This is a genomic window from Flavobacterium mesophilum (assembly GCF_039581405.1).
In the GTDB taxonomy this organism is placed as follows: domain Bacteria; phylum Bacteroidota; class Bacteroidia; order Flavobacteriales; family Flavobacteriaceae; genus Flavobacterium.
Window position 1 is genome coordinate 173,014 of sequence record NZ_JBCPXZ010000007.1, and the last position, 57,671, is coordinate 230,684.

The following is a 57,671-nucleotide window of genomic DNA, read 5'->3' on the forward strand; positions in this document are numbered from 1 at the left end:
CGATTACAGAGTGAACACTGCTCCAACCTTCTTGCGCCAACGGTAGAACCGTCAAACTTCTTAAAACTGGAAGGATTTTTCCAACGGCATCAATTTTATCGTTTGGAACGTTCATTAATATATATTTTGAATTTCTAGCTCTTAAAACAGCCTGAATTCTGAACTTTAAAGTATCAATGTGTTTTTGAATTTCTGGAGAAACTTTTGGAGAAACCGCTAAAACTGCCTCACTTTTTAAGATTACTTCAACTTCTTTTAAGTTGTTTTTGAAAAGTGTGCTTCCGCTTGAAACGATGTCTACGATCGCATCTGCAAGTCCGATATTTGGAGCGATTTCTACAGAACCTGAGATTTGGTGAATATCAACAGTTAGACCAAATTTACTGAAATATTCGTTTACGGTGTTTGGATAAGAAGTAGCAATACGCAAATTAGCCAAATCTTGAACCGAATTGTATTCGAAGGTTTTAGGAACTGCTACTGAAACTTTACATTTAGAAAAGCCTAACTTCTGAACTACTTCAATTCCTTTTCCTTTTTCTACCAAAAGATTATCGCCAACAATAGCTAAATCTACTACTCCATCAATTAAATATTGAGGAATGTCTGAATTTCTAAGATACAAAACTTCAAGAGGAAAATTTGAAGCTTCTGCTTTTAACTGGTCGATTCCGTTGTTGATTGAAATGCCACAATCTTTAAGGATTTGAATGCTGTCTTCGTTTAAACGACCCGATTTTTGAATTGCAATTTTTAAAGTACTCATTTTTTTTTAGTTGTTGTTTGATTAATAGTTTGAGTACAAAGAATTGGTATAAAAAAACCCGTTTGATGTACTCAAACGGGTTTTAAAATATGATGATTTACACGCATACCATTAACACATCGCTTGAGAGCAATAATGAAAATGATGATGATGTAATTGATTTGAAATCATTGTTTGGTTTGTTTTATACTTCTTTGATTCGGTTGCAAATATACTAGTTAATTTCATAAAAAAGCAATTTTTAATATAACTTAACGCAAGTTTATTGTTAAATAAAAATCCAAGTGCCGTTTTTACTGCTGATTTTCAATTTACGATAACGTTTTCTTAATCCTCACTAAAAGTCAAAATTACAGTTGTGCCTTCTTCTAACTCGCTTTCTATTTTAAACTTGATATCCAGCAATTCAGTAGTTCTTTTAACGATCGACAAACCTAATCCAGTGCCTTTTATTTCAGGATGATCCGTTGAATTTGACCTGAAAAACGGATTCAAAATAAACTCTAAATCACCTTTCGCAATTCCGATTCCGTTATCTTTTATTTTACAAATAGTCTTGCCGTTTTGTTTCAAAAGCAAAATCAAAATACTACCTCCATTATTGGTATATTTGATTGCGTTTGAAATAATATTCCTTAAAATGGTAATCATTAAAAAGGTATCCGACTGAATATAACAATCGGCAATCGCATCAAATTTCACATTGATATCTTTCGCCCTGATCTTTTCAGAATTCAATGTCAGGACATCCAAAATCAATGAATTCAAATAAACCGACTCCGTTTTTATATTCTGTTTTTGATTCTCAAAACGTGCCATCAAAAGCAATTGATCTACGAGCGCATTTAAATGATCCACTTCATTAATACAGTAATTTATTTTTTCTTCATATTCCTTGTTATCACGAGGTTTACGAATTAAAACTTCAAGTGTTCCTTTAATAACAGTGAGAGGTGTTCGTAGCTCATGTGAAGCATCAGAAGTAAACTGTTTTTCACGTTCAATTGCATCTTCAATTCGGTTCAATAAATTGTTTATTGTCTTTGAAAGCGTAAACAATTCATCTCTTGTTTTGGGCAACGGAATCCTTGTTTTTAGATTGTCTTTAGTAATTATTTTTGATGTATTTATAATGGCATTTATTGGCCTAATGCTTCGCCCAGCAAAAAATCTTGCGATTAAATAAAGAACAACCAAAATGATTGGAAATGCAATCAGCAGCGTATCTAGAAGGTTTTTTAAGACTTTAGACGAGTCTGAAAGTGACATTGCAATAATAAGGTAACCTACCTTTTTCGATTTTACATGAAGTGGAATCTGTATTTGCCTGATTTTATTGCCCAATAATTTGGTATCAAACAATTCATAATGATCTTTGCTATGATGATAAACTAATTTTTCATTTTTTAGATTGGGCGACTTTTCAATTATCCTCTTGTTCAAATCCAAAAACTGAACAAAAACAGGATTTACGTCGACAGAATTGTGTTCTCGCTCTTCCCACTCTTCGGCATCCATAAAAATCACTTTCTTATTTTCAATCCTGACTTCTTTTAAATGATCATTAATTTCAATCATCAAATTTTCATCAATATGCTTGTAAACAGTAAATTTTACAGTAAAATAAGTTGCTGAAAAAACCACCAATATCAACAATCCAGTTGTAATGATATAATTTAAAGCAATTCTGTTTTTGAATGATAATTGTGTCATTTATAAATCGTTAGCAATATAACCAATACCGCGAATTGTTTTTATATAGTCTTCTTCAATTTTCAAATTGAGCTTTTTTCTGATGGCATTCATAAAAACATCAATTACCCCTGTATCGTATTCAAAATTAATTTCCCAAACATCTTTCAAAATTTGGTTTCGTGTACAGACTTTTCCTTTATTCTGAATCAAGTACGTCAATAATTCAAACTCTCTTTGTGTGAGTGCCACTTCTTCATCATCCTTAAGGACAATATGCTTTCCCAAATCAATTTTTATAGTTCCAAGCGTTAATTCTTGATCTCCTTTTTTATGTCTAAAATGAATTTTAACACGTTCCACAAGCTCCTCAAAACTGAAAGGCTTTTTGATATAATCATTTGCACCGGCTTTCAAGCCTGCAATTGTTTCCTGTACGGTATCTTTTGCCGTCAAGAAAATTATGGGCGTATGCTGATCTTTGATTCTAATTGCTTTGCATAAATCCAAACCATTAATTTTAGGCAACATCCAATCTAGTAAAATCAGGTCATATTGATGATTCTGAATCAGTTCAAAGCCTTTTGAACCATCATTGGCTGTAGTCACCAAATAACCTTCTTCTTGAAGTCCTTGTTGCAGAAACTGCACAATTCCTAATTCATCTTCAACTATTAAAATATGCATGTATTTAAGATTTAGATTAAAATTAATTCAAATTTTGGTTTGTCAAAGATAAAAATTTTCATCCTTAGAAATACCGACAGCCCAGCAGAATAAACCAATTTAATCATCTTAAGACAACATTAAGTTAACGCTAAGCAAGGTAAAAGCATATCTTCATCTGTCATTCATGAATGCAAATTAATTTTGCATAAAATATAATACCATGGTTTTTTATAAAAAGTTTTCACCTTTTTACAATCTCGCAGCTTTCTATTTTTTGATTAGTTTCCTTTTGCGAATTGTTCTTTTTTTCCACCCAATAACACAGAGTTCCTTTACAATCATTGAAAGCTTGAAGATTTTCAGCTTAGGATTGGTTTCTGATTTTTTCGTTTTTGTATTGGCGAGTGGATTTTTATGGCTTTATTTAATTTTTATTTCCAATATAAAGTACGACAAGCCATACGGATACATCATTCTGGGCGGATTTATTGCTTTACTTTTATACATTGCCTCAGGGAAAAGTATTTTAGATGAATATGGTGGCGCTTTGCCTCGAATTGTTTTAATATTTGTTGGAATAAAAACGTTGCTTTTTGCTTTATTGCTTTTTCTTCCAAAATGGAGAGATAAAATCAGATTTTGGCTTTTTGCTTTTGTAATCTTCCTTTACGTTTTATTGATTCTTCAAAATGGCTTAAGTGAATATTTCTTTTGGAATGAATTTGGAGTGAAATACAACTTTATTGCAGTGAATTACTTGATTTATACAAATGAAGTAATTGGAAACATCATGCAATCTTATCCTGTTATTCCTATATTTTCTGTTCTTTTTATTGTAACAGCTACTATAACTTATTTTATCCTAAAAAGATCTAAAAATTACATTGAAGACATCCCGAATTTAAAAGAGAAATTAAAAATTTCAGGAATCTATTTAGGTTTATTTTTGATTTCTTTATTCGCAGTTCCAACAATGTCAAAAACTGAAAATTCTAAAAATGTTTTTGTTAATGAATTGCAGTCAAACGGCATATACAAGTTTTACTTGGCTTTCCAAAACAACAAATTAGATTACTTCAAGTTTTACAAAACATTGCCTAAAAATGAGGCATTCGCGAATCTAAAAGAACAATTTCCTACAATTTTAGGCGAAAATACAATTCGAAACATTAACGCAGATTCTCTTGAAAACCATAAAAATGTGGTTTTAATAACAATCGAAAGTTATAGTGCTGATTTCATGAAAGCCTACGGAAACAAACAAAACATAACTCCTTTTCTTGATAGCTTAGCACAAAAAAGCTTGCAGTTTACAAATTTGTACGCGGCCGGAAACAGAACTGTTCGTGGTCTTGAAGCCGTAACTTTATGCTTGCCTCCAACTGCCGGCGAAAGTGTTGTAAAACGCGAAGACAATAAAAACAAGTTTTCGACCGGGTCAGTTTTCAAAGAGAAAGGCTATAATGTGAAATTCATGTACGGTGGCGATGCTTTTTTTGACAATATGAGAGATTTTTATTCCGGAAATGGATACCAAATCGTAGACAAATCGAGCTTTGCACCTGAAGAAATAACATTTTCAAATGTTTGGGGCGTTTGTGATGAAGACATGTACAACAAAGCAATCAAAGTCATGAACGCTGAGGCTAAAGAAAACAAACCTTTCTTTAACCACATCATGACCGTGAGCAACCACAGGCCTTTTACGTATCCAAACAACAAAATTGACATTCCTGGAGATATCAAATCCCGTGAAGGCGGTGTAAAATATACTGATTTTGCACTTCGAAAATTCTTCGAAATGGCAAGCAAACAACCTTGGTTCAATAATACTGTTTTTGTAATTGTGGCTGATCATTGCGCTTCGAGTGCCGGAAAAACACAACTTCCGTTAGACAAATACAGAATTCCAGCTTTTATTTACACGCCAAATCAAAAACCAGCGCAATACAACCAATTAATGTCGCAAATTGATTTAATGCCAACACTTTTTGGAATGTTGCATTTTGATTATGAAAGCAAATTTTTCGGCCAAGATGTTTTTAAATCCGATTATAAACCGAGAGCTTTTATCGCAACTTATCAAGATTTAGGATTGATAAAAGACAATGTTTTGACAATTTTATCACCAAAACAAGTTGTTAAACAATATGCCTTAAAAGTAAAACCAATGGCTGGCGTTGCTCCAGAATTTCAAATTATGTATGAAGAAACCGCATTGAAGACAGAAAGAACCGATTTGGTAAACGACGCAATTTCTTTCTATCAATCGGCATCATACTTATTAAAAGAAAAACGTTACCAGAACAATGACTTTAAATTAAAAAATGTCAAGCTCTATGCTGCTGAATAACTAAGTCAGTCACAGAAGAAATAGTATAAAAAAGAAAGCCTCAAATTCATCAGAACTTGAGGCTTTCTTTTTATTTAATTCCAAAGTAACCTTGAAACTTAAAACATGGAACGTGAAACCAAAAATTAATCGTTTTGATTTTTCATTCCGAATAAATCTCCTTTTTGGTATAGTTTTAAATCTTCCTGTAAAGCTGGATAATTTCTTTGTGTAACAGCTGGAGCGTCTAAAGTGCTTAAATCTGGTTTTCCTGCATTCACCCACGCAGTATACCAAAAACTTGCTGTTGCTGCAATAGCTTTTCTCATTTGAGATTCAACCATTCCGTTTAAATCTTTATGTAATTTTTCAGCATATTCTTTAGAGAAAACAGCAGTATTATATTTGGTTTTCAAAATTTTGCCTTCAGCATCTTTTTCAAACACACCATCTTCTGGAGTTGAAGTTCTCAATTTTTTGTCAATATCTAATAACGGCTTAACCAAACTATGCGTATCATTAATCATAGCCCAAACTGCTTTATGAACATCTTCATAATATTGCGCTTCAGGAACGTTTAATTTATAATTCTTTGCATATAACTCAGGCAATCTGCTTTCCCAAAGCGAATGAATCCCTTTCTGGTCACTCAATTGTCCGTCATGATTTGCAGATGTATGCAAAGGCATGTGCGCATCTCCAATGTAATGCCCTAAATCTGCAGCAAGAAACAAAATTTCAGCTCTGTTTTTATCTTTAAAAGCTTTGGTCAACTTCGCCATCATATCTTCAATATACCAAGGCAAAATTCCGTTGTCATTCAAAAATTTAGCATCGTATTTTTGTTTTGCTTCTTCTAATGTTTGTGGAAAAGCATCAGCTGCGCCAAAGTTTTCCATGTCAAAATAATGTCTTGGATTTTCGTCTTTATAATTTAAAGCATACTTACGAATATCTGGAACTGAAGCTTCCTGAGTAATAAAATCAATGTGATTGTAAAAGAATACTTGTATTTGCTTAGGCAAAGCCATTACAGCTGCTTTGTTGATCCTTTCATGGCCTACAATACCCCATGATAAAGTAAAAAAACCAATAATTAAAGCAAATAAGGCAATTAACCTTGGTCTCATTCTGAAGTTTTTCATTTGTTTTTGTTATTTGAGGGGGCAAATTTACACATAATTTAAGGATAATTCAAAGAATACTATTTAAGATTGTACTAATTTAATTTTTTAGCTGTTTTAGCCTTTATAAGTGCCATAAGTTCATTTCGGGTTCGTTTTTTATTTGTAAGTTTGATTTTACAATTTAACAAAATCATTATGCGCCTTGTTGCTTTACATTTCTTTTTTTTCTTAACGACTTTTTCATTCGCACAAGAAGCTGATATCCAATTAAAAAATGTCAGCGATACTATTTTAAACCCAAAAAGAACACTTAAAATTACTGATCCACTTGATGCAGAAAAAGCAATGCTAAAATTATTTCCAGGGAAAATATATCATTTATCCGATAAAAATACTTTTGTAAGCTGGAAATGTAAATCTTGTCAACCATCTTCTTATTTAGATGTAAATGGCGTCGAAGGAGATCAATTATTTCCTTACATTGAAGGAGTTGCAACAAGACTTCTTGAAAATATTGATTATTCTGATTCAAAGGGAAATCAATTCAAATTGTTTGTATTCAATCATTCTGTTTATGACGCAGATGGACTACAAACCAGCAGATTTACTGGCGGATTAATCAGTATTGCCAAATTTTCTAAAAATGGAAATATCTGGGAAATGAAATCTTTTCAGCCTGCAGTTGCAGCATTTGGTTCATTCGCCCAAGCACCACAACCAAAACTTGTTGAAATTGGAGAAGATCAGTATGCTTTAACAATTAGGCATGCAAATGGAGGTCCGGGCGCACCTTATAATGGTTACTTATATTTGATTGCTGGATTTGATGGCAAGTATCAGCCTTTAATGGAAATAGATTATTATACACTTTCGAATAGCCCAAGCACAAACTGGTCAAGCTCTTATAAAGTAGTTACAGATAACAATAAAAAGTTTTTCCGAGATTTTATAATCAAAACGACTGGTTCTTATAAAAAAGCCAAAAATACAGAAGATGATTATGAAGTTGATTTGCCACAGGAACTTGCTACAATAGCTAAAACCAAAAAGCAATTTGATTTTGTAATTGAAAGACGCTACGAATTCAAAGGGAAATTTTACAAAATGATTGGTAAGCCAGTTGTAACAATTTCAAACGCAAAATAAATCTTACTTCAAATATAAAATAGCGATTAATGCCAGAATTGCAATAAAAAACCAAAGAAACACACCTTGCAACAAAGGCTTTACTCCTACTGTTTTTAAAGTATTAAAATTTAAAGTAGCTCCAATTAAAAACAAGGTTATAGTCAATCCAATTTTTGCAACATTTACAATATGTGGAGCAAAAACAGAAATAGTTGAAACATAAGAATTCAGCAACATCGCCAAAATAAAGAATCCAATAAAATAAGGGATTTTGATTTTTGAGTTTTTATTTTTGAAAACAAATGCTGTAATTAACGAAATTGGAATAATCCACAAAGCTCGCGCAAGTTTTACGGTCGTTGCTACCTGCAAAGCTTCAGCACCATATTTATTGGCTGCACCAACTACAGAGCTGGTATCATGAATAGCGATCGCGCACCATAAACCAAAATCTTGTTGCGATAAATTTAGTTGATGTCCGATAAAAGGAAAAGCAAATAATGCAATCGAATTCAATATGAAAATGACACCCAATGCGATCGAAGTCTGATTTTCATTTGATTTTATTACAGGTGAAATCGCAGCAATTGCACTTCCACCGCAAATTGCCGTTCCGCATGAAATTAAATGCGACGTTTTTTTCTCAGTTTTAAGCCATTTTCCCAAAAGAAAACCAAAAATCAAAGTACTGAAAATTGAAAATACCGTCAATATGAATCCTTCTTTTCCTGCTGAAACTGCACTAGAAGCGTTCATTCCGAAACCTAAACCAACGACAGAAAACTGCAATAAAAATGTAATTGCCTTATTATTAAATTCAACGAAAGGGTTTCCAAAAACATTTACCATGATAACTCCAAGTAATAATGCAATTGGTGGCGAAATTATAGATAGTAAACACGATAAAACTATTAATCCAAAAATTAATTGTTGTACTGATTGATTAATTTCAAGTAATTGCGAAGCGGAATGTTGTTGCGTTTTCAAAATAATATAATTGATATTTACTTTGCAAAGTTCGGTCGATTAAACGAAAATCGCCAATTGCAAATAACAATCCGCTATAACTTCAAGTTATAGTGATTTGAAATATTCTGAATAAATAATTCCGAAAGTGGATCTGTTTTCCCTAATAAAGTGATGATGTAAAAATAACGTTCGATGGTTATATTTTCGACATCTAAAACAATTAATTCTTTGTTTTTCAACTCATTGCTTACTGCATGAATCGACATAAAAGCAAAACAATCTGAATTTAGCAGATACGATTTTATACTTTCTGTACTTCCTAATTGCATTTCGATCTGTAGATCGGAAAGTTTTAAATTGATTTTTTTTAATGCAAATTCAATAACTTCAAGTGTTCCAGAACCACGTTCTCTAGTTATGAACTTCATTGATTTCAAGTCGGGTACTGAAATTTCATTTTGTTTTGCCAACGGATTTTTGCTGCTGCATACCAAAACCAATTCGTCTTTCAAAAATGGAATATATTTAATCGACTGATTTTTAGACTGTCCTTCAACAATTCCGATTTCGATTTCTTTATTGATTAAGGCATTTTCGATTTGTTCCGTATTTCCATTTAGCAAATTGACTTTAATATCTTTTTGTTTCTGATGAAAACGCGCCAAAACTGGCGAAATAACGTATTGCGAAATAGTAGTACTCGCACCTAATCGCAGTAAACCTTGACGTTCGCTGATAAACGAGCTCATTTCAAAATCTATTTCGCGATAAATTTCAAAAATGTCTTTGGTATGTTTTAGCAGAATTTCTCCGGCTGGAGTCAAAGCTATTTTAGAACCGTTTCGTTCAAACAGTTTTGTTTTATAAGTTTCCTCTAATTCCTGAATATGTTTTGAAACAGCTGGCTGAGTGATATACAATTCGGTTGCCGCTTTAGTAAAATTAAGGCGGAGTGCAACGGTATAAAATACTTTTAGCCTGAAATCCATAATCATAAATTTTAAATGCGAAATCCACTTTCCTCCTTGATATTCTTTTGCAAAAAAATAATTTTAAAATTTACAACAAAAGTTCAGGTCGATACTCAAAATGCATTGTGTCATAATGTTTCCAATTTCCTCCCCAAATAAATCCATATTTTTCAAAAATTGAAACTAGCTTGAGGGGAATTTCATTTCTATACGAAAGAGCAACTTCTTCATTCTTACATTTACAATCCCATTGCCAATAATTGGAATTTTTGACATTAATATCTATTGTCATTCCATAACTATGCATACTCAATCGGTTTGTTCCTGAAATTTTTCTCCAACTAAATGTGCCTCCAATAGCACTAATGTATTTTTTAAATTCTGGATTATTATCTAATTCTGCTGCCAGTTTTTTTACTATTTTATCAATTCCATTTACGGTTGTAACTTTTATTTTCTGATTGACTAATTTCGGACACCAAATAATTTCAGTCATTTTTGATTCAACTTCTGATTTTGAATTTCCGTAAATTTTCTTAAAAAAAGCTTCATTTCGAATTCTTCCCGGATCTTCCTTTGGAATTAAATTATTACTTGCTTTATTATAAACAAACTTAAATTGATCTTCAATATCAGGATTATCTAATAATTCTTGATTCGTTTTACTTTTAAAATCATCATAAACTAAAGTTGATTTATCACTAAAAATAATCCTATTGTCTTTATAACCAACAATCTGATCTGGATATGCTTTAATTAATTTTTGAACATTCAACGGAATTTCTTGAGAAAAAGCATTTTGAAATATAAGGACTAAAAAAAAGAATCGTCTCATTTAAAAACGTTTTAATTGTGATAAACTAAAAGTCCATTCGGGGGTTTTCAGAGAAGTTCCAAAATCGGCATCGTACCAAGGACTCAACGAACTATTATTTGGATTTTTCAATATTTGAATTTCCTGCGCTGGCATATAGCTTTGTGCTAAAAGCATAATTTTTTGATTGTTTTTTGGATTCACAGCCATATCAACTACAATAACAGCGTGACCTGGAAAGCCACCTTTTATAAAAACATCCCCCATTTTTATGTCTGAAACATTAATTGGTTTCAGTTCCTTTTCTAACGAAGCCGTTCCTGCATACATGAAAACCGTCTCTAAATATTTCCAATAAGTTTCATAACTATTAGATGGTTTTGCAGTTTTAACCCAACTAGTTTTATTGCCTTTAACTGCAATTCTGTAACCTTCGACCCATTTACTAAAATCAGCTCGAAAACCATTTGTAAAATTAAAATGTATTTTATCGTATTGTTTTTGGCTATAAAAATAATCTGCCCGTAAACGCATCACGGCATCAGCACATTGATGCAAATCCTGTTTTCCAATAGGTAAATCCACAACCGCATCATAAACATTCCGATTTGGTTTTATAGTTCCATCAAAATACAAAACATTTGAACCTGATGGTTTTAATGGAAGATTACGTAAAAAGAAATCAAATGAAGTTTTAGACTCCTCTTCTCTGACAAATCCCTGAGGCAGGTGGAAACGTTGCTGAATCGTGTTTCCCAAAAGATTGCTTTCATTGGTATTATTTGTCTCTGAAAACGAAAAAAAATAAAAAATTACCATCAAAATTGCTACGCTAAAAAAGAATTTAATTTTCATAATTTTAGACTTTTAATTGATAAACACGAGATTCCAAAATGCTAGAAGGAATTCGATTATATTTCATCACAACAATCCGTTATATTTTCTAACAAACCACTCTGTTGTCAATAAAACTGCAATCAAGATCAACAACCAAACCCAGTCAATTATAGGAGTTTTTGTAGCAATGTTTTTCTCAATTGACTTGTATTCTTTATTCTCTAAAAGTGTGTTGATCAAATCATCTGCTTGATTTTCAAAGAAAGCTTTTCCGTTTGTCTGCAATGCCAATTGCTTTAATTTTAAAACGTCAGGATTTACAAATTGTTTTTCGATATCAAAATCTAAAATTTCAAAATGACTTGAATACGAGGTATTTGAATTTAATTCTTTTACCGTGAAATTGTATTTTCCGGCCGTTAATCCGTCAAGATTTACAGAATAGGAATTGTTTCCTTTTAATAAATCGTAATTTTTGCTTTGCTTCGTTTCGGCATTGGTAACCGAAATTGTTAATCTGGCTTTTTCGTCAAATTCGTAGTTTTTATTGAAATATTGCGCATTGATTATAAGCTCGTCTCCCGAATTATAAAAACTTTCATGCGTTACAACCAAAGATTTTTTTGAAGCTGAAGTTGCCAAAAACTGAATGATCTTATCTATAAAAACGTCATATTTTTCAAAAGATTGATTGTCGATATGACTTTGCAAACGCCATTTCCAACTGTTTTCTCCTAAAAGAAAAGCAGTTCGTTTTCCTTGGTTTTCGGCGAAAGCCAATAGAGGCGCATTTGTAGAAACATTTCTAATTCTTGAAGAAAGCAGAACAGAAACATTTCCGTTAGTCGAAATTGTTCCGAAAGCATTTTGCAATGGCGGGAAATTTTCAAAACCAATATTATCAATGGCAAACAAATTAAACTGAGATTGAAATTCAGACAAATAATCTTCTATTTGTCCGCTCATTTTAAAAATCAGATTGTTTTGTTGTTGGTTTAGAAAATTGAAATCAGTACTGTTTCCTGTAATAATAAAAGTATTTCTTCCCGCATTTTTATTATTGTCAAAAATGGCTTTAAAAGAAGCATTTGGTTGATACAAAACCAAAACCGAAGCTTCTTGCAACTGATTGATATCATTTGGTTTAACCAAAATCACTTTACGTTGTGCATTAACTTCAATTGAACGTTTTAAAGCCGCAATATCAGGATGATTTATAGCCGAAACAATGGCAATTGTTGACTTTTGGTCGATAATTTCGACAGCAAAATTCTTAATATTATTGTAGCTGTTTTTCTCTTTTGCACTAGAAGAAATTGACGCTCTAAAAATCTGCAACCCAACTTTATCTGCTGGCAAAAGCAAATTCAGTGAAGCTGTTTTTTTAGACGGAGAAAAAGAAACTTTCTCTTTTGCCACAACTGAATTTCCTTGTGAAATAGTAAAATCAGCAGTCGCAGGTTTGTCGCCTGAATATTGAAGAAAAACTTCAACAGGAAATTTATTTTTATGGAAAGCGTATTTATTTACGTTTAGTTGATTGATTTTTAAATCAAAAAAAGTAGTTGTATCTCCCACAACCAAAGGATAAACTTTATTGACAGGATCAAATCGATATACATAATCGTTTCCTGTAGTTTGATTTCCATCAGTAATAATCACTGTTGGGAAAATCAGGTTTTTGTTGATGCTTTTTAGATTTTTGGCAACTTCATCAAGATTGGTTTGATTGCCGCTAAAATCAAATTTATCTGAAGATTTAAAATCGGCATCAAATTGATAGGACTGAATTTCGAATTTTTCTTTGATAGCAGGATTCGAAATTAGTTTTTGATACAATTCAACAACTTTTTTATCCGATTTCAAAGCAGTTATCGAACTCGAGTTGTCCACTGCGATTGCCAAAGGCGTTTTTACAACTTCAAGCGAACTCTTAGAAATTATTGGGTTTATCAACAAAAGCAATAATCCAAAAATGGCTGAAAAACGCAAAAAAGCCAAAAACCAAATCAGATTTGATTTGTTTTTGGCTTTAAAAAAATATTGAAAATACGACAATCCACCAGCTATTATTAAAGAAAGTAATAATAAAAAAATCGTGTTTGAAGTCATATTTATTTAGTGCTTATAAGATTTAATAATTCAAAGATTTCAAAATTAAATCTTTGTCCCGATTACTATCGGGATTGCAACTTAGTACCTCAGTACCTTAGGTAAGCATTCCTCCACAAACGTTAAGAACTTGTCCTGTAACGTATGCACTCATATCTGAAGCTAAGAAAAGACATGCATTTGCAACATCTTCAGTAGTTCCTCCACGTTTCAACGGAATTCCGTCTCTCCATCCTTTTACTACATCTTCAGGTAATTTTGCAGTCATTTCAGTTTCGATGAAACCAGGAGCGATTGCATTACAACGAATGTTACGAGAACCCAATTCAAGCGCTACAGATTTTGTGAAACCAATTGCACCCGCTTTAGAAGCTGCGTAGTTCGTTTGACCAGCGTTTCCAGAAACACCTACAACAGAACTAATGTTGATGATTGAACCAGCACGTTGTTTCAAGAATGTTTTTTGAATTGCTTTTGTCATATTGAAAACAGATTTCAAGTTAACATCAATAACTTGGTCGAAATCAGCTTCAGACATACGCATTAATAAGTTATCTTTTGTAATTCCGGCGTTATTGATCAAAATATCAACTGTTCCAAAATCTGCCAAAACAGCATCAACAAAAGCCTGCGCTTCATTAAAATCGGCTGCATTAGATTGATATCCTTTTGCTTTCACTCCTAAGCTATTCAACTCAGCCTCAAGAGCTTCTGCAGATGCAGCAGATGAACTATATGTAAATGCTACGTTTGCACCATGTTTAGCAAAAACTTCTGCAATTCCTTTCCCGATTCCGCGGCTAGCGCCGGTAATGATTGCTACTTTTCCTTCTAGTAATTTCATATTAAGGTATTCGTTTTTATTTTTTGAAATACAAATATAGATTATTTGGGCGTTTAATAAAATTTGGAACGCAAAAAATGGTGTATTATCTTCTTTTCTAAACAAAAAAAGCAACTCAAAATATGAGTTGCTTTTCCTCCAAAATTAAAAACAAAACTAAAAAACTAATTCAGTTTCCAAGTTGTCATCCTAAATGGGGTTGACGAACTCGTAAATGTGTAAACTGTGTTTGAATAATATAATTTAAAACTTTCCTTTTTCACATATATTCCATTAGCGTCCATCAAGTTCTTATCAAAACTTGCCAAGAATGCTGGAGTTGCAACTGTAGTATTTCCATTCCATGATTTATGTTTAAGAATAACCTTTTTACCAACCGGATCTTCTACTACATCAACAAAATGTTGCAATGCACCTCTGCCTACAAACGTATAATAGATAAAAGTCCCTAAAGAATGATTGAAATATATTTGAACAGAAGCAACACTTTGACCTGCAGGTAATGCAGCGTTAATCTTTTCAATTTCGGCAAGGAATAATTTAGAATTTGTTGGTGCATCAGCTGTATAATCATCAGGATAATAACCAAATCTAGAGTAAACTTTTCCTGGAAGAACTATTTTATAATCCTCTGTTAATACTAATGGTTTGTCTGTATATTTAATTACAGCACTTACTCCATTTGTACCAGTAGCAGTAAAACTTCCAGTAACATCATCATAAACAAATGAGGTAAGTTTTTGATCTTTTACTACCACAGCTGGACTCACAATAATTCCTGTTGGTGTATAAGCAATACCCATATCGTAACTGAGTGAATAACCTGCTTCTATAGAATTTGCTTCTGCAAAACGCGTTACTTGAGTAAAACTAAAATCAAACTGATGCTTTGTCGTTCCGTCATTTGTTTCCAATAATCTAAACAACGGACGCGCATCCGAACCAATAACATTTTGCTCCATTATAGTATGCTTTGGAAGATTTGCCCAATCAGCTGCAGTTGCTTTTACAAAACGAAGTTCCTGAACAGTTCTGTTTGTTTTGAAAATGATTTCGCCATTTTCTTGTCCGTAATACAAAAACTGGAAATCTCCTAAATAGCCTTTCCCTCTTAATACATCAATCGGATAACTTTCTGAATCTGATAAAAGATGAATTCTATTTTTGGTCGTAAATGTCAAACTTACTGTACTTCCAAGCTGAATTGCATATTCACTTTTATAAGTATCTGTATCGCTGTCAAAATCTGATGCCATTTGCACAGTTCCATCGGCAGCAAATTTGAATAAATGCGTATAACCGCCTAAAAGCGTATTATCTGTAAAATAAACTGCTTTCCATCCGTATTCAGAAGTAAGCAAAAGATCGGCTAATTCTTTTTTCTGAGCGTTTAATCTTTCTGTTGGTGTTTGATCAAATTTTTGATCTGCTTCTGTACTGCTACAGCCTGCAAATTGCAATGAAATTATTATCAAGACCAGATATTTCAATATATTTTTTGCTTTCATAATTTTCATTTATTAGTTGTTTATTACCGCATTTGTATTCTTTTCGGCTTCGTCGCGCAAAGCATAGAAATCAATGTTGTAAGCATCTTTATAATATTTTACCACAAGAGCTTCTTTCGCTTTTAGCTGTGCAACTGCAGTCGTACTTTTGATTCCTGCTAAAATTGCCGCGTATTCTGCTTTAGAATTAATGAGCATCATAGAAGCCATTTCAGCAAAATCTTCGTTGATATTGCTTCTCGCATAATTGGTAATAAAACCCATTTCTCTTGACGCCGCATCTGTATATAAATGCCAACTTGCCGTATAACCAACTGGTGTAATCGTTGCCCAAGTTTTCTCATCAAAAGGCTTATTTTGATTCAAAATATGAACATACTCGTGCTGAATGGTATGCAAAAATTGTTTGATATTTTCCCTGTCTTCCTTGTCTACATAATCAGTTTCAAAAAGGGTAACGCGCTGACCACCTTCTGCTAAACCTAGCGTTTTGGTCCCAACAGTATTCAAATTCACGCCTCCAACTAAAACAAATTCTCTTGGAGCTACTTTTTTAACAAAATCAGCTCCACCAATTACTCTATAACTGTCCAACCAGATTTTCTGAACAATTTCAAGTGCTGGCTGTACTTTTTCTACCAAAGGAGGAAATAAATAACGGTTATTGTCAACTGTATTCTGATTCCATTTGTATTGCACATTGATGTTGTAGGGAATCAAATAATTTGTCGTAATCCAATTATCTAAAGCCGTTTTTTGTGGTTGGGTAAAATCTAATTGGCTTTCTCCTGGCTGTTCTTCATGAGCACAAGAAACAAGCGATATGATTAATAAACATAACCCTGCTATTTTATTATATTTTGATAATTTCATGTCTTTTCAATTAAAGTTTTTATCTAGGATTTGACTCGATACCGTTGCTTGAAGCGTGAAGCGGAATTTGCATTGCTCTACGTTTGTCATCTTTTGCAAGCGTGTTTGTCGGTTTATTGATTGTTTCATGTTTTACAACGATATTGAATCGTTTTACATCAAACCATCTCATTCCTTCATGAATAAAATCTCTTCTTCTAGTTTCAGCAAGTGCCTTGATATAAGAAGTCTGAACTGGCGTTAACGCATAAAATGGTGTAAATTCATTGTCAATTACTGGATATTTTGCAACAACTTTAGCTTCAGTCAATTTATCTGTTGTGGCATTGTAACCATTTGTTCTTGTTGAAAGAAAATATTCCAATTCGGCATTTGCTTCTGCAATTTGTCCTTTCATAACATGTGCTTCAATTCTGTTCAAGAAAAATTCGTCATTGCTTAATAGAACTTGAGCTAAATAGCCATTTCCAATATTTGCAGTAACATTGCTGTATTTGAAATATTCGTAAAATTTAGGCACGAAAGCCGTGATAAAACTGTTGCGAGAATAAATTAAATAATACCAAGGTTTGCCAAAAATATTAGTCTGCGTACCAATGATTTCTTCTGTTTTAGTTCCCGCAAGAAAAAATCTGTACGCACTAGATCCGCCATAAGAAGCTCTGGCATAATACGATTCTGGGGAAGCAATCAATAAATTTGTACTTTCATCGCTTTTTGCATAACGCATATTTTGAGTTTGGAAGTCATTTGCCAAATACGAAGCATAATCTCTTAATTTTCCAACTGGTCTTGAACCCAAATCATTTGACAATTCAATTACACGATCCCAATTTCCTTTTGTCAAATAGAAACGGCTTGCGAACGCTTTTCCGGCATCTTTATTAAAATGAAATTTCGGTTCTTTATAATCATTAGTCAATAATGGCAAGCCTTCTTCAATATCTTTCTGAATAAAATCAAAAACTTCTGCCATTGTATTTCTCGTATATTTTGTAATCAAAGCCGTTTCTGGTTTTGTTACATACGGAATTCCCAAATCTTTATCTGCTGTTGCCGGATTGTAACGCTGTGACCAAAACGAAACCAGCATAAAATGAGCATAAGCTCTTGCTAACAATGCCTCGCCTTTTTGCGGATTAAGACTTTTTGGATTTCCTAATTCTTCAATTGCAACCAATGCCTTATTTGCATGGGCAATTGCTCTGTAACAAGCATCCCAATACGCGGCTTGGCTATCAGTATCGGTTTCACTTTGAATTTCCCAATTGTAGTTTTGCTCGTTTTTTCTCAATGTATTGGCCAAACCACTATCAAAAACATTATCAGACATTGTTTCAGCAAAGTCAAAATAACTATTCTGCGGATATGCATTCACTAATAATTCAGAAATTTTTTCGGGAGTATCTATTTCGGTTCTGTTATCTGGTTTTTCAGAAAGAAAATCATCACAACTAGTAATACTTAGAAGTACTAATAGAAATAAAGTTATTTTTATCTTTTTCATATTTATAAATATTATAATGAAATGTTTAGAGTAAAAGTATATTGAGACGTAACTGGCAATGCAACACCACCAGAATTTCTAAATTCAGGATCTTGTCCGTTTAATTTTTTATCTGAATATACCAACCAAGGATTCACTGCAGATGCTTTCAAATTGAAAGTGCTTACGCCGATTTTTTTCTTGAAATCTCTAGGGAATTCCCAGCCTAACGAAATATTTTTCAATCTAACGAAATCACCACTCGCGATTCTAACATCAGAGTAATTATACGTATTGTAAGCTCTTGCAAGTGTACGTTCTCCTCCATAATTTGCATTCAAACGTTTGTCTGCAATTACAGGAACATTAGTAAAGTTTTCGTCACCAGGATTGATCCATCGGTTTGTAAAATCTTTAGTAAATACTGTTAAATCATCATAAGAACTATCGTAAACAGGATTCAAACGCACTTTATTCCCGCCTGAACCAACGAAAAAGATATATAATGACCAATCTTTATAGGTGAAAGTATTCGCAAGACCAATCGATTTATTTGGCTCAATCGAACCTTCATATTTCAAATATTTTGTAACGTCTTTATTATCTTGAAAATCAGCACCAGTAATATTATCTGTTTCTCCTTCTGGCATAATAAACGTTGGCAAACCTTGCTCATTCAAACCTGTAAATTGATAAGAATACAATGAATTTCTAGGATGTCCAATTGTGTTACCGCCATTTCCGTCGATCAAGTCAAAAGTGGTTGGTTTATTTTCCAATTTTGTGATTTCTTGCTTGTAAATAGAAAAATTAAGCGTCGTTGACCACTTGAATTTATCAGCCACAATATTTCTTGTTGTAAAACCAACTTCAAGACCTTTTGTTTCCATATTGGCGTTATTTCCTTGTTTAATTCTTTGACCTCCAACACCTGATGTCACTACGTAATCAACCAAGTCAAATGCTTTACGACGATATACGTCAGTTGTAAATGAAATTCTATTTCGGAACATTCCAAGATCAAGACCTAAGTTGGTTTCATATTGTTTTTCCCATGTCAAATCACCATTTTGCAATTCGTCAATTCTGATTCCAGTTTCTCTGTCGTCAAGATTTAAACGATCTGTAATAAAACTTTTGTAGATTGCCAATGAATTTGTCGCTGGACCAGCAGTTGCTGTCAAACCATATGAACCTCTTAAACTTAAATTGTTTACAGATTCAACATTTTTCATGAAATTTTCTTCAGAAATATTCCATTTTCCACTGAAAGTATACGTTGGAAGCCATCTTGACGAACCACTGTCTCCTTGTCTGTTAGAACCATCATAACGCCCTGTAACCGAAGCGGTATAACGACGATCGTATGTATATCCCACTTTTCCGAAGAAACCAACTGTTCTTTCTTTTTCTTCGCTAAAACCATAATACGAATCTCCAGCATTGATGATTTTTTCAAGCAATCTTGGATCTGTAAAAGCCGTCATTCCTCTGTCGTACTGAATTCCAGCAGCAACAAAATTATCACTTGTTCTGTCAATTGCTCTCATCTCCGTTCCAAAGAAACCTTCCAATTCGTGTTTTTCATTGAAAGTATTTCTATAGCTGACACTGTTTCTCATATTATAAGAAGTCATGTCGTTTGTGAATTTTCTCAAGAAACCTCCATTTGGCAATACTGAAACTTTTGGCGCTGTCAAGTCATTAGGATCTTGATACAAAAAGATATTTTCATCTCTTACAAGCGTATTTTCCATTGCATTGTATGCACCAACAACATTCGAATTTTCTAAAATTTTATGCTCGCGCGTTGTATTTGCATAACGTGCAGAACCTGTCAAATTATAAGTCCAATGTGGATTAATTTTGTATTCCAAATCCAATTGAAAACGAACATCTTTTACATTGATTTCCATGAAGTTGTTTGCCAACTCATTGATAATGTTCATTGGAGCCCAGTTATTTCTGTAATATTCTAAATTTCCATTTTCATCATAAGGCCTAAGCGTTCTGCTCGTATTTAAAACATAATTGAACGGATTGATGTCGAAATCACGAGTTACTTTTCCAAAAACCATATCTTTTTCGCTTTCATAACTTCCTGGCGCGCCTTGATCACGAATAGAAGCTAGCGTAGATAACGTAACATTCAATTTGTCATTGATAAAAAATGTCCCTTTGATGTTTGAAGAAAGTTGTTTTACGTCATCAGCAATTGTCCATCCTGGATCTGTATAATATCCTAAAGACGCATAAAAAGTGTTGTTTTTTCCTCCACCAGAAAAACTTAAAGAGTGATTCTGAGTTAAAGATGGCCTGAATAAAGTTTTAAACCAATCCGTGTTTGCCAATTCGTATTTTTTCAAAAAATTATTACGGCTCACTGGGTCATTGTTTACCAAATAAGCTCCAGTTTCTGGATTGTATGTGTTGATTGCTCTTCCCAAAAGATTATAAGCTCCACCATATCTTCCGTTTACAGTTGATGGCAAATCAAGATATCCTTTTGCTTCCATTTCCTTAAAAATACTCATTGATTCCTGCGAATTCAAGATATCGTACTGACTGTAATTTGGTACTGTTCTCGCGGTTTGTTCAATAGAATAACTTATTTTTAAAGGAGAATCTCTTCGTCCTTGTTTGGTGTTCACGACCACTACTCCATTCAATGATCTTGAACCATAAATTGACGTAGCCGATGCATCTTTAAGAATTTCAATGCTTTGAATGTCATTTGCATTCAAACCGGCAACAGATGAGCTTAATAAAGTTTCAGAATTTCCAGATGCCAAATCAGCAAATGTTAAATTAATAATGTCCTCTTGCACCACACCGTCAATTACCCACAGCGGTTTTGTGTCTCCAAAAATTGAAGATGAACCACGAACTGTAATTTTAGGCGCTGTACCAAAAGTCCCCGTGACATTTTGAACTGTTACTCCGGCAGCTTTTCCTTCGATCATTCGGCTTACGTCAACTACACCATCTATTTTTAATTCACTTCCAGAAATTTTACTAATTGCTCCTGTAAAAGTTCTTTTAGATGTTTTTTCATAACCTGTTGTCACCACAACTTCTTTTAGATTTTGACCTAATTCTGTCAAAACAATTGTTGGCGAAGTATTAGAAGTACCAATTTCTTTTGTCTCCATACCTACATAAGAAATCACTAAAACTGTACTGTTTGCTGGCATTTCAATAGAAAAGTTCCCGTCAAAATCTGTTAAGACAGCAATTTTAGTTCCCTTTGCCAATACTGTTGCTCCCGGAAGCGGGTTTCCTGTTACATCGGTAACTTTTCCTTTTATAATTGGTCCTGCCGTAAAAATATTTGATAATACATCATGATTAGGCGCGCTTGAAAATGAATCTTCAGCCACACTTTTTTGCAAAACAATTTGATTGCTAACTTCAGAAAAAGTAATATTGAAAGGCACTAAAATTCTATTCAAGATACTTGAAAGCGTTTCTTGGTTGGCCTCAATACTAACTTTTTGATTTAATTGAGGCAATCTTGAATTATACGAAAATTTTACTTGTGCAGACTTTTCAATTTTAGATAAAGCATTGTCTAAAGTCAAATTTTCAACTGTAATTGTAACTTTAGTATCTAATTTTTTTTGCCCATTTACACTGTTTGCCATTGTAACACTCGAAAAAATGAGTGCTAAGACAAACTGAAATAGTGTTATTTTCATGATTCGATGGAGTAATCGTTGTTTACCAACTGGTTTTTTCATAATTTTGGTTAGTTTTGATTAATACTGATTCGCGTGTATTCTAAGAAACGAACCGAATTACACTTTACAGAGCGTAATTCAATCCAATAAGTGTCGAGAATGTTACAGCATTTCGGCACTTTTTTTTATGCTTTTTTGTTTTACATAGGCTTATACTATTAGTTTGGTTTTTGGTTTATTTTTGGTGTTAAATTTTAGATTGAAATAAAAAACGTTTTACAATTACAGTTATAAAACAAAATTTAATTGCAACCTTCAGAAGTTATAATGATCTGATTTCCATTCATTTCAAAATTTGTAGAGGCGCTTATACTTTTACAGACAATTTTAAGTTTTTCCGGCAACGGCTGATCGCTTAGCGAAGTGGTCAAATGACAGTCTTTTAGTTTATTTTTAGGATAATCAATTTTGACTTGATAAGCTTGTTCAATTGTCTCAAAGATTTGAGAAACCGGAATATCACTAAATTCAAAACTCAATTGTTCAATATTTCCTGCGCTTTGAACCAATTCTTTGTCCTGCGTAATATTGGTTATTTTATTGAATTTCAAATCATTTCTAAAAAAACGAAGCGCCTGATTTGGCAATAGAACGACTTCTTCCTGATTTGATTGAGCAACCAAATCATTTGATTTTACTTTAACTTTACCGGTGCGAACAAGAACTTCAACATCAGGCTGATCAGAAAAAGCTTTAACTCTAAAACTAGTTCCAACAACTTTTGTGACAATCTCATTTGCGTAAACGAAAAAAGGCTTTTTAGGATTTTTACTAATTTCAAAGAAACCTTCGCCGGATAAATACACCTTTCTCTCGTTACCGGTAAAGATTTTAGGGTAACTTAATTTACTTTTTGGTTGTAATAAAACTGAACTTCCGTCAGATAATGTTATAATTTGGGGATTATTTGAATTGTTTGTCTGCTCAACTAATCCTTCACTATTTTCGGCTATCAGTTCTTTATAAGTAACAATATTGTCAGCTGGCAAGTAATTTTTATAATACCATGTAGCCATCAAGCAAAATAATAAACTTGCAGCAATTCCAGTAAAAAAGTAATTTTTGATAAACTTCGTTTTTGCATTTTTTCCGAAAAGAATTTCATTTTCCTTTTCTTCGATTTTCAGCCAAGTCTTTTGCAGTGCTTTTTGAACATCAGATCTTGATAAATCAGATTCTGGAACTTTCATTGCCAGTACTAAATGTCTTGCATCTTCAACTAGTTTGGCGCGCTCCAGACTTTCTAATGTCCATTCTTCCCAACCATCTTGATCAATTTTAAACAAGATCCATGATTGAAACGATTCGTCAGACAAGAAGTCTTCAATTTGAGTATATGAGTTACGTTTTTGCATCTAAAAATAAGGTTACAAAAACATAGAGGACAGCACTCTTATTATATACTCACTAAATTGTGATTTTTTTTATTTTTTTTTAAAGAATTTTAAAAACTGCTTGCAGATAGCAGAAGAAATAAGGCAAAACTACCTTTCCAATCCTTGCGAAGACTCATCAAACCGCGATGCAATAAATTACTAGCTGATTGATAATTAACATCCAGCATCTCTGCAATTTGTTCTACACTAAGGCCTTGATGATAACGAAGATATAGGGCTTCCTTTTGTCGTGCTGGGAGTTCGTTCAATAATTTATTCAAGCGACCAACCTTTTCTTTTGTAGTTTCATCATCCATAAGTTCGTGTTCTACAGAAAATTCAAGAAGAAATGCTATAGAATCTGTACTGGTAGTTTTTCGAAAGATATGATCGCGTTCATGTAAACGCGCAATACGTTTTCGAACACTTGATAGTAAATAAGCTTTTACAACAACCGAATTTTGCAGTGTATCACGATAAATCCAAATATCTGTAAAAACGTCCTGAATGCAGTCTTGCACTTTTTCCTCAAATGGAGAAAGTGAATTTCCGTATCGAACTAGATCGGCATAATAGCGTTCGAACAACATTGAGAATGATTTTTCATCACCATCTTTCAATTTGCTCCAAAGCGCATTATCATCAAATAAATTGGATGTTAGAGTTGAAGTTTTCATTTATAAATTGGGGCAAAAGCTATTTTACTTAATGAAGACATTATATTTTTTTAACAATATCCTTCACTTTTGTGCGATAAATATATAAAAGCTAATATTTAAAAACAATTTATTTACACAAAAGAGACAGTTTCCTAATATAGAAAACTGTCTCTTTTTCCTGATTTAAAAGGGATTTTGAATGAATGTTAAAATTCCTTTTAAATACAAAACCAAATAAATTATAAGATTTTACGTATTAGAAATATAATTTAATTTTTGATGAATTTCACTGATAAAACTCCTGCGTTTGTCTTTATCTTCAAAATATAATTTCCTGTCTGCAATTTCGAAACATCAATTTTCGAGACATTCTCAGCATGTGGAATTGCAATAATTAGTTGTCCCAACATATCATAAACAGACATAGCCAACTTTTCGACATCGGTTTTAGAATTTATATTCAAAATATCCTTAACTGGATTTGGATAAATACTGAAATATTGAGAAAACTCAAAATCTTGTGTTCCTAAAGCTTTAAATGTCGTACTTGCTTTCTTTGTTAAAATTGGGAAATTATAGTCAAAATAAATATTGGCTTCATTTTCAAAAGTGTCCCCCGCTTTTAAAGTTGGCAATGTTTTGATTTTAAAAGCAACATATCCATTTTTGTTAGCGCTATTAAAAGGCAGATTTATATTTTCAAAGATAAATTCAACTTTATTACCGTCAGAGATTTTTGTTGTGTAAGAATGGCTTGAACTCGTTGGCACCAATGTCGAAATATCAAATTTTGAAAGATCAATCATGTCTTTAACAACAATATTTTGAGCCATATAGGTTCCTGCATTTTCAAAACGAATCAAATAGTGAACATATTCTCCAATCAAAGAAGGTGTAACTATATTTCCTTCCAGACACGTTTTATCGTTTGGATCATAAGAACCAACTACAGTTTCATTATAAGCAAAAGTATTATCTATAGGAATTTCATCAACAACTGAAGAAGTTATTGTAGCTGTGTATGAAAGAATGTCGCCATTGTTTACAGGCGGAGTTGCATTTGGACGATTTACATTGAAATCCAGCATAATCTGTCTAGACTCAAACGGTTTTAAATCTGTAAAATTCCACGAAATTTTATTTGATGTTGTTGCAGAAACCGCAGGATTAGAAGTTGCTAAATTAAGAACAGTATCATCATATGCCAGATTTACTGTTCCAGATTGAGCTTTATTTCCTTTATTCTTAAATACAATTTTATACCTAGCCACAAAACCAGGTCTTGATGGCCAAATTGGCAATATTGTTACTTCCAAATCGTTATGAACTCCAATTGCCTTAACACAAAAATCCTGTACCTTAGGACTGGAAACTGTTGGAAAATCTGCTTGAATTTCTGTTGGGGAAATCGTGAAATAACTTGGATTTTCAAAAACTGGTGTAACTTTATAATTTCCAGCAGCAACTTTTATTTCATATTTGCCAGCTTCACTAGTAATAAAATTACCAGATTTTACTCCGTCATCAATTTTAAACTTTAAAAAAGAAGCCGGAATATCCAAAGCATCACAACCATTATTATTCAAATCATTTCGATTTGTTCCCTGAATAGAAAAACTTTCGCCACCTGGAGCAAAAGAACAATATGAGCCTACATTGCATTCTGTATATCCCTCTTCTTTAAGAATATTTTGAATACTCATTAATTGATCATCATCCGCACAAATATATTCTAATTTAGGATTGTTTGAAAAGTCTAAATCTACTTCAATACTTCCATTCTTCAAAAATACACGTTGTAATAATGGATTATTATCACAATAAAAATTTTGCAACTTACTACAATTTGTTGCATCAATTTCTGTAAACAAATTTCCAAAACAATTCAAAAAAGTTAAATTAGGTACTTCTGACAAATCTAAATTGCTAATTTCATTTTTATAGCAATCTAAATATTGAAGTTTTCCAAGACCTTTTAAATCTAACTTTGTCATCTTATTAAACGCCCCCATTAATTCAAGAAGGCCCGAAAGATGGCTGACATCAATGTTAGTTAAAAAATTATGATCATAGCCCAATTGCCATAATTTGTCAGTAACCGGTAATTTCAAACTAGTTAATTTATTATTATCACAATGCAATGTTTTCATATTAATTGAGCTACTTAAATCTAAATCAACTAAGTCATTATATCCGCAAAATAAATTTTCTAATTTGGAAAAAGTGCTTAAATCTAAACTTGATATTTTATTCTTAAAAATCCCTAAATCAATTAAATCAGGGCATTGATTAAGATCAAGTGAGGTAATCATATTTTCACCACATTGCAAGTGCTGCAAATTTGACAAACCATTCAAATTTAATTCAGTCAATTTGTTAGTCCAACAACCAATTGTTTGAAGTTTTGACAATTGTTGAACATTTAAATTTGTGATATTATTTCTATTACAAGATATTACTTCAAGATTTGACAAACTTCTTAAATCCAACGTTGTTAATTTATTATCAGAACATTCTAAGTATACTAAATTTCTAAAACCTTGAATTCCTTCTAAAGATAATATATCACTATCCTGAATAAATAATGTTTTGATCAATAAAGCTTCTGATTCCTGAATTTCACCATCTTTGTTGATATCAATTTTTCGTGCAGTGCCATCAGCATTCATAGATATTGAATTACCTTCGTTAGCTTCTAGTAGTTTTGCCTTAAAATTAGCGTCAGGAATATTAATTATTTGAGAATTTACTGAAGAAAAAATACACAAAGTCAGTAACAGCAAGTAGTTCTTGGTCATAGGTTTAGTTTATTTTTGGTTTTTAAATATATAAAATCCAAAATTCAAAACCTAAATTTTCATAAAAAAAGCCTTACTAATACTAGCAAGGCTTTTTGATGATTTATTTTGAAAAAATAACTTAGAAAGCTACATTCCAGCGCGGTAATTTACCATTTGCGTCTAAGAAATTCTGCAAAACTTGCCCTTCAACTGAAGTTGGAATTCCTTTTACATCAGCATTAAAAGTTTCGTACCAAACTACTTCAAGCTCAGAAATGTTTTCCAATTTCATTTGTGCTGGCCAAGAATATTTCCTTCCCGTTTTTGCAAATTGATGTCCGTTTACAATCTTATCGTATAAACCGCCATTTTTGGTTTTTAACGTTCCGTCGTTTTGAACCGTTCCAGTAGAACCAACCATAATTAATTCTTTCTCACTTCCTTCAACAGCATAAACGATGAAAATTCCAGCGCTTCCTTCTGGAGCGTTGCAAACTTCTTCTAAACTGTCTTCAATAGTAAAAGCAAAACTGCTTGTTGCTTTAAACTTTTCTAATTCTTTACTCATATTTTCTTTTCTAGCTTCTAAGATACTGAGGTTCTAGGAAGCTAAGTTTTTTTCTATATATGCCTCAGTTTTTAAAATGTAAAAAAGTCTCAACTAATAATTGAGACTTTTTTGGAATTTGTTATTTCAAGACTTGAAGATTATCCAAGTACTTCTTTTACTTTTTTACCAATTTCAGCTGGTGAATCAACAACGTGAATTCCGTTGTCTCTCATGATTTGTTTTTTAGCAGCAGCAGTATCATCAGAACCACCAACAATAGCACCTGCGTGACCCATTGTTCTACCAGCAGGAGCAGTTTCTCCAGCGATAAATCCAATAACTGGCTTACGGTTACCATCAGCTTTAACCCATTTAGCAGCGTCAGCTTCTAATTGACCACCAATTTCACCAATCATAATGATTGCTTCAGTTTCTGGATCGTTCATTAATAATTCAACAGCTTCTTTAGTTGTAGTTCCAATGATTGGATCTCCACCAATTCCGATAGCTGTAGTGATTCCTAAACCTTGTTTTACAACTTGGTCAGCAGCTTCATAAGTTAAAGTTCCTGATTTAGAAACGATACCAACTGTTCCTTTTTTGAAAACGAAACCTGGCATGATACCAACTTTAGCTTCACCTGGAGTAATAACTCCTGGGCAGTTTGGTCCAATTAGTCTTGAACTTCTTTCTTTAACATAATTATTTGCTTTAATCATATCTGCTACAGGAATTCCTTCTGTAATAGCAATAATTACTTTAATTCCAGCATCAGCAGCTTCCATAATTGCATCAGCAGCAAAAGCTGGCGGAACAAAAATGATAGATGTATCAGCTCCAGCTTGATCAACAGCATCTTTTACTGTATTAAAAACTGGACGATCTAAATGGCTAGTCCCTCCTTTTCCTGGAGTAACACCACCAACAACATTAGTACCGTACTCAATCATTTGAGAAGCGTGGAAAGTTCCTTCACTTCCTGTAAATCCCTGAACAATTATCTTGGAATCTTTATTAACTAAAACACTCATGATATATATTTTATGTAGTTTTTAAATTTGTGTTGCAAAAATAAGGTTTTGTAATGTATTTTGCCTCTTTTATTGTCAAAAAAATATTAAGAAAATTGACTCATCTGATAACCTCTAAAAAGTTTATCATCTTTTATTTGCCAAATCGTTGAAAAATGCGCCAATAACATCTCTTCTCGAGGATTCTCAATTGTTTTTACGTAATGTGAGTAACGTATTGAAACTAAGTCATCTTCCTCAATAATATGACTGATTCTAACCTTAGAACGTACATACGCACGGCTTAAGTCATTAGCCATATCCAACATCGAATTATAATCCATTTCGATCAATCCTTTTGTACTGTGCCACTCCAATTTTATTTCTGGATGCAAGTATGTTCTCATGATTTCGCTATCAATTAAGGCATCCGACTTATAAAATTTTTGAACAAATTCTTTTATAGACATATTACTTCAATTTATTTAGAATTTCAGGAATCTTTTTGATATTGGCTAATTGCTTTAATTTTTCTCTTGATTCTTCTATTGGAGTTCCAAAATATGATTTTCCACCTTCAACTGATTTAGTCACACCTGTTTGTCCCATAATAACAGCCTTTGCTCCTATCGTGATGCCACTCGTTGTGCCTACTTGTCCCCAAAGCGTTACTTCGTCTTCAATAATAACACATCCAGCAATACCGGTTTGTGATGCAATCAAACACTTTTTTCCTATAATGGTATCATGTCCAACATGAACTTGATTGTCGATTTTTGTTCCAGCTCCAATAGTGGTATCACCAGTAACTCCCTTGTCAATAGTACAAAGAGCACCAATTCCAACATTGTCTTCGATCACTACTCTTCCACCAGAAATTAATTGATCAAAACCTTCTGGACGCTTTTTGTAATAAAAAGCATCTGCTCCTAAAATTGTTCCTGCATGAATAATCACGTTATCACCAATTACGGTATGATCATAAATTGAAACGTTAGAGTGAATCAAACAGTTTTTACCAATTTTTACATGATTTCCAATAAAGCTGTTCGGCTGAATTAAAGTTCCTTCGCCAATTTCTGCAGTTGAAGCAATCGCCACATTTGCAAATTGAAAAGGTTTAAAATGTTTAGTCAAAGTATTGAAATCTCTGAAAGGATCATCAGAAATCAAAAGTGCTTTTCCTTCTGGACAATCTACTTTTTTATTAATTAAAACGATAGTCGCCGCAGATTGCAAAGCTTTGTCATAATATTTTGGATGGTCAACAAAAACTATATCTCCAGGCTCTACAACATGAATTTCGTTCATGCCTAAAACCTGAAAGTCTTTGTCGCCAATAAATTCGCAATTAAGCAAACTTGCAATTTCTTGTAAAGAATGACTCTTTGGAAATTTCATATATTATAATTAGAAAATTTGTCAATTAGAAAATGAGTCAATTAGAATATGAATATACAAATTTTTGTCGATTCACAAATTTTCTAATTGACTCATTGTCAAATTTATCTTAATTAAGAATTACTCCTTTACACGCTCCATGTAAGAACCTGAAGCTGTATCAATTTTAATTTTGTCACCTTCGTTGATAAACAAAGGAACGTTTACAGAAGCACCAGTTTCAACAGTAGCATTTTTAGTTGCATTTGTAGCAGTATTTCCTTTTACTCCTGGCTCAGCATAAGTAACTTCAAGAATTACTGAAGCTGGCATATCAACTGATAAAGGCAAGTCTGTTTCTGTATTGATTTGAACCATTACGTTTGTTCCTTCTTTTAACAAATCTGGAGCATCCAAAATGTTTTTGTTTAAAGAAATTTGCTCAAACGTTTCAGCATTCATAAAGTGAAATTCATCACCTTCTGGATATAAAAATTGGAATGTATGTGTTTCAACACGAATAACATCAATTTTGTGTCCTGCAGAAAAAGTATTGTCTAATACTTTACCTGAAGTTAAACTTTTAAGTTTTGTTCTTACGAAAGCTGGACCTTTTCCAGGCTTAACGTGAAGAAATTCAATAATTTTATAGATGTCGTGATTAAATTTAATACACAATCCGTTTCTAATATCTGATGTAGATGCCATTTTGTTTTTTTATTTATTTACTTTTTGTTGAATCGTTGAATCATTTAACTGTTTAGCCGGTTAAACGATTAAACAAATAAACAATTAAACTTATTTTAATAATTTCCTGAATAACCTTTCATAATTCCTCGTGATGAATTTCTGATAAAATCTAGAATCTCATCTCTCTCAGGAGTCGCTTCCATTTCAGCTTCAATAATACTTAAAGCTTGAGTTGTGTTATAATTTTTTTGGTATAAAATTCTGTAGATTTCTTGAATTTCTCTGATTTTCTCAGTACTGAAACCTCTTCTTCTTAAACCAACTGAATTGATCCCAACGTATGACAATGGCTCTTTCGCCGCTTTTGTATATGGAGGAACGTCTTTTCTAACCAATGATCCACCAGAAATCATTGCGTGATCTCCAATATGGATAAATTGATGAATTGCCGCCAATCCGCCAATTACAGCGTGATTTCCAACAACTACGTGACCTGCCAAAGCAACACCATTTACAATAATTGCATTGTTTCCAATTTCGCAATCGTGTGCAATGTGCGCATAAGCCATTACTAAGCAATTGTTTCCTAGAACCGTTTGCCCAGATGCAACTGTACCTCTATTGATCGTTACGCACTCTCTAATAGTACAATTATCTCCTATAATGGCAAGAGAATCCTCTCCACCGAATTTTAAATCTTGTGGCACCGCAGAAATTACAGCTCCCGGAAAAATATTGCAATTTTTACCGATACGTGCACCTTCCATGATGGTCACATTTGAACCAATCCAAGTACCATCACCAATAACAACATTATTGTGAATTGTTGTAAAAGGCTCAATTACAACATTTTTAGCGATTTTAGCGCCAGGATGAACATATGCTAATGGTTGATTCATCTGTATGTTTTATATTTTAAATTAAAATAATCTAATTTGAGGGCAACAAACCTAAACAATAAATTTGACTATTTATTGTTTTCTTGCAATTTGTGCCATTAATTCTGCCTCAGTCACTAATTTTCCGTTTGCATATGCATTTGCTTGCATGTGGCAAATTCCTCTTCTGATTGGAGAAATCAGCTCACATTTAAAAATTAATGTATCACCTGGCAATACTTTGTGTTTGAATTTAACATTGTCAATTTTCATGAAATATGTCAAATAATTTTCAGGATCTGGAACAGTGCTTAAAACTAAAATTCCTCCTGTTTGTGCCATAGCTTCCACAATTAAAACTCCTGGCATTACTGGTGCTTCTGGAAAGTGTCCTACGAAGAAATTTTCGTTCATAGTAACATTTTTCAAACCAACAACGTGACGATCAGACATTTCTATAATTCTGTCGATCAACAAAAATGGAGGTCTGTGAGGAAGCATTGCCATAATTTTATGAATATCCATCAATGGCTCTTGGTTCAAATCATAAACTGGAACGTGATTTCTTTGTTCAATTTTAATGATTTTCGCCAATTTTTTAGCAAACTGAGTATTCACAAAGTGACCTGGTTTGTTTGCAATAATTTTTCCTTGAATACGAACTCCAATAAGTGATAAATCACCAATAACATCAAGCAATTTGTGTCTTGCAGCTTCGTTTGGATAATGTAAAGTAAGATTGTCTAAAACTCCGTTTGGTTTAACTGAGATTTCATCTTTTCCAAAAGCTTTCTTCAAATTCGCCATTGTAGATTCAGAGATTTCTTTATCTACATAAACAATAGCATTATTTAAATCACCACCTTTAATAAGTCCGTTTTCTAACAATGATTCTAATTCATGCAAGAAACTGAAAGTTCTAGAATTTGCGATTTCACTTTTGAAATCAGCTATACTTTTAAGTGTAGCATTTTGAGTACCTAAAACTTTTGTACCAAAATCTACCATTGTAGTCACTTGATAATCATCGCTTGGCATCACTAAGATTTCGCTTCCTGTTGCTTCGTCAGTAAATGAAATTACTTCTTTTACTACATAAACATTACGGCTTGCGTCTTGCTCTTCGATTCCAGCTTTTTCAATAGCTTCTACGAAATATTTTGATGAACCGTCCATAATAGGAAGTTCAGAGGCATCTAATTCAATAATAATATTATCCAAATCGCAACCAACTACTGCCGCTAAAACGTGCTCTGGAGTTTGTATTTTTACACCTAATTTTTCTAAATTAGTACCTCTTTGCGTATTAACAACATAATTAGCATCAGCTTCAATGATTGGCTGACCTTGCAAATCTACTCTAACAAAAGTGAAACCATTATTAATAGGAGCTGGTTTGAAAGTCATTGTAACTTCTTTTCCAGTGTGTAATCCAACGCCTGTTAGTGAAATTTCATTTTTGATGGTCTTCTGTTTAACCATTATTTCCATTTTTTGGGTTTATTATTTGTTTTTTTAAATCTTCAACTTCGGCAATAATTTTAGGGAAGTTTTTAAAGTGAACGTATGATTTATTAAAATCTCCATATCCAAGTGCTGGCGAACCTTGTAAAACTTCGTCATCCTTAATGTTTCTAGCAACTCCAGACTGCGCCTGAAGCCTAACATTATTCCCTATAATTAAATGGCCTGCGATACCAACCTGTCCGCCAATCATACAGCTTTCTCCAATTTTTGTTGAACCAGCCACACCGCTTTGCGCTGCAATTACGGTATTTTTACCAATTTCAACATTATGGGCAATCTGAATTTGATTGTCTAATTTAACTCCTTGTCTGATAATCGTAGAACCTAGAGTTGCTCTGTCAATCGTAGTATTAGCACCAACATCTACATTATCTTCAATAATAACGTTTCCAATTTGAGGCACTTTATCATATTCTCCATTTTCATTTGGTGCAAAACCAAAACCATCTGCGCCTATAATTACTCCTGAATGAATCGTACAATTGTTTCCAATTACAGTTTCTGAGTAAATTTTTGCTCCTGCAAAAATGTACACATTATTACCAATCACAACGTTGTCACCAATAAAACTGTTTGGATAAATTTTTACATTATCACCCAAAACAACATTTTGACCAATATAGCTAAAGCTTCCTAAATACAGATTCTCTCCATATTTTGTTCCTTCAGACATAAAAGACTGCGCCTCGATTCCTGTTTTGTTCAATTTTACTTGATTGTAAAAATGCAAAAGCTTAGAAAAAGCAGCATAAGCATCTTCTACTTTTATTAACGTTGTGGTAATATCTTGTTCTGGAATAAAGCTGTCGTTAACAATTGTAACGGTCGCTTTTGTAGTATATATATAGTTGACATACTTTGGATTAGCCAAAAAAGTAAGCGACCCATCTTCGCCTTCTTCGATTTTAGATAGCCGAGAAACTTCTGCATTGGGATTCCCAACAACTTCTCCTTCTAAAATTCCTGCTATTTGTTCTGCTGTAAATTTCATCGCGACAAAAATATAAAAAATAGATTTTAAATGTTAATTTTAGATAAGTTGTTTTGGAAAACAGATGTAATATTTTGTGACCAATTTAGATAACGATTTCAAATTCAGCTGATCAGATGCTTCAACAACATCTTCAATTGTCTTATCTTTTTTCAAAATTCGTATTGGTTCGGCTGCTTTGCTGTAAGCTTGGTTTTTAATTTTCCCTCTAAAAATAAAATAACCAGCTTCTAACAATGATATTCGATGGTTTTGTGCAAACTCTTCTTTCATTGCCTGAGATTCTTCCATAGAAATCTTCTCTGCACTCATTTTTATTTTAAGCAAATCTCTGTTGATGATCATTTTGCTCAAAGTTGAAAGTATAAAATCATCTTGCCTTTGCCACGCTTTTAAAGCGCTGATAATATCAAAATCATCTAATTGAGAAAACAAATCCAGCTTTTCAGCATCAAAATCTTCAAGCGTAATTTTGTTCTGCATAAAAAACAAAAGTGGTTCACTGCAAGGCAATGTAATTCCTTTTAATGTAAGTTCTTTTGCTCTTTTTAATACTTTCATCAAAATCAATTCGGCTACCAAACTTGTTTTATGCAAATAAGCCTGCCAATACATCAATCGTCTTGATAGCAAAAATTTCTCTACAGAATAAATTCCTTTTTCTTCTATGACTAAAACGTCGTCTTCAACATTCATCATCTGAATCAATCGTTCAGAATTGACATTTCCTTCTGCAACTCCAGTATAAAAACTGTCACGCTTTAAATAATCCATTCGATCCATATCCAATTGACTAGAAATCAATTGCAACATGAATTTTCGATGATATTCTCCTTTAAAAACCTGAATAGCCAAACTTAATCTTCCGCCAAATTCCTCGTTTAACTGATTCATAAACAACAACGAAATCGCTTCGTGATGTACATCTTCAACAATACTCTTTTCCATTGCATGCGAAAATGGTCCGTGTCCTATATCATGAAGTAAAATTGCGATTAACAAAGCATTCTCTTCTTCCTCAGAAATGGCAACATCTTTAAAACGAAGCGTATCAATTGCTTTTTTCATCAAATGCATGCACCCTAAAGCATGATGAAAACGCGTATGATTAGCACCAGGATAAACCAAATACGACAAACCCATTTGTGAAATACGGCGCAAACGCTGAAAATATGGGTGCTGAATTAAGTCGTAAATAAGTTCGTTCGGGATTGTAATAAACCCGTAAATGGGATCATTGAATATTTTTAACTTATTGATATGAGTCACTCGTTGGTTATTTTTTAGGTGAACAAATATAAGTAAATAACTATAGTTTTTCATTTAAAAGTTGACATTAAATTCAACTGATTTTGAGACAAATACTTAAATATCAAAAAGATTTTATCTAAAAAATAGGTTTCATTTATCTTAAATTTATACTATTTTTAATACTTTTTAAGTTCTATACTTCTAAATTGCATTAAAAATAAATTTATTTATGGATAAGATAAAAATACTTTGGGTCGATGATGAAATTGATCTTTTAAAGCCACATATATTATTTCTGGAGAAAAAAAATTATTCAGTAACGACCTGCAACAACGGCCTTGATGCAGTTGCTTTATTTGAAGAGGACAATTTTGACATTGTTTTTTTGGACGAAAATATGCCGGGAATGAGCGGTTTGGAAACACTTTCTGAAATGAAAGAGAAAAAATCAGCCATTCCGATGATTATGATCACCAAAAGTGAGGAAGAATATATTATGGAAGAAGCGATTGGTTCTAAAATCGCTGATTACTTGATAAAACCAGTAAATCCGAACCAAATTCTATTGAGTTTGAAGAAAAACTTGGACGATTCTAGGTTGATTACCGAAAAAACAACATTGGATTATCAGAAGGAATTCCGAAAAATTTCAATGGAATTGGCTATGGTAAATTCTTATGAGGATTGGGTTGAGTTATACAAAAAATTGCTGTTTTGGGAATTAAAATTGGAAGACATCAATGACACGGCAATGATAGAAATCCTGGAATCTCAGAAAGTTGAAGCCAATTCGCAATTCGGGAAATATATCGAAAGAAATTATGAAGATTGGTTTGCACCAAAAGCAGATAAACCTATTCAATCGAACACTTTATTTAAGGAATTAGTTGTTCCAGAAATCAAAAAGAAAGACAAACCGATTCTATTTGTGGTTATCGACAATCTTCGTTATGACCAATGGAAAGCTTTTGAAAGTGTGGTTGCCAACTACTATAAATTAGAAAAAGAAGTTCCGTACTACTCTATTCTTCCAACCGCTACACAATATGCTAGAAATGCTATTTTCTCTGGTTTGATGCCTGTAGAAATGGAAAAACAATTTCCAGAATATTGGAAAAATGACGTCGAAGATGGCGGAAAAAATCTTTACGAAGCCGAATTTCTTTCAGCACAATTAAAACGTTTAGGCTTAAATATTAAGGAAGATTATTTCAAAATCACAAATTACGCAGGCGGAAAAAAACTGGCAGAAAACTTTAAAGCCTTAAAAGGAAATGATTTAGTAACTGTGGTTTATAATTTCGTTGATATGCTTTCGCATGCAAAAACCGAAATGGAAGTTGTAAAAGAATTAGCTTCTGATGATAAGGCATATCGCTCACTGACATTGAGTTGGTTTAAAAATTCGCCTTTGTTGGAAATCATTCAGCAAGCACAACTTTTAGGATTCAAATTGATTTTAACCACAGACCACGGAACAATAAATGTAAAAAATCCGTCGAAAGTTGTGGGAGATAAAAATACAAGTCTAAATTTGCGCTACAAAACTGGACGTAGTTTAACATACGAACAAAAAGATGTTTACGTAGTTAAAGAGCCTAAAACCATTGGTTTGCCAGCTATAAACATGAGTAGTTCGTTTATTTTTGCTAAAAATGATTTCTTTTTGGCTTATGTAAACAACTACAATCATTATGTGAGTTATTACAAAAACACGTATCAGCATGGCGGAATTTCATTAGAAGAAATGATTATTCCATTCCTTGTCTTTAATCCAAAATAAAACATAGCCACGAATTTCACCAATTTCGCCAATTTATTTTTTAATTCGTGAAAATTCGTGAAATTCGTGGCAAAAATAAATACAAAAATGAATATCGTTTTTTCATTAGATCAAATTCAAGAAGTTGCAGAGCAGATAATTGCTTCGAATCCTAAAAAAATCATTCTTTTTAACGGAGAAATGGGTGTTGGAAAAACAACCCTGATTAAACAATTATGCAAAACATTAGGAGTTGAAGACGCCACTAGCAGTCCAACTTTTTCTTTGGTAAATGAATACCAAACTTCTAACAATCAAACAGTTTATCACTTTGATTTTTATAGATTAAACAAAGAAACCGAAGCGCTTGACATGGGTGTTGATGATTATTTGTACTCTGGAAGCTGGTGTTTTATTGAATGGTCTGAAAAAATCGCCAATTTACTTCCTGAAGAATATTCGACAATTAATATTGAATTATTAGCTGACGGAAAACGCAAACTCGAATTAGCATAAAACTTTGCGAATCTTTGTGGTGAAATTTTTCGTAAAGATTCAACAAGAAAAAACAATAAAATGAATACCTCACAACAAGTAGAAATAATTCCCTTTTCTCAAGATTTAAAGGAACACATTAAAACTTTAAATATAGCTTGGCTGGAAAAATATTTCAGAGTTGAAGACAAAGACAAAATCACGCTTTCAAATCCGCAAGAAGAAATTATCGATAAAGGCGGCATGATTTTCTACGCAAAATATAACGATGAAATTATCGGAACAGCTTCCTTATTAAAAGTAGACGATTCTACTTTTGAATTAAGCAAAATGGCGGTTTCAGATAAAGCTCAAGGTCTCGGAATTGGAAATAAACTTCTGGAACATTGCATAAAAATTGCTGAAGAAAAAGATATTAAAACACTCTTTTTGTATTCAAATACTAAATTGCTTCCGGCAATTCATTTGTACAGAAAATTTGGCTTCGTTGAAATACCTTTAGAATCGGGCATTTACGAAAGAGCCGACATAAAAATGGAGAAAAAAATTTCTTAACATTGTCATTATAGTATTAGCAGAATTTTTGCATTAATTTTAAATCTTTTTGCGTAATTTGTACCTTTAATTTTTTGCACAACCCATGTCAATCACGTTAACTCCATTTACAAAACAACAATTAATCCCACAAGAAGAAAAACTTGAGATTGGTCGTTTTAAAAGAGAACTTTTCATAGGAATTCCGAAAGAAACTAGCTATCAGGAACGTCGTATATGTCTAACTCCAGATGCCGTAAATTCACTTACATATGAAGGTCACAGAGTGATGATTGAATCTGGCGCTGGCGAAAGTTCGAGTTATACTGATAAAGAATATGCAGATGCAGGTGCCGAAATTACAAAAGATACCAAAAGGGTTTTTGGCTGTCCATTTCTACTAAAAGTAGAACCGCCAACTTTAGCAGAAATCGAAATGATTAACCCTGAAACGGTAATTATTTCGGCTATTCAGCTAAAAACCAAAAAGAAAGCGTACTTCGAAGCTTTGGCACAAAAGAAAATCACAGCACTTGCTTTTGAATATATTAAAGACGAGGATGGATCTTATCCTGCTGTAAAATCTTTAAGCGAAATTGCTGGAACTGCGTCAATATTAATTGCGGCTGAATTAATGATTACTGATGAATTCGGAAAAGGTCTTTTATTTGGAAACATTACCGGCGTTCCTCCTACTGAAGTTGTGATTCTTGGAGCAGGAACTGTTGGTGAATTTGCCGCAAAAACCGCTATTGGACTGGGTGCAAACGTAAAAGTTTTTGATAATTCGATTACGAAATTACGCCGTTTGCAGAACAATTTAAATCAAAGAATTTTTACTTCTACTATACAACAAAAAGGTTTATTAAAAGCTTTGCGTCGTTGCGATGTCGCGATTGGGGCGATGCGTGGCAAAGAGCGTTGCCCAATTGTAGTTACCGAAACTATGGTAGAGCACATGAAAAAAGGCGCTGTAATTGTCGATGTCAGTATTGACACTGGCGGATGTTTTGAAAGTTCTGAAGTTACTACGCATGAAAAACCAACCTTCATAAAAAACAATGTTTTGCACTATTGCGTGCCAAACATCCCTTCTCGATATTCTAAAACAGCCTCATTATCAATAAGTAACATCTTAACACCTTATCTTCATCAGATAGCCGAAGATGGTGGTTTAGAAAGTGCAATTCGATGCAATAAAGGACTTAAAAACGGGATTTATTTGTATCACGGAATCCTTACAAATAAAGCCATCGGAGACTGGTTTGATTTGCCAGACAACGATATTAATTTACTTGTATTTTAAAGGAACTTTAATGTACCTTTGCAAAAATTTTATTTCATGAAGTTCGTACACCGTTTTGCATATTATCTTATTGGCCTTGTATTAGGATGTTTTATTGTTTCAGGATTTTTCATTGGAAAAGATACGCGTTGCAATTATTTCCCAAATGCCAGAGTTTTAAATAATCTGAGAACAAAACCTTTTCAATATTCAGACAAAGCGATTCAAACCTTAAACGAAAAATGGGTTGATACTGCAGATATCAAAAACACATTAACGTATGGAGATGTCGATTTTGACCAAAGCAACATTCCTTCAAAAGGAGGAAAATTATATATCATTGAAGGAAAAACAGTGAAAAATCAGGAAATTATTCTAAAAGTGGTGAATTATGAAAATAAAGCTGTTTTGGAAGATATTCTAAAAAAAGAAACTGAAAAATAGTTTCTCTTAAATATTAAAACCACTCTATTTCTTCGATTCCTTTTGATTTTAGAAAAGCATTTGTTTGGCTAAAATGCTTGTTTCCAAACCATTTTCCTTGATTAGCACTCATTGGAGACGGATGTCCAGATTCTAAAACATGATGTTTAGAACGATCAATCTTTGATCCTTTTTTCTGAGCAAAACTTCCCCACAATAGAAAAACAACATTTTCTTTCTGGTCAGAAATTGCCTGGATTACAGCATCAGTAAAAAGATTCCATTTTAAATGTTTATGGCTATTTGGGCTATCTTTTCGGACGGTCAAAGAGGCATTCAGAAGCAAAACGCCTTGCTGTGCCCATTTTTCAAGATTGCCTGATGTTGGCATAAAAATAGAATCAAAATCGGTATTTATTTCTCTGAAAATATTACGAAGCGATGGCGGGATTTTGACATTATCATTGACTGAAAAACTCAAACCATTGGCTTCTCCTTCTCCATGGTAGGGATCTTGACCAATAATTACAACTTTCAAGTTTGCAAAACTGCAATTATTAAATGCCGAGAAAATCAATTCAGCTGGCGGATAACAGGTATGTGTTTTATACTCAATATCCAGCGCATCCATCAATTCATTAAAATAAGGTTTCTGAATTTCGTCTTTCAAAACAGTCTGCCAATCTTGAGATAAATTAATTTTCATTTTAAAATTTTATTACAAATTACGCAAAGTTTTCTTCAAAGTGCCAATAAATAATGCATTTTAGTTTTAAAACTTTGTAACTTTGAAATCTTACAACTTACGATATATAATGGTATCTATTACAGAAAAAACATTACAAGATTTACAATTTCCAACAGTGCTCGAAACCATTTCAGATGGTTGCAACACTGATATTGGAAAAGAAAAGGCTTTACAAATAAAACCATTTAGAGATAAAGAAGAATTAATGCAATCGCTGATGCAGACATCAGAATATGTTTCTTCTTTTCAAAATAACAACGCCATTCCAAATCACGGATTTGACGCGATCTCGCACGAAATCAAATTTTTAGCGATTGAAGACAGTTTTCTTGAAGTAGGAAGCTTTAGAAAAATTGCCAATCTTTCTGCAACAACAAATGTCTTGCTGAATTTCTTAAAAAAATTCGACGATTATTATCCGAACTTAAACGCAAGAGCTTCTCGTGTCGAATTGACGAAAGACATAATTACTGCAATTGATTCAATTGTTGATAAATACGGAGAAATTAAAGACAATGCTTCTCCTGCTCTTGCTGGAATTCGACAAAATATGAATTTAGTTCGCGGAAAAGTAAATCAAAGTTTTGGTGTTGCTTTAACTCAATACAGCGGCCTTGGATATTTGGATGATATTAGAGAAAGCTTTGTTCAAAACCGAAGAGTTTTAGCGGTTTTAGCCATGTATCGCCGAAAAGTAAAAGGCTCTATTTTAGGAAGTTCCAAAACAGGAAGTATAGCTTATATCGAACCTGAAGCTACGTTGAAATATTCTCGTGAATTAGCTAATTTAGAATATGAGGAAAAAGAAGAAATTACGAGAATTCTAAAGAATTTATCGAATGTCATTCGGCCTTACCTTCCTTTATTGATTGAATATCAAGACTTTTTGAGTGACATTGATGTAGTTGCCGGAAAATCAAAATATGCAAACCGCATTAACGGAATTTTGCCAACAATTACTGAAGAAAGAAGATTGTTTTTTAGAGAAGCCTATCATCCGATTTTATATTTAAACAACAAACAAAAAAAGGAAGTTACGCATCCGCAAACCATTGAACTAAAACAAGAAAACAGAATTATTGTGATTTCTGGACCAAATGCCGGAGGAAAAACCATTTCCTTAAAAACAGTTGGTTTATTACAATTAATGTTGCAATCTGGAATTTTGATTCCGGTTCATGAAAGAAGTGAAACATTCTTATTCGATAGAATCTTAACTGACATTGGAGACAACCAATCTATTGAAAATCATTTAAGTACATACAGTTACCGATTAAAAAACATGAATTATTTCTTGAAGAAATGCAACAAGAAAACCATGTTTTTAATTGATGAATTCGGAACGGGTTCGGATCCGGAATTAGGTGGTGCTTTGGCCGAAATTTTCTTAGAAGAATTTTATCACCGTGAAGCTTTCGGGATTATTACAACGCACTATTCTAATTTAAAGATTCTTGCAAACGAATTGCCATACGCTACAAACGCGAATATGATGTTTGATGAAAAATCTTTAGAACCAATGTACAAGTTAGCTTTGGGGCAAGCAGGAAGTTCGTTCACTTTTGAAGTGGCTCAGAAAAATGGAATTCCATTTGGATTGATTAATCGTGCGAAAAAGAAAATCGAAGTTGGAAAAGTTCGTTTTGACAAAACCATCGCAACACTTCAAAAAGAGCGATCGAAACTGGAAAAAACTTCTTTAAATTTAAAAGAAGAAGAAACCCGTGCGCGCGAGGAAAGTAAAAAGATGGAAAACATCAATACAAAAATTCAGCAAAAATTAGAAAGCTATCAAGAATTATACGATAGCAATCAAAAGATAATTTACATCGGACAAAAAATTGATGACATTGCTGAAAAGTATTTCAACAACAAAAACAAGAAAGAACTTATTGGTGAATTTTTGAAAATTGTTGAGATCGAAAATTCAAAACGTAAAAAAGCAACTCCGAAAGAAGTCAAAGCAAAAGTTGAAAAACAAAAAGAAATTATTGCTGAAGTAAAAGAAAAAGTTGAAGAAATACGAAAAGAGAAAAAAGAGAAAAAACTTAAACCAGTTGTTGAAAAACCTAAACCAATTTTAAAAGTTGGCGACCGAGTAAGAATGCTTGACGGAAGATCTGTTGGAAGTATCGATTCTATCGAAAAAAATAAAGCAACAGTCAATTACGGAATTTTCACTTCAAAAGTAAGTTTAGACGAATTGGAATTGGTAGAAGCGGTAAAAAAATAAGTTTTTAGTCGCAGTCTCAGTTTTCAGTCCAAGAAATTGACATAAAAAAGACTAAAATTAAAATAAAGCGATTTAAACAACGTTTTTATTTTTTAAGCAAAATAAGATTATCGTTTTCTAAAATTTGATTAAAATCAATTTATGAAAGCCGTTTTTTATTTGTTAATTTTATATAAAAATAAATTACAATAGATAAAATCGATTCTGAATTTAGCATACAACTTTGTCAAAGTTTGAAATTTTGACAAAGTTTTTACCTTTAAAACAATAAAATGGAAAGCCTTCCAAAAAATAAAAAAATAGTTCTTTTTGACGGAGTTTGTAATCTCTGCAGTTCTGCAGTTCAATACATTATCAAACACGATAAAAAAGACATTTTTAGATTTGTCGCATTGCAATCTGATTTAGGAATTTCAATCTGCAAACATTTGGGAGTTAGTTTTTCAAAAATGGATAGTATAATTATGTATGATCCAGGAACTGCTTATTTTTATAAATCGTCTGCAATTCTTGAAATCGTTAAAAATTTTGGAGGTCTTTGGAAATTAACTCCAATATTTAGAATTGTACCCATTTTTATTAGTGACAGAATTTATGATTATGTTGCGAAGAATCGATACAATTGGTACGGGAAAAAAGAAAGTTGCATGATTCCAACCCCTGAGTTGAAGGCGAAATTTCTTTAAGAAATTCCAAATTCCAAGTTTTCACAATATTGTCATTTCAACGAAGGAGAAATCTTCGCAAGAAACTCTACAAAGATTAGCCAATTGGAACGGAGCTACTTATGGGAGATTTCTCCTTCGTCGAAATGGCAAACTAGGTGGAAAACTTAAAAATAAAAAAAATCCCAAATTCACAACAATTGGAATTTGGGATTTTTTTATTGAAATTTTCAGATTAATTATCTGATTAATTTTCTGTATTTCAAACGTTTTGGAGTTAAATCACCACCAAGGCGTTTCTTTTTGTTTTCTTCATAATCAGTAAAACTTCCTTCGAAGAAATAAACTTCAGAATCTCCTTCAAAAGCTAGAATGTGTGTACAAATTCTATCTAAGAACCATCTGTCGTGAGAAATAATTACAGCACAACCTGCAAAATTTTCCAAACCTTCTTCAAGAGCTCGAAGAGTATTAACATCAAGGTCGTTCGTAGGCTCATCCAGTAAAAGTACGTTTCCTTCTTCTTTCAAAGTCATTGCTAAATGCAAACGGTTACGTTCTCCACCAGAAAGCATTGATACTTTTTTGTTTTGCTCACCGCCACCAAAGTTGAAACGTGACAAATAAGCTCTTGAGTTCACTTGCTTTCCACCCATCATAATTAATTCCTGACCATCTGCAAAATTTTCCCAAATAGATTTATTCGGATCAATATTAGAGTGCGACTGATCTACATAAGCGATTTTTACAGTTTCTCCAACTGAAAATTCTCCACTATCAGTAGCTTGTTCTCCCATAATCATTTTGAAAATAGTCGATTTACCAGCACCGTTTGGTCCGATAATCCCAACAATACCCGCTTGTGGCAAAGTAAAGTTCAAGTTATCATATAATAATTTATCTCCAAATGCTTTCGCAACATTCTTAGCTTCAATAACATTTGTTCCTAAACGAGGACCATTCGGGATATAAATCTCTAATTTCTCGTCTAATTGTTTTTGATCTTCATTCAATAATTTATCGTAGTTCTGTAAACGTGCTTTTTGTTTTGTCTGACGACCTTTTGCACCTTGACGAACCCACTCCAACTCACGCTCTAAAGTTTTTCTACGTTTAGAAGCTACTTTTTCTTCTTGAGCCAAACGGTTTGATTTTTGATCCAACCAAGAAGAATAGTTTCCTTTCCATGGAATACCTTCTCCTCTATCCAACTCTAGAATCCAACCAGCAACGTTATCCAAGAAATAACGGTCGTGCGTTACTGCAATTACAGTTCCAGCATATTGTGCTAAGTGTTGCTCTAACCAAAGAACTGACTCAGCATCAAGGTGGTTGGTAGGCTCATCTAATAACAATACATCAGGTTGTTGCAACAACAAACGACATAAAGCCACACGACGACGCTCACCTCCAGAAAGGTTTTTAATTGGAGTATCTCCTTCTGGCGTACGCAATGCATCCATTGCGATTTCTAATTTTGTATCGATTTCCCAAGCGCCAAGAGCATCAATTTTGTCTTGCAATGCCGCTTGACGTTCCATCAATTTATCCATTTTATCTGGATCTGAATAGTTTTCTTCTAGACCAAATAAATCATTGATTTTATTGTATTCTTCTAAAACCGCCATTGTTTCGGCAGCTCCTTCACGAACAATTTCAATAACTGTTTTAGAATCATCAAGAATTGGCTCCTGCTCTAAGTAACCTACAGTATAACCAGGTTGAAAAACTACATCACCTTGATAGTTTTTATCAACACCTGCAATAATTTTTAAAAGAGAAGATTTTCCTGAACCATTAAGACCCAAAATACCAATTTTAGCTCCATAAAAGAAACTCAAATAAATGTTTTTAAGTACTGGTTTGTCTGCTCCTTGATAGGTTTTACTCAATTTCTGCATTGAGAAAATTACTTTCTTATCGTCTGACATTTGTTTTATTTTTTATTTATATTGTTTATTATGATCAAAAACAGATTAAACTCTTCCTTTCAAAGCGTTGAAAACCCACGCATTGGCAAAAAAACCAACTCCAACTGCACCAAATCCCCAGCCTGAAACATCACTGTATCTAAAAACCCCTAGACCAATTAGTAATAATCCCATAAGCACCATTATCAAAGTGGCCCATCCTAAAATGGTATTTTTATTCATTCCCATAATTGTGTAATTATTTTTTAATCTGATTATTTTTTAGAAAGGCAAATATCGTGAATTATTACGGCTTAATTAAATATTTTATAAAGCATTTCTTTTAGCAAATCAGATTGTGGAAGTGCGTTTGCTCCAACTCCTTTACTTTTTACGTCAATATCACGCAACGCACCAACTATTTGACTCACTTTTCGCATTGGATAATTCTTTACAGCTAAATCATATTCCTTTAAAAAATAAGGGTTTACTCCAAGTGCTGATGCAACGTTTTTCGGATTTTTATCTTTTAAACCGTGGTATTTTAAAAGTTGCACAAAGAATCCAAATACTAATCCTGTCGTCATAACTAATGGATATTCTTTTGGATTGTGCGCAAAATTTTCCGCAATCTTATATGCTTTTAATTGGTTGCGTTCTCCAATTGCTTTTCGAAGTTCAAAAACATTGTAATCTTTACTGAAACCAATGTTTTCTTCAATATGTTCAGCTGTGATCATTGTACCTTGTGGCAAAATAATCTGCAGTTTTTCTAATTCATTATTAATTTTACTCAAATCGGTTCCGAGAAACTCAACCAACATCGCGTTTGCTTTTGGGTCAATCGTATATTTTTTTCCAGCCAAAACGCGTTTTATCCAATCGCCGACTTGATTTTCATAAAGTTTCTTACTTTCGTAAACTAATCCATTTTGAGCCAATACTTTAGTAACCTTTTTACGTTTGTCTAAGGTTTTGTATTTGTAGCAAAAAACCAAAACCGTAGTTTCCATCGGATTATTAGCGTAGGCTTCTAATTTATCGATATTTCGGGACAAGTCTTGCGCTTCTTTTACAATAACAACTTGACGATCAGCCATCATAGGATAGCGCTTGGCCGTTGAAACGACATCCTCTATAGAAACATCTCTTCCATACAAAACAGTCTGATTAAAACCTTTCTCTTCTTCTGCAAGTACATTCTCCTCTATATATTCAGTTAACTTATCAATATAGTAAGGTTCTTCGCCCATGAAGAAATAAATTGGCTTTATATCTCCTGCCTTTATATCGTTTACAATCTTTACAACTTCGTCCATTTAAATTTGTTTCAAACTTTAGATTTCACGCTTGTTTCAATAACTTGAAACTTTATCCCGATGCTTCGGGAGAAACCTAAAACTATTTTAATTATTTTTGCTTTATGCAGCAATTAAATTTTCCCGTTTACAGTTTTCGATTCAAAAATAGCGAAAATAAAGTGTCTATTTTTGATGAAATCAGAAAAAAATTTATCATTCTTACCCCAGAAGAATGGGTTCGCCAGCACGTTGTTCATTATTTGATTCACGAAAAAAAATACCCCAAATCATTGATAAACGTCGAGAAGGTTTTAAAAGTCAACGGATTAAGAAAACGATATGATGTTGTGGTTTTTAATCCGAATGGTTCTATACATATATTAGTAGAGTGTAAAGCACCTGAAGTAAAAATCTCTCAAGCAACTTTTGATCAAATTGCCCGTTATAATATGACAATGCAGGCACGGTTTTTGAACGTCACAAACGGACTGAATCATTTTTACTGTCAAATGGACTTTGAAAATGAAAAATATCAGTTTTTGAGAAGCCTTCCAGATTACGAAGCGATAAAATAAATACAAAATAAAAAACAGAATTACCTTTGGATAAAATAGCAATCGTCATTTTAAATTGGAATGGAGCAAAATTGTTGGAGCAATTTTTGCCTTCGGTTGTACAATTTTCAGAAGGAGCTCATATATACGTAGCCGATAATGCTTCTACAGACAATTCAATAAGTTTTGTTCAGCAAAATTTCCCTTCAGTTAAAATAATAAAAAACGATGGCAACTATGGTTTTGCACAAGGCTATAATGTTGCTTTGAAAAATGTTGATGCCGAAATTTATGCCTTAGTAAATTCCGATATCGAAGTGACTGAAAATTGGTTGAAACCAATATTAGAAACGTTTGAATCTGAAAAAGAAACATCGATTATCCAACCTAAAATCCTTGATTTTAAAAACAAAGAATATTTTGAGTATGCTGGAGGAGCAGGCGGATTTATTGATAAATATGGTTTTCCGTTTTGCCGTGGACGCATTTTTGACACGATCGAAAAAGACAATGGCCAGTATGATGATAATTGTGAATTATTCTGGGCTTCTGGAGCTTGTTTTTTCATCAGAAAGAAAGTTTATGACGAATTAGCCGGTTTTGATGAAAGCTTTTTTGCTCATCAAGAAGAAATCGATTTGTGTTGGCGGGCAACAAATGAAGGGCATGTTATCAAATATAATTCTGCATCAGTTGTTTACCATGTTGGAGGCGCTACGTTGCAACAAGGAAATCCAAGAAAAACATTTCTAAATTTTAGAAATTCATTATTGATGCTTGTCAAAAATTTGCCCAAAAAAGGATTGTTTTTTACAATTTTCTTCCGAATGGTTTTAGACGGTGTTGCGGGTATCCGTTTTCTTACACAGGGGAAGTTCAACCATACTTTTGCTATTTTAAAGGCGCATTTCTCTTTTTATTGCCTATCTTTAAAGTATCTAAAAAAACGGAAAAAATTTCAAATACAGCAATACTATACCGTAAAAAGTATCGTTTACCTCTATTACATAAAGAAATTGCTGGTTTTTAAAGAAATCTTTAACAGTAATCAAAATATTAAAAACTAAATTTGTAATCAACGTTTAATTAAATATAATACCTATGAGAAAAATAGTTATCGCACTATCAGTATTAATGGCCTTAACTTCGTGTGTATCGAAAAAGCAATACGCAGCACTTGAAGCTAAGAACAAAGAGACCCAAGATTTATTAAACTCTTGCACTGTAAAATTAAATTCTTGTTTAGAAGAAAAAGCTGGTTTAGCTGCTACAGTTGACGGTTTAAAACAACATAATCAAGATTTGATCAACAGTTCAAAAGATTTAACGGTTTTAACTACTAAAGGAGCTGAAAACCTAGAAAAATCTCTAGAAAGTTTAAAAGAGAAAGATTTGAAAATCTCAAGACTTCAAGATGCTCTTACGAAAAAAGACAGTGTAACTCTTGCATTAGTTACAAGTTTAAAAGGAGCAGTTGGAATCAACGATCCAGATATCGAAATCAATGTTGAAAAAGGAGTTGTATTTATTTCTATCGCTGATAAATTATTATTCAAAAGCGGAAGCTATGACGTAAGTGACAAAGCAAAATCTGTTTTGGCTAAAGTTGCTAAAGTTGTAAACGACAAACCTGATTTTGAGTGTATGGTTGAAGGTCACACAGATGACGTTCCTTACAAAAGCAACGGAGTATTGCTAGACAACTGGGATTTAAGTGTTAAACGTTCTACTTCAATTGTTCGTGTATTAACTAATGATCTTGGTGTTAACCCTGCAAAATTAATTGCTGCTGGTAGAAGTTCATACGTGCCACTAGTTGCTAATGACACTGCAGAGAACAAAGCTCGTAACAGAAGAACTCGTATCGTGGTTATGCCAAAAATCGATCAGTTCTACGATATGATTGAAAAAGAAATGAAAAAACAAGCTAAATAATCCTTGTTTCACATATCATAAAAACAGAAAAAGCAGGTCAAATGACCTGCTTTTATGTATCCTTAATTTTTTTAATAACCAATTAAATATAAATCAAGAATAGCATTTTATTTTTAATCAACTAACTAAATTTTAACTATACTAAAGTTAGTGATTATTTTTTAACATTTATACGATTTAAGTTTTTTTTTACAAATATCCCACATTGCCGTTTTCTCTTTTTTAGATTATTGACTAAAATTATTCTATTCCATAATTTAAAGGCAACATATCTCCCACTCGCTTTTCTGAAATTTTTCCTGAAAAAAGTATGTCTTCAATATTTGAATTATTTCCATACTTATAAATATAAAAACTATCTGTTTGAAAAGTAATCTTTGAAGCTTCTTTTTTATCAAAGATTAGATTATAAACAGCTACAACATTTTTTAGGTTTAGATTCGTGTTTTCACTTTTATCCTGCGGAAACAACTCTACTTTAGCAAAATCTTCTCCTTTAGTTATTTTAAAGCTTTGAGTTGGGTCTTGCTTATATTTACCTTTAAACAATAAAAATTTCTCTGCTCCCCAATCTGTATTGGCTAAATTTCTGAAAAACTGAATTTGAGACCCTTGAAATGTTTTTTCTCGTTTTTTTAAAACCTTAGGACTATTATCAATTTCTTCAAATCGACTCACGCCTCCGTAAAAATTCTTATATGCATCCAATGAATTAATACTAAATTTATTAAAAGATACTTCAAAAACTACCAATTCAAAATCAATCTTATACCCTAAAGCCGTATTTATAATGATCAAAGGTTTATCTGCATAGGCTGTAAAAAGCAAATTCTTTTTGTCATATTTAAAGTGAATATCATCTTCATTTTTAATAACAGCAGATTTGGCATTACTTGTTGTTCCTAAAAAATATTCTCTAAACAGCTTTAATTTCTGGGCTCTTGTAAACTGCGGACTATTATTAACAACAACTTCCTTAAGTTCATTTTCCGAAATTTTCATTACAACATTTAACGGCTTCGAAGCATCTAAACCTGACAGATATTCCGTTTGATATCCCATCGAACTAACCACCAAAATATTATTCGCATTAGGTTCAAACTTAATAGAAAATTTTCCTTCAGCATCTGAAACTGTTGAAATTGTTGTTCCGTCATAATAAACATTTGCCCCTTCTAACGGAACATTATCTTTGCCCGTTATTTTACCTTTAAGATTCTGCTGTGAAAATAGAGTGACCGCCGAAAACAAAAACAAAAGAGTAAGTAGTTTTTTCATTAAAGACAAAAGGTTTAGTTAATTATTAGCTAATTAACCAAACCTTTTTGTATTTTCCTAGACATTCTGTTTCTTTTCTTACAAAATATCAATGTCGCCTTTTCCTTCTCTCACAATAACTGGCTCATGTTCTGAAAGATCAATGATTGTTGAACCGACATTGTCGCCATAACCTCCATCAATTACCATATCTACAAGGTTTTGCCATTTCTCGAAAATCAATTCCGGATCTGTAGTATATTCAATTACATCATCGTCATCACGTATAGAAGTCGAAACAACCGGATTTCCTAACTGACGAACAATCTCTAAAATAATATTATTATCAGGAACACGAATACCAACTGTAGTTTTCTTTTTGAACTCTTTTGGCAAATTATTATTTCCAGGCAAAATAAACGTGTACGGACCTGGTAATGCTCTTTTCAAAATTTTGAAAGTAGAGGTATCAATCTGACGAACATAATCTGATAAATTGCTCAAATCATGGCAAATAAATGAAAAATTGGCTTTCTCCAGCTTTACTCCTTTGATTTTTGCAATTTTTTCTAATGCACGTGAATTGGTAATATCACAACCCAAACCATAAACAGTATCTGTTGGATAAATTACTAAACCTCCATTTTGAAGCACTTTCACCACTTTTGCAATAGCAGCTTCACTAGGTTTATCAGGATATATTTTTATAAATTCAGCCATTTTGTTTTTTGTTTAAAGTTAGATTTGTTTCAGGTTAGAACTATTATATTTTTCAATTTTCTTGTTTCATATTTATTGCATAATTATAAAATGAAACCAAAAAGTTCTTTAACCAACAACATCTAGTTTGGCAAATCTTAAAAGTAATTTCTTAATTCCACCTACTTCAAATTTAATTTCGGCTTTTTTGTCAGCGCCTACTCCTTCAAGATTAATCACTTCGCCTTTACCAAAACGTTCGTGCATAACCACATTTCCAACTGTTAATTTGTTGTCGAATAAATTCGGAGCACTTGTTGCATTTGGGTTTGTTCCTGCTACTGGTTTTAATTTACGAATATTCAAATCCGGTTTCGGGTTGTTATCTGTAATATGTTTTGGCGGAGTTCCTCCAACTGGCTTATTTAATCGTAATTTCGATTTATCAACATCTCCAAAAATATCGCCATCAATTGGTGATTTATAACGATAATTAGTTTCAGACGGAGTCAAATATTCTAAATACTGTCCATCAATTTCTTCTATAAAACGAGACGGTTCACTATCTGTCAATTTTCCCCAACGGTAACGAGATTGTGCATACGTCAAATATGCTTGATGTTCAGCACGCGTTAACGCCACATAAAACAAACGACGCTCTTCTTCAAGTTCACTTCTCGTGCTCATACTCATGGCACTCGGAAACAAGTCTTCTTCCATTCCCACCACAAAAACGTGCGGAAACTCCAATCCTTTTGCCAAGTGAATCGTCATCAAAGCAACACGATCTTCGTCATTAGTATCTTTATCTAAATCAGTTGCCAAAGCCACATCTTCCATAAATTCAGAAAGTGCACCTCTTGCTCCGTCAATTTCTCTTTGCCCTTCAGTAAAATCTTTAATACCGTTTAAAAGTTCCTCGATATTCTGAATTTTCGCCATTCCTTCTGGAGTAGCATCTTTCTTCAATTCTTGAACTAAACCAGTTTTCTTAGCAACGTGGTCTGTGATATAAAAAGCATCCTGATTCTGATCAATAACCTGAAAACTCTGAATCATCGTCACAAAATCTTTCAATTTGTTTTTTGTTCCCGCATTCAGTTTCAAATCGATTTTATCGATATTCACCATTACTTCCCAAATCGAGCGTTTGTAATGATTAGCCGCTATCGTTAATTTTTCAACCGTTGTATCTCCAATTCCACGAGCTGGATAATTGATCACACGAATCAAAGCCTCTTCATCTTTCGGATTTAAAACCAAACGCAAATAACATAAAACGTCTTTAATTTCCTTACGTTGATAAAAAGACAAACCACCATAAATTCGGTACGGAATATCACGTTTTCTCAACGCATCCTCCATCGCACGCGACTGCGCGTTAGTTCTATACAAAATCGCAAACGCTCCATTATGCAATTGATTCTGCATTTTCTGCTCAAAAATTGTGCTCGCTACAAAACGCCCTTCTTCAGCATCTGTCAAACTTCTGTGTACTTTAATTCTTGGCCCAAATTCATTCGCCGTCCAAACTACTTTATCAAGCTTTGTTTTATTATGATCCATCACCGTATTTGCCGCTTCAACAATATTTCGTGTCGAACGGTAATTTTGCTCTAAACGGAACATTACCACACCTTCATAATCTTTCTGGAAGTTCAAAATATTATTGATATTCGCTCCACGGAAAGCATAAATACTTTGCGCATCATCACCAACCACACAAATATTCTGAAATTTATCTGATAAAGCCCTAACAATCAAATACTGCGAGTGATTTGTATCTTGGTACTCATCAACCAAAATATAACGGAAACGATTTTGATATTTAGCCAAAACCTCAGGAAAACGCGTCAGTAATTCGTTGGTTTTCAATAACAAATCATCAAAATCCATTGCGCCGGCTTTAAAACAACGCTCTACATATTGCTGATAAATTTCTCCCAATCTTGGTCTTTTTGCCATTGCATCGGCTTCAACCAATTCTGGATTATTGAAATACGCTTTAACCGTAATCAAACTGTTTTTATAGCTAGATATACGTCCTAAAATCTGTTTTGGTTTATAAATATCACGGTCCAACTGCATTTCTTTGATAATCGAAGAAATCAATCGCGCCGAATCCTGAGAATCGTAAATAGTGAAATTGGAAGGATACCCCAAATGATCCGATTCTGCTCTAAGAATACGAGCAAAAATAGAGTGAAAAGTTCCCATCCAAAGATTTTTCGCTTCAGATGCTCCCACAATATCCGAGATCCTGTGTTTCATTTCCCTCGCCGCTTTATTGGTAAAAGTCAGCGACAAAATATTGAAAGCATCAATTCCTTGATGCATCAAATAAGCAATTCTAATTGTTAAAACTCGGGTCTTACCCGAACCTGCACCAGCAATAATAATCATTGGCCCGTCTTTTTTCAAAACAGGCGCTCTTTGCGCTTCGTTGAGCTGGTCAATATATTTCTGCATGTAATTTTCTCCTTTTATGCAAAAATAAGAATTAAAAAAGAAAGTTCCTAAGTTGCTAAGGTTCTAAGATGCTAAGTTTTTTTTGAAGCCAAACAAAGGGCATTTTTTCTGGCATGGGTTCCCGCTTTCAGCTATATCTCTCGCTTCACTTCGAGGATACCGCCTCAATCGGGGCTAGATTCAAACAATTGGCTTTCTTTAAATATTTTTCAACATATAAGGAATGTAAGTTCATTTAATTCATTTGTGAAAACTCTTAAATGATCTAAAAACTTTAAAATCTAATTAAACCACTGCTTATAATTTCTTATATGACTTATATGGTTTAAAAACTATTTAAAGAAAACGTCATAAGCAAATCGAATCAGTGTTCCAACTACAACAACCAAAAAGAAAATTCGAATAAATCCATTTCCTTTATTAATTGCCAATTTAGCGCCAAGCCATCCGCCAAGACCATTGCTGATTGCCATCGGAATTGCAATTGCCCAAATAATTTTCCCTTTAATCATAAATAAGCAAATCGATCCGAAATTCGTCGCCAGATTTACCATTTTAGCATTCGCGGAAGCGTGAAGAAAATCAAAACCCAAAAGTGCTATAAAAGCGACCACGAAAAAACTTCCTGTTCCAGGTCCAATAAATCCGTCGTAAAACCCAACGATAACACTAATTATTACTGCATAAAATATTTGCGTTGCAGCCGAATGATCTTTGGCTTCATGCTGTCCGAAATTTTTCTTTGCGTAGGTATAAACGAATAATAATGACAAAACGACCAACAAAAGCGGTTTCATGAAATCATTACTTACCAGCGTTAAAATCGTCGATCCCAAAAATGCTGATGGAACCGCCAAACACATCATTATAATGAGCAGTTTCCATTGAATTACCACTTTTTTCAAATATTGAAATGCCGCAAATGAAGTTCCTGTAAAAGCCGGAATTTTTAATGAACCGATAACTGTTGAAACGGGAAGATTTGGCAATAGAATCAATCCCATTGGCGTTTGAATAAGTCCGCCGCCACCCACAATCGCATCAATAAAACCCGCAGCAAATGCTGCTAAACAAAGAAAAAGTATAATATATAAATCCATTAAAATAAATTTGAGCTGTTTTTAAAAACTCGCTGTAAAAGTAAGGCTTCCTTTTTGTTTATTACCAAAAAATTAAAATGGATTTATCATCAAAAAGTATATTTTTGCTAAAAAATTAACCCAAATGGATTTTACAAGAATTATAGAATTAACCAGTTATACTTTACCTGCAATTGTAACCGGATTTGTAGCTTACAGTTTTTTTGAACTGCATATCAAAAACAACGATAAAAAACGTGCTTTTTTATTGAGTAGAGACTATCAAAAACAATCTTTACCGATTCGTTTGCAAGCTTACGAACGTATGACTTTGTTTTTGGAACGCATCAATTTGACAAAATTATTGATCAGAATTGCTCCAATTTCAAACGAAAAACACGATTACGAAAACTATTTGATCGATCAAATCGAACAAGAATTCGAACACAATTTAACGCAACAAATTTATATGTCTGATGAATGTTGGACGATTATAACAACAGCAAAAAACGCTACAATTCAAATGATTCGTAAAGCTGCAATGAGCGATAAAGTTGAAAATGCTGATAAATTGCGTGAAGTTATTTTAAACGATTTATTAGAGAAACAATCTCCAAGTAATGCTGCTTTAGGATATATTAAAAATGAAGTTGCAGAAATGTGGTAGAATTTTCTATTCTTCAATTCGTTTCTTTAAAGCATTTAATAACTTACTTTCGAAATCAGAAATAATATTCTTTGAGCAAAATGCTCCATACAATGGAATATTTGTTTTGATTTTATAATTACACAAAAGCGTTAATTTAGTTCTTGATTCGGTAACTTTCTCTAATTGATAAGTAATTGAATTAAAAACTAAATTTTCTTTTTTAAGAATGTGCATAAAGGTCTGACTCCTTTCCAATTTCGATTTATCGACATTAATAGCAAAAGTTAACTTTTTAAATTTTTCTTCTTCAATAACTTTTTCATTCAATATTATTCCGTTATCAAAATATCCTAACCTAACATTTGTTTTAGGATCATATTCTGATTTTACCGGATTTGGAAATCCGAGATAATTATACGCCGAATTATCGATGTAGTTAGTCAATTCTGGCACTGAAAATAAATTGTTCCAAATATCCTCTTTCGAATTATTAATAATTATTGATTTTGAAATTTGAAAAGTGGCTTCTTTCTTCTCCACATATTTTTCTATATTACCTAAAATCAAAGGAATAGCAATCAATACAAATGAATTTTTAGTTACATTATTTGTATCATAATCCGTTGAAGTTTTAATAAAATAACGAATAATCATACTTACAACCAAAGAAATAGGTAGATACGGAATAAGTAGAATTAAAAAACAGCCTAGATCTTCTAATCGGCAAATGAAAGCAATAAATAAAAATAAAAGTGTACTGATTATAGGAAAAAAAGCAGCTTTACTTATGCTATTTACAAAAACTTTGCGATCAAGAAAAAAAGGAACAAAACCCATTACTATGGGAACCAAAATTATATATACTACTGAATTAATTTCAAGAATATCAAATTCAACCAAAACCCTAAAAATCAACGCATAAAGCACCGAAAATATAATACCGTAATATTTTTTCATTCCGAAAATCTTTTACATAACTTTATTATCACTCATAACCTCCGATTTATTCTGAGCATATTCATATCCCTGCTCCCACCATTCTTTCATTACATCTTTATTGAAAATCAAGGCATTATCAGTCAGTTTTGTTGGCGTGTAATATAAGTTAAGTTTTACATTCTTATTGTTTGCCATAAGTTTTCCTATAGCAATATCGTGTTTTTCAACTTGATCTAAGGCAATTCGGAACAAATCAATCATTAAAGAAAACGGGTTTTTACCAATGACCGTTTTATCCATATTTACTTCAGTTTCTAAAATAATAACGTCAATTTCAGTCGCTCCACGATTTATGGCTTCACGAATTGGAACCAAACTTGAAAAACCTCCGTCACCATATTCAAAGTTATCTTTTTCCACTAAACTCATAAACGGAACATAATTACTTGAAATCCAAGACCACTCTATAAATTCTTCGTAACTGCATTCTTTTACAGATTTATATTCGGATTCGTTTTTTGTAAAATTGGTAACGGTAACGATAACATCCGTTTTTAGTTTTTTAAGCTTATTGAAATCTGATAAGGAAAAGTTATTCTTAATATACTTTTTCAATCCTTTGCTTTCGCCAAAAGTTCTTTTCCCTTTAAAAAACTGACGTATAACATTGAAGTGATTAATCGTAACGATATCAACACCTTCTTTATTTTTAACCACAAACGGGCAAATATTAAAAATACTCGCCATCGTAACATTAGTATAAACCGAATGAATTTTCTTGATATGCCCTAAAGCCAAATGCGGAATAAGCAAACTCCCTGTAGAAGTGCCTAAAAACAAATCGTATTCATAATTTTTTTCTTCGATCAAATACTGCGCAACTCCGCCGGCGAATGCGCCTTTACTTCCGCCGCCAGAAATAACTAATGCTCTCATAAATGGTATTGTAGGTTTTATTTTTGAGAATACAGAACAGAGAAAAAAGAATATGGACTTCGTCGTTAATCTATACTCTTTGCTCTATTTTCTATTCTCTCATTTATTCTTTCAACAAACGATTCAATTGGAACTGTTCATCGGGGGTCAAATTAGGCAAAATTCTTTCAAACGAAGCACGCATTTCAGAATTTTTTAATAACATTCTGATTGTATCTCTTCCAAATTTCGAAAATTGCCACATATGATGTGTTGTAGATGCGACTAAGTTACTCAAAACCTGATCGTTGATGATTTTGAATGCAATCAATTTTTCGAGCGCATTTTGCCTGGTTGTTGCTTCGTATTTTGTAGAGGAAAAACTAATTAATTCTGTAACGAGTTGTTCCGGATTTTCAACATAATTTGGTGTTGATAACGCTAGAGAAAGCCACATCGTGCGAAGATTATAATCGTTAAAACCAATCCATTCTTTTGATTTGTCTAAATATGCGGTACGATATTCTGGAAAATTTCTCCACAACCAATACAACGCAATTTCTTGCGTTTGATATGATTTATCGTCTAGCAAAGTTTCATATTCAGTTCTGAAATCTTCCGGAATCTTCGTTAAAGTTTCAGCGATACTTTGTCGAACTTGAAGGTCGTTTGTTTTCATTGCCAATAAAAGCAATTCTTTTTTTCCTTCATATTTCTCATTTTCCAATTGATCAATAATTGCTTCTTTTACCGAATGGTAAACATCTGAACTTAGAGTTTTAATAAAGAAATCTTTCTTTTCTGCCAAATACGTTTTTTTCAATTTATCAACCTCTAACCGAATTTGAATTGCTTTGTT

At 32.9% G+C, this 57,671-nt stretch carries 51 protein-coding genes (2 of these 51 only partly in view); 14 read left to right on the plus strand and 37 right to left on the minus strand.

The features are described from left to right. A protein-coding gene (hisG, locus tag AAYQ19_RS19885; RefSeq protein ID WP_026729805.1) for an ATP phosphoribosyltransferase crosses the window boundary here: on the minus strand, positions 1–766 show its 5' portion. 92 nt of this gene lie to the left of the window's left edge; only the first 766 of its 858 coding nucleotides appear in the window; its start codon is at positions 764–766; the stop codon falls past the left edge of the window. An 89-nt stretch (positions 767–855) separates the two neighbouring features. Between hisG and AAYQ19_RS19890 the strand changes: the two genes are divergently transcribed. Beyond that, complete coding sequence (locus tag AAYQ19_RS19890; RefSeq protein ID WP_343538734.1) at positions 856–984, plus strand: hypothetical protein; 129 nt, start codon at positions 856–858, stop codon at positions 982–984. A gap of 109 nt (positions 985–1,093) precedes the next feature. On the opposite strand, the gene AAYQ19_RS19895 is transcribed toward AAYQ19_RS19890, so the two are convergent. Both AAYQ19_RS19895 and AAYQ19_RS19900 read right to left on the minus strand, forming a co-directional pair. Continuing rightward, a complete protein-coding gene (locus AAYQ19_RS19895; protein WP_343538736.1) occupies positions 1,094–2,479 on the minus strand; it encodes a sensor histidine kinase in 1,386 nt (461 codons plus the stop codon). Further along, a complete protein-coding gene (locus tag AAYQ19_RS19900) occupies positions 2,480–3,145 on the minus strand; it encodes a response regulator transcription factor (protein ID WP_343538737.1) in 666 nt (221 codons plus the stop codon). A gap of 202 nt (positions 3,146–3,347) precedes the next feature. On the opposite strand from AAYQ19_RS19900, the gene AAYQ19_RS19905 reads away from it, so the two are divergent. Beyond that, positions 3,348–5,480: an LTA synthase family protein gene (locus tag AAYQ19_RS19905; protein ID WP_343538738.1), complete on the plus strand. Its 2,133-nt coding sequence runs from the start codon at positions 3,348–3,350 to the stop codon at positions 5,478–5,480. 125 nt (positions 5,481–5,605) lie between these two features. On the opposite strand, the gene AAYQ19_RS19910 is transcribed toward AAYQ19_RS19905, so the two are convergent. Beyond that, the gene (locus tag AAYQ19_RS19910) at positions 5,606–6,604 is read right to left on the minus strand and encodes a zinc dependent phospholipase C family protein (protein ID WP_343538739.1); all 999 of its coding nucleotides are present in this window, start codon (positions 6,602–6,604) and stop codon (positions 5,606–5,608) included. 177 nt (positions 6,605–6,781) lie between these two features. Here AAYQ19_RS19910 and AAYQ19_RS19915 point away from each other — a divergent pair, with 177 nt between their 5' ends. After that, complete coding sequence (locus tag AAYQ19_RS19915; protein WP_343538740.1) at positions 6,782–7,732, plus strand: hypothetical protein; 951 nt, start codon at positions 6,782–6,784, stop codon at positions 7,730–7,732. Between the two features lie 3 nt (positions 7,733–7,735). On the opposite strand, the gene AAYQ19_RS19920 is transcribed toward AAYQ19_RS19915, so the two are convergent. From AAYQ19_RS19920 to AAYQ19_RS20025, 22 genes are all read right to left on the minus strand, one after another. Continuing rightward, positions 7,736–8,701, minus strand: a complete 966-nt coding sequence (locus tag AAYQ19_RS19920; RefSeq protein ID WP_343538742.1) for a YeiH family protein — start codon at positions 8,699–8,701, stop codon at positions 7,736–7,738. A gap of 74 nt (positions 8,702–8,775) precedes the next feature. After that, on the minus strand, positions 8,776–9,672 hold the full coding sequence (locus AAYQ19_RS19925; protein ID WP_343538744.1) for a LysR family transcriptional regulator: 897 nt from the start codon (positions 9,670–9,672) through the stop codon (positions 8,776–8,778). A gap of 70 nt (positions 9,673–9,742) precedes the next feature. Next, on the minus strand, positions 9,743–10,489 hold the full coding sequence (locus tag AAYQ19_RS19930) for a M15 family metallopeptidase (RefSeq protein ID WP_343538746.1): 747 nt from the start codon (positions 10,487–10,489) through the stop codon (positions 9,743–9,745). Beyond that, on the minus strand, positions 10,490–11,323 hold the full coding sequence (locus AAYQ19_RS19935) for a DUF4846 domain-containing protein (protein WP_343538749.1): 834 nt from the start codon (positions 11,321–11,323) through the stop codon (positions 10,490–10,492). Positions 11,324–11,389: 66 nt separating this feature from the next. Continuing rightward, positions 11,390–13,417 carry a hypothetical protein gene (locus AAYQ19_RS19940; protein ID WP_343538751.1) on the minus strand — a complete coding sequence of 676 codons (2,028 nt, stop codon included), beginning with the start codon at positions 13,415–13,417 and terminating at the stop codon, positions 11,390–11,392. A 97-nt stretch (positions 13,418–13,514) separates the two neighbouring features. Further along, positions 13,515–14,261 (minus strand): 3-oxoacyl-[acyl-carrier-protein] reductase, encoded by a 747-nt coding sequence (gene fabG / locus AAYQ19_RS19945; RefSeq protein WP_026729795.1) that lies wholly within the window; start codon positions 14,259–14,261, stop codon positions 13,515–13,517. 164 nt (positions 14,262–14,425) lie between these two features. Beyond that, positions 14,426–15,769, minus strand: a complete 1,344-nt coding sequence (locus AAYQ19_RS19950; RefSeq protein WP_343538754.1) for a DUF4302 domain-containing protein — start codon at positions 15,767–15,769, stop codon at positions 14,426–14,428. A gap of 12 nt (positions 15,770–15,781) precedes the next feature. Then, positions 15,782–16,642 carry a zinc-binding metallopeptidase gene (locus AAYQ19_RS19955; protein WP_343538756.1) on the minus strand — a complete coding sequence of 287 codons (861 nt, stop codon included), beginning with the start codon at positions 16,640–16,642 and terminating at the stop codon, positions 15,782–15,784. 19 nt (positions 16,643–16,661) lie between these two features. Continuing rightward, positions 16,662–18,149, minus strand: coding sequence for a RagB/SusD family nutrient uptake outer membrane protein (locus AAYQ19_RS19960; RefSeq protein WP_343538757.1), 1,488 nt, complete (start codon positions 18,147–18,149; stop codon positions 16,662–16,664). Positions 18,150–18,160: 11 nt separating this feature from the next. Then, positions 18,161–21,868, minus strand: a complete 3,708-nt coding sequence (locus AAYQ19_RS19965) for a SusC/RagA family TonB-linked outer membrane protein (protein WP_343538758.1) — start codon at positions 21,866–21,868, stop codon at positions 18,161–18,163. A 242-nt stretch (positions 21,869–22,110) separates the two neighbouring features. Further along, complete coding sequence (locus AAYQ19_RS19970; protein WP_343538759.1) at positions 22,111–23,223, minus strand: FecR family protein; 1,113 nt, start codon at positions 23,221–23,223, stop codon at positions 22,111–22,113. Positions 23,224–23,312: 89 nt separating this feature from the next. After that, positions 23,313–23,921, minus strand: coding sequence for an RNA polymerase sigma factor (locus AAYQ19_RS19975; protein WP_343538760.1), 609 nt, complete (start codon positions 23,919–23,921; stop codon positions 23,313–23,315). A 251-nt stretch (positions 23,922–24,172) separates the two neighbouring features. After that, positions 24,173–26,701 (minus strand): DUF7619 domain-containing protein, encoded by a 2,529-nt coding sequence (locus AAYQ19_RS19980; protein WP_343538762.1) that lies wholly within the window; start codon positions 26,699–26,701, stop codon positions 24,173–24,175. Between the two features lie 121 nt (positions 26,702–26,822). Then, the gene (locus AAYQ19_RS19985) at positions 26,823–27,251 is read right to left on the minus strand and encodes a hypothetical protein (RefSeq protein ID WP_343538763.1); all 429 of its coding nucleotides are present in this window, start codon (positions 27,249–27,251) and stop codon (positions 26,823–26,825) included. A 140-nt stretch (positions 27,252–27,391) separates the two neighbouring features. Beyond that, complete coding sequence (gene sucD / locus AAYQ19_RS19990) at positions 27,392–28,264, minus strand: succinate--CoA ligase subunit alpha (RefSeq protein WP_012024957.1); 873 nt, start codon at positions 28,262–28,264, stop codon at positions 27,392–27,394. 86 nt (positions 28,265–28,350) lie between these two features. Then, positions 28,351–28,650 (minus strand): nuclear transport factor 2 family protein, encoded by a 300-nt coding sequence (locus AAYQ19_RS19995; RefSeq protein WP_343538767.1) that lies wholly within the window; start codon positions 28,648–28,650, stop codon positions 28,351–28,353. A 64-nt stretch (positions 28,651–28,714) separates the two neighbouring features. Beyond that, the gene (locus tag AAYQ19_RS20000) at positions 28,715–29,644 is read right to left on the minus strand and encodes a UDP-3-O-(3-hydroxymyristoyl)glucosamine N-acyltransferase (RefSeq protein WP_343538769.1); all 930 of its coding nucleotides are present in this window, start codon (positions 29,642–29,644) and stop codon (positions 28,715–28,717) included. A 120-nt stretch (positions 29,645–29,764) separates the two neighbouring features. After that, complete coding sequence (gene efp, locus AAYQ19_RS20005; protein WP_132991049.1) at positions 29,765–30,331, minus strand: elongation factor P; 567 nt, start codon at positions 30,329–30,331, stop codon at positions 29,765–29,767. Between the two features lie 95 nt (positions 30,332–30,426). Beyond that, positions 30,427–31,212 carry an acyl-ACP--UDP-N-acetylglucosamine O-acyltransferase gene (gene lpxA / locus AAYQ19_RS20010; RefSeq protein ID WP_026729784.1) on the minus strand — a complete coding sequence of 262 codons (786 nt, stop codon included), beginning with the start codon at positions 31,210–31,212 and terminating at the stop codon, positions 30,427–30,429. 72 nt (positions 31,213–31,284) lie between these two features. After that, positions 31,285–32,673 carry a bifunctional UDP-3-O-[3-hydroxymyristoyl] N-acetylglucosamine deacetylase/3-hydroxyacyl-ACP dehydratase gene (locus AAYQ19_RS20015; RefSeq protein ID WP_343538773.1) on the minus strand — a complete coding sequence of 463 codons (1,389 nt, stop codon included), beginning with the start codon at positions 32,671–32,673 and terminating at the stop codon, positions 31,285–31,287. Beyond that, positions 32,666–33,709 (minus strand): UDP-3-O-(3-hydroxymyristoyl)glucosamine N-acyltransferase, encoded by a 1,044-nt coding sequence (gene lpxD / locus AAYQ19_RS20020; protein WP_343538774.1) that lies wholly within the window; start codon positions 33,707–33,709, stop codon positions 32,666–32,668. Before lpxD ends, AAYQ19_RS20015 begins: the two co-directional genes overlap by 8 nt. A 39-nt stretch (positions 33,710–33,748) precedes the next feature. Continuing rightward, complete coding sequence (locus AAYQ19_RS20025) at positions 33,749–34,978, minus strand: HD domain-containing protein (protein WP_343538775.1); 1,230 nt, start codon at positions 34,976–34,978, stop codon at positions 33,749–33,751. A 211-nt stretch (positions 34,979–35,189) separates the two neighbouring features. On the opposite strand from AAYQ19_RS20025, the gene porX reads away from it, so the two are divergent. The 5 genes from porX to AAYQ19_RS20050 all read left to right on the plus strand — a co-directional run bounded on the left by porX (position 35,190) and on the right by AAYQ19_RS20050 (position 39,480). Further along, positions 35,190–36,743: a T9SS response regulator signal transducer PorX gene (gene porX, locus AAYQ19_RS20030; RefSeq protein WP_343538776.1), complete on the plus strand. Its 1,554-nt coding sequence runs from the start codon at positions 35,190–35,192 to the stop codon at positions 36,741–36,743. 87 nt (positions 36,744–36,830) lie between these two features. Next, a complete protein-coding gene (tsaE, locus tag AAYQ19_RS20035; RefSeq protein WP_343538777.1) occupies positions 36,831–37,238 on the plus strand; it encodes a tRNA (adenosine(37)-N6)-threonylcarbamoyltransferase complex ATPase subunit type 1 TsaE in 408 nt (135 codons plus the stop codon). 60 nt (positions 37,239–37,298) lie between these two features. Beyond that, positions 37,299–37,772, plus strand: coding sequence for a GNAT family N-acetyltransferase (locus AAYQ19_RS20040; protein WP_343538778.1), 474 nt, complete (start codon positions 37,299–37,301; stop codon positions 37,770–37,772). An 85-nt stretch (positions 37,773–37,857) separates the two neighbouring features. Next, positions 37,858–39,057 carry an alanine dehydrogenase gene (locus tag AAYQ19_RS20045; protein WP_132991056.1) on the plus strand — a complete coding sequence of 400 codons (1,200 nt, stop codon included), beginning with the start codon at positions 37,858–37,860 and terminating at the stop codon, positions 39,055–39,057. A gap of 36 nt (positions 39,058–39,093) precedes the next feature. Beyond that, positions 39,094–39,480, plus strand: a complete 387-nt coding sequence (locus tag AAYQ19_RS20050) for a DUF4258 domain-containing protein (RefSeq protein ID WP_343538781.1) — start codon at positions 39,094–39,096, stop codon at positions 39,478–39,480. 13 nt (positions 39,481–39,493) lie between these two features. On the opposite strand, the gene AAYQ19_RS20055 is transcribed toward AAYQ19_RS20050, so the two are convergent. After that, positions 39,494–40,165: a uracil-DNA glycosylase gene (locus tag AAYQ19_RS20055; RefSeq protein ID WP_343538783.1), complete on the minus strand. Its 672-nt coding sequence runs from the start codon at positions 40,163–40,165 to the stop codon at positions 39,494–39,496. Positions 40,166–40,274: 109 nt separating this feature from the next. Between AAYQ19_RS20055 and AAYQ19_RS20060 the strand changes: the two genes are divergently transcribed. Beyond that, positions 40,275–42,440: an endonuclease MutS2 gene (locus AAYQ19_RS20060; RefSeq protein WP_343538919.1), complete on the plus strand. Its 2,166-nt coding sequence runs from the start codon at positions 40,275–40,277 to the stop codon at positions 42,438–42,440. Between the two features lie 272 nt (positions 42,441–42,712). Further along, the gene (locus tag AAYQ19_RS20065) at positions 42,713–43,126 is read left to right on the plus strand and encodes a thiol-disulfide oxidoreductase DCC family protein (RefSeq protein WP_343538785.1); all 414 of its coding nucleotides are present in this window, start codon (positions 42,713–42,715) and stop codon (positions 43,124–43,126) included. Between the two features lie 218 nt (positions 43,127–43,344). On the opposite strand, the gene ettA is transcribed toward AAYQ19_RS20065, so the two are convergent. The 3 genes from ettA to holA form a co-directional block, all read right to left on the minus strand. Then, a complete protein-coding gene (gene ettA / locus AAYQ19_RS20070; RefSeq protein ID WP_343538787.1) occupies positions 43,345–45,036 on the minus strand; it encodes an energy-dependent translational throttle protein EttA in 1,692 nt (563 codons plus the stop codon). 45 nt (positions 45,037–45,081) lie between these two features. Continuing rightward, positions 45,082–45,264 (minus strand): CAL67264 family membrane protein, encoded by a 183-nt coding sequence (locus AAYQ19_RS20075; RefSeq protein ID WP_035108693.1) that lies wholly within the window; start codon positions 45,262–45,264, stop codon positions 45,082–45,084. A gap of 65 nt (positions 45,265–45,329) precedes the next feature. After that, complete coding sequence (gene holA / locus AAYQ19_RS20080; RefSeq protein ID WP_343538792.1) at positions 45,330–46,334, minus strand: DNA polymerase III subunit delta; 1,005 nt, start codon at positions 46,332–46,334, stop codon at positions 45,330–45,332. Positions 46,335–46,438: 104 nt separating this feature from the next. On the opposite strand from holA, the gene AAYQ19_RS20085 reads away from it, so the two are divergent. The 3 genes from AAYQ19_RS20085 to AAYQ19_RS20095 are packed head-to-tail and all read left to right on the plus strand — an operon-like array spanning position 46,439 to position 48,805. Beyond that, positions 46,439–46,891, plus strand: a complete 453-nt coding sequence (locus tag AAYQ19_RS20085) for a type I restriction enzyme HsdR N-terminal domain-containing protein (RefSeq protein ID WP_320567372.1) — start codon at positions 46,439–46,441, stop codon at positions 46,889–46,891. A gap of 26 nt (positions 46,892–46,917) precedes the next feature. Then, entirely contained in the window at positions 46,918–47,937 is a 1,020-nt protein-coding gene (locus AAYQ19_RS20090) for a glycosyltransferase family 2 protein (RefSeq protein ID WP_343538796.1), read from the plus strand. Positions 47,938–47,971: 34 nt separating this feature from the next. Further along, the gene (locus AAYQ19_RS20095; protein WP_343538797.1) at positions 47,972–48,805 is read left to right on the plus strand and encodes an OmpA/MotB family protein; all 834 of its coding nucleotides are present in this window, start codon (positions 47,972–47,974) and stop codon (positions 48,803–48,805) included. A gap of 240 nt (positions 48,806–49,045) precedes the next feature. Here the strand turns inward: AAYQ19_RS20095 and AAYQ19_RS20100 are convergent, their stop codons facing one another. The 4 genes from AAYQ19_RS20100 to AAYQ19_RS20115 all read right to left on the minus strand — a co-directional run bounded on the left by AAYQ19_RS20100 (position 49,046) and on the right by AAYQ19_RS20115 (position 54,330). Then, entirely contained in the window at positions 49,046–50,083 is a 1,038-nt protein-coding gene (locus tag AAYQ19_RS20100; protein WP_343538798.1) for a carboxypeptidase-like regulatory domain-containing protein, read from the minus strand. Positions 50,084–50,161: 78 nt separating this feature from the next. Next, entirely contained in the window at positions 50,162–50,782 is a 621-nt protein-coding gene (locus AAYQ19_RS20105; protein ID WP_343538800.1) for an L-threonylcarbamoyladenylate synthase, read from the minus strand. Positions 50,783–50,890: 108 nt separating this feature from the next. Then, the gene (locus AAYQ19_RS20110) at positions 50,891–53,230 is read right to left on the minus strand and encodes an ATP-dependent helicase (protein WP_343538802.1); all 2,340 of its coding nucleotides are present in this window, start codon (positions 53,228–53,230) and stop codon (positions 50,891–50,893) included. A 332-nt stretch (positions 53,231–53,562) separates the two neighbouring features. Then, positions 53,563–54,330 (minus strand): sulfite exporter TauE/SafE family protein, encoded by a 768-nt coding sequence (locus AAYQ19_RS20115; protein ID WP_343538804.1) that lies wholly within the window; start codon positions 54,328–54,330, stop codon positions 53,563–53,565. A 124-nt stretch (positions 54,331–54,454) separates the two neighbouring features. On the opposite strand from AAYQ19_RS20115, the gene AAYQ19_RS20120 reads away from it, so the two are divergent. Further along, on the plus strand, positions 54,455–54,976 hold the full coding sequence (locus tag AAYQ19_RS20120; protein ID WP_343538806.1) for a DUF7935 family protein: 522 nt from the start codon (positions 54,455–54,457) through the stop codon (positions 54,974–54,976). A 6-nt stretch (positions 54,977–54,982) separates the two neighbouring features. On the opposite strand, the gene AAYQ19_RS20125 is transcribed toward AAYQ19_RS20120, so the two are convergent. The 3 genes from AAYQ19_RS20125 to AAYQ19_RS20135 all read right to left on the minus strand — a co-directional run. After that, positions 54,983–55,915, minus strand: coding sequence for a hypothetical protein (locus AAYQ19_RS20125; RefSeq protein WP_343538808.1), 933 nt, complete (start codon positions 55,913–55,915; stop codon positions 54,983–54,985). Between the two features lie 12 nt (positions 55,916–55,927). Further along, positions 55,928–56,833, minus strand: a complete 906-nt coding sequence (locus AAYQ19_RS20130) for a patatin-like phospholipase family protein (RefSeq protein ID WP_343538810.1) — start codon at positions 56,831–56,833, stop codon at positions 55,928–55,930. A gap of 103 nt (positions 56,834–56,936) precedes the next feature. Beyond that, a protein-coding gene (locus AAYQ19_RS20135) for a M1 family metallopeptidase (protein ID WP_343538812.1) crosses the window boundary here: on the minus strand, positions 56,937–57,671 show its 3' portion. The gene runs 1,326 nt beyond the window's last position; the window shows 735 of its 2,061 coding nt (coding positions 1,327–2,061); the start codon falls outside the window, past its right edge; its stop codon occupies positions 56,937–56,939.

Excerpts from the sequence above, each read along its gene's own strand:
- AAYQ19_RS19910 (WP_343538739.1), bottom strand. The coding sequence starts at position 6,604 with ATGAAAAACTTCAGAATGAGACCAAGGTTAATTGCCTTATTTGCTTTA.
- AAYQ19_RS20115 (WP_343538804.1), bottom strand. The coding sequence starts at position 54,330 with ATGGATTTATATATTATACTTTTTCTTTGTTTAGCAGCATTTGCTGCG.
- AAYQ19_RS19970 (WP_343538759.1), bottom strand. The coding sequence starts at position 23,223 with ATGCAAAAACGTAACTCATATACTCAAATTGAAGACTTCTTGTCTGAC.
- AAYQ19_RS20110 (WP_343538802.1), bottom strand. The coding sequence starts at position 53,230 with ATGCAGAAATATATTGACCAGCTCAACGAAGCGCAAAGAGCGCCTGTT.
- AAYQ19_RS19925 (WP_343538744.1), bottom strand. The coding sequence starts at position 9,672 with ATGGATTTCAGGCTAAAAGTATTTTATACCGTTGCACTCCGCCTTAAT.
- AAYQ19_RS19890 (WP_343538734.1), top strand. The coding sequence starts at position 856 with ATGATGATTTACACGCATACCATTAACACATCGCTTGAGAGCAATAAT.
- AAYQ19_RS20040 (WP_343538778.1), top strand. The coding sequence starts at position 37,299 with ATGAATACCTCACAACAAGTAGAAATAATTCCCTTTTCTCAAGATTTA.
- AAYQ19_RS20130 (WP_343538810.1), bottom strand. The coding sequence starts at position 56,833 with ATGAGAGCATTAGTTATTTCTGGCGGCGGAAGTAAAGGCGCATTCGCC.
- fabG (WP_026729795.1), bottom strand. The coding sequence starts at position 14,261 with ATGAAATTACTAGAAGGAAAAGTAGCAATCATTACCGGCGCTAGCCGC.
- lpxA (WP_026729784.1), bottom strand. The coding sequence starts at position 31,212 with ATGAATCAACCATTAGCATATGTTCATCCTGGCGCTAAAATCGCTAAA.
- AAYQ19_RS20015 (WP_343538773.1), bottom strand. The coding sequence starts at position 32,673 with ATGGTTAAACAGAAGACCATCAAAAATGAAATTTCACTAACAGGCGTT.
- AAYQ19_RS19950 (WP_343538754.1), bottom strand. The coding sequence starts at position 15,769 with ATGAAAGCAAAAAATATATTGAAATATCTGGTCTTGATAATAATTTCA.
- AAYQ19_RS19995 (WP_343538767.1), bottom strand. The coding sequence starts at position 28,650 with ATGAGAACATACTTGCATCCAGAAATAAAATTGGAGTGGCACAGTACA.
- AAYQ19_RS19985 (WP_343538763.1), bottom strand. The coding sequence starts at position 27,251 with ATGAGTAAAGAATTAGAAAAGTTTAAAGCAACAAGCAGTTTTGCTTTT.
- AAYQ19_RS19975 (WP_343538760.1), bottom strand. The coding sequence starts at position 23,921 with ATGAAAACTTCAACTCTAACATCCAATTTATTTGATGATAATGCGCTT.
- efp (WP_132991049.1), bottom strand. The coding sequence starts at position 30,331 with ATGGCATCTACATCAGATATTAGAAACGGATTGTGTATTAAATTTAAT.
- porX (WP_343538776.1), top strand. The coding sequence starts at position 35,190 with ATGGATAAGATAAAAATACTTTGGGTCGATGATGAAATTGATCTTTTA.
- AAYQ19_RS19905 (WP_343538738.1), top strand. The coding sequence starts at position 3,348 with ATGGTTTTTTATAAAAAGTTTTCACCTTTTTACAATCTCGCAGCTTTC.
- lpxD (WP_343538774.1), bottom strand. The coding sequence starts at position 33,709 with ATGAAATTTACAGCAGAACAAATAGCAGGAATTTTAGAAGGAGAAGTT.
- AAYQ19_RS20065 (WP_343538785.1), top strand. The coding sequence starts at position 42,713 with ATGGAAAGCCTTCCAAAAAATAAAAAAATAGTTCTTTTTGACGGAGTT.
- AAYQ19_RS20085 (WP_320567372.1), top strand. The coding sequence starts at position 46,439 with ATGCAGCAATTAAATTTTCCCGTTTACAGTTTTCGATTCAAAAATAGC.
- AAYQ19_RS19895 (WP_343538736.1), bottom strand. The coding sequence starts at position 2,479 with ATGACACAATTATCATTCAAAAACAGAATTGCTTTAAATTATATCATT.
- AAYQ19_RS20120 (WP_343538806.1), top strand. The coding sequence starts at position 54,455 with ATGGATTTTACAAGAATTATAGAATTAACCAGTTATACTTTACCTGCA.
- AAYQ19_RS19955 (WP_343538756.1), bottom strand. The coding sequence starts at position 16,642 with ATGAAATTATCAAAATATAATAAAATAGCAGGGTTATGTTTATTAATC.
- sucD (WP_012024957.1), bottom strand. The coding sequence starts at position 28,264 with ATGAGTGTTTTAGTTAATAAAGATTCCAAGATAATTGTTCAGGGATTT.
- AAYQ19_RS20075 (WP_035108693.1), bottom strand. The coding sequence starts at position 45,264 with ATGGGAATGAATAAAAATACCATTTTAGGATGGGCCACTTTGATAATG.
- tsaE (WP_343538777.1), top strand. The coding sequence starts at position 36,831 with ATGAATATCGTTTTTTCATTAGATCAAATTCAAGAAGTTGCAGAGCAG.
- AAYQ19_RS20125 (WP_343538808.1), bottom strand. The coding sequence starts at position 55,915 with ATGAAAAAATATTACGGTATTATATTTTCGGTGCTTTATGCGTTGATT.
- ettA (WP_343538787.1), bottom strand. The coding sequence starts at position 45,036 with ATGTCAGACGATAAGAAAGTAATTTTCTCAATGCAGAAATTGAGTAAA.
- AAYQ19_RS19915 (WP_343538740.1), top strand. The coding sequence starts at position 6,782 with ATGCGCCTTGTTGCTTTACATTTCTTTTTTTTCTTAACGACTTTTTCA.
- AAYQ19_RS19980 (WP_343538762.1), bottom strand. The coding sequence starts at position 26,701 with ATGACCAAGAACTACTTGCTGTTACTGACTTTGTGTATTTTTTCTTCA.
- holA (WP_343538792.1), bottom strand. The coding sequence starts at position 46,334 with ATGGACGAAGTTGTAAAGATTGTAAACGATATAAAGGCAGGAGATATA.
- AAYQ19_RS19960 (WP_343538757.1), bottom strand. The coding sequence starts at position 18,149 with ATGAAAAAGATAAAAATAACTTTATTTCTATTAGTACTTCTAAGTATT.
- AAYQ19_RS19900 (WP_343538737.1), bottom strand. The coding sequence starts at position 3,145 with ATGCATATTTTAATAGTTGAAGATGAATTAGGAATTGTGCAGTTTCTG.
- AAYQ19_RS20105 (WP_343538800.1), bottom strand. The coding sequence starts at position 50,782 with ATGGCTGAATTTATAAAAATATATCCTGATAAACCTAGTGAAGCTGCT.
- AAYQ19_RS20055 (WP_343538783.1), bottom strand. The coding sequence starts at position 40,165 with ATGAAAATTAATTTATCTCAAGATTGGCAGACTGTTTTGAAAGACGAA.
- AAYQ19_RS20000 (WP_343538769.1), bottom strand. The coding sequence starts at position 29,644 with ATGAAATTTCCAAAGAGTCATTCTTTACAAGAAATTGCAAGTTTGCTT.
- AAYQ19_RS19940 (WP_343538751.1), bottom strand. The coding sequence starts at position 13,417 with ATGACTTCAAACACGATTTTTTTATTATTACTTTCTTTAATAATAGCT.
- AAYQ19_RS19965 (WP_343538758.1), bottom strand. The coding sequence starts at position 21,868 with ATGAAAAAACCAGTTGGTAAACAACGATTACTCCATCGAATCATGAAA.
- AAYQ19_RS19935 (WP_343538749.1), bottom strand. The coding sequence starts at position 11,323 with ATGAAAATTAAATTCTTTTTTAGCGTAGCAATTTTGATGGTAATTTTT.
- AAYQ19_RS20060 (WP_343538919.1), top strand. The coding sequence starts at position 40,275 with ATGGTATCTATTACAGAAAAAACATTACAAGATTTACAATTTCCAACA.
- AAYQ19_RS20050 (WP_343538781.1), top strand. The coding sequence starts at position 39,094 with ATGAAGTTCGTACACCGTTTTGCATATTATCTTATTGGCCTTGTATTA.
- AAYQ19_RS20045 (WP_132991056.1), top strand. The coding sequence starts at position 37,858 with ATGTCAATCACGTTAACTCCATTTACAAAACAACAATTAATCCCACAA.
- AAYQ19_RS20100 (WP_343538798.1), bottom strand. The coding sequence starts at position 50,083 with ATGAAAAAACTACTTACTCTTTTGTTTTTGTTTTCGGCGGTCACTCTA.
- AAYQ19_RS20095 (WP_343538797.1), top strand. The coding sequence starts at position 47,972 with ATGAGAAAAATAGTTATCGCACTATCAGTATTAATGGCCTTAACTTCG.
- AAYQ19_RS19930 (WP_343538746.1), bottom strand. The coding sequence starts at position 10,489 with ATGAGACGATTCTTTTTTTTAGTCCTTATATTTCAAAATGCTTTTTCT.